Here is a 57066-nt window from a genome sequence, read left to right on the forward strand (position 1 = left end):
CCCCACAAAATTCGGAATCGCGTGTGCACCGACGCCTTGCGCCGTCCCGCACGCCGCCACTGCGAACAGGCCTGCGCCTGGCAGTCGCTCAGAGCGTCCCCCAGCGCACCCCGCCCCGCCCGTGATCTTGCGTGCCGGCCCCGGCGGGAGCGGCGTCGACGTACCTGAGGATCTTCGGTCAGGTGTCCGGCGGCGCTCTCCGGGGTACGCCCTTCCCCGGCTCATACTCACTCGCGACATTCTCAAGCCAAATTCAATTAAATGCCTGGGCGTGTCGGCGGGGTGCCCCAGACCCGTCGGTTAGCGTCCCACGTATCGGGACAAGCCCGGAAAAGGACAAGCCGGAAAAGGACATGCCGATGGGGGCAGTGCGCAAGGTGGCGAGCTACCTTGGCCTGGGCAGTGCTGAGCAGTACAACGAGGCCTACGGTGGCGACGAAGACTATGGGGATGATGACTGGATGCCGGCGTCCGAGCGGGCCGCTAAGCGTTGGCAGCCGACCGGTGAGCCGGCGCGCATCGTCATGGTGCGTCCGCAGAAGTACGATGACGCGCTGACCATGGGTCGTCATTTCCGTGAGGGACACACCGTCGTGATGGACGTGGCGAGCATGTCGACCGCGGAGGCGACCCGGATGGTGGATTTCGCCGCCGGCCTGGCCTACGGCTGTGAGGGTCGGATCGAGCGCATCGCCGACAAGGTCTTCTTGCTGACCCCGGCCAATGTCGAGGTCTCCACGGCCTGACGCTGCGGGGCTCCACGGCGGGCCATGCCCTGAGCGGCGGGCCTTCGTCCGAGCGGCAGTCCGATGTCCTGAGGACTCCTGAAAGCCGACTTCTGCACGGCCGGGTTCCACCCGGTCCCAGGGGTCGGCTTCACGGTCTTCTAGGACGGATGACCGGAGCCCGTAGATCCTGGAGCCTTCTGACCGAAGCGGCACCGAGACCACCATGGCGGAACGGCCCTGAGCCACCGCGGCTCGTCGCTTCGCATAAGCCGCTTCACACAACCCGTTCAGCGGGCTCCGCGACAGCTCAGGCGGCGCGGGGGCCGCGGCGGAGCACGCGGCAGAGCTCGGTCAGGTCCTCGGTGGCGGTCTCCGCGCGGGCGGTGGCCTCCTTGCCGTATTCGCGCAGGGTCCGAACCCCACGTTCCGCGGCGTCGGACAACTCGCCGACCCTGGCCTGGACACGGCGGAGGTCGGCCTGCTCCCGTACCCTGTGCCGCCAGATGAGGTATCCACTCCAGGCGCCGAGAGCGGCCCCGGCGAGCGTGAGCAGGAACGAGACGACGAATCCGACGGCGAACACCGCCACCGCCACGACGCCGACCAGATAGCCGGGCCACGGTGTCGATGCGCGGGGCACGCAATCGGTCACGATCCGCTCCTCCGCGGAGGCCATCGACAACTGGTCGGGCCCTTCGACGCGGAGTGTGATCGGATAACCCAGGATGGGGACGGTCACCGAGCCGGGTGGGGGCGTCTGAATGGTCTCGACGAGCGACTCGCCCGCGGCCTTCACGGCGGGAGCCGCCACGTGGAGGGCGAGCGCCGCGAGATGCGGGTCGGCCCCCGGCCGTACGTCGTGAAGCAGGTGACCGCTGAGTGAACTCAACGGCCCGTCCGTGCTCTCCTGGCCGGCCAGGGCCCTGAGGACGGCGAGCGGCTCGTCGTCCGTCCAGACCGTGCCGGAGACGACCTTGGACACCTCGGCGGGGCGGGGCGCGGAGGTGATCTCGGTACAGCGCTCGCGCAGCCGGCGGAGCCGCGCAACGGCCTGAGCCGAGACGGCGATCTCGGGAACGGCGGCGAGTTCAGGGAATCCGTCGAGGGACGTCGGCACCACGGGCGTCGGCTCGTCGGGAACGAGGGCCTTGAGCCACAGCTCGTCCTCCGGCGGGACGATGACGGCGTCGAGCTTCCGCAGCACGAAGATCTTCCCCACCGGGCCGTAGGCGCCGCGCGCCGCGGCCAGCCACAGAGCCCGCTGACCGGAGGTCACCGGCCGTTCGTTCGAGAGCTCGCCGAAGGCCGTGCCGAGCCATGACGCGTGAATCCGGTCGCCGAGGCCGCATACGGCGAGAGCCAGGCAGAGGAACAGGGATGTGCGCTGCTCGTCGAGCTCGGTGGCCAGCGAGAGGGGCTCCAGCGCGTCCTGCCCGGCCATGATGAGCCCGAGTGCCTCCACGGCCGGCGCGAGCCAGTAGCTGGGCACGTCGGTGACGCCTGGCGGCAGGCTCGGCGCGCTCCCGTCGGCGGCCAGGCTGACGAGAAGCGCCTCCGCGTAACGGTGCAGCTCCGTCGCGTCGGCCTTACTTCCAGGGTCCGGACTCGTGGTCAGGTCCATGCTCACGCGTACGCTCCCCGAGGGATTGGCTGGCACTCCCTTGACCCGCGCCAGACTAGACGCCTGGCCGGGTGGGAGGGGTTGAGGCGCGCCGGACGGTGAACGGGAGTTGACCTGATAAGGCACCCCGTTCACCGACCACCGGTCACATGCGCTCGGGGACCTCGATGCCGAGCAGGTCGAGACCCTGGACCAGCACGCGCAGCGTCAGAGCCGACAGGGCGAGACGCGACGCCCGGACCGGCTCCTCGGCCTTGAGCACCGGGCAGCTCTCGTAGAACGACGTGAACGCCTGCGCCAGGTCGAAGAGGTAGTTGCAGAGCCGGTGCGGTTCGGAGGCCTCGGTCACCGTCTCGACGATCGCGCCGAACCCGAGGAGTTGCAGCGCGAGAGCACGCTCCGACGGTTCGCCCAGAACGATGGGGCCGGGGAATCCGGCGGGGTCGAGCTCGCCCCGGCGGAAGATCGACCGGATCCTGGCCGTGGCGTACTGCAGGTAGGGGCCGGTGTTGCCGGTGAGGGCGAGCATGCGGTCGAAGTCGAAGACGTACTCGCTGTCGTGGCTGACCGACAGGTCGGCGTACTTCACGCCGCCGATGCCGACCTTGCGAGCGATCTCCTTGCGCAGGGCCGGGTCGTCGTAGCGCTCGGCGATGACCGTCTCGGCCCGGCCGACCGCCTCGTCGAGCAGCTCGGTCAGCTTGACCGAGGCGCCGCTCCGCGTCTTGAACATCTTGCCGTCGGCGCCCAGGACGCTGCCGATCTGGACGTGTTCGGCCTTCACGTCGTCGTGCAGCCACCCCGCCATGCGGGCCGCGGCGAAGACCATCTGGAAGTGGAGCGACTGGGTGGCGCCCACGACGTAGAGGATCCGGTCCGACTTGAGGTCGCGCACCCGGTACCGGATCGCGGCCAGGTCGGTGGTGGCGTAGCCGTACCCGCCGTCGCTCTTGCGGATGATGAGCGGGAGCGGTGTGCCGTCCCGGCCGGTGAAGCCGGGCGGGAAGACGCACAGCGCGCCTTCGCTGATCTGGGCCACGCCCGAGGACTCGAGCTCGTCGCAGACGTCGGCGAGCATCGTGTTGTACATGCTCTCGCCCGCGATGTGGTCGTCGGTGAGCGTGACGCCGAGCACGTTGTAGACGTGGTTGAAGTAGCGCTTGGTGTATTCGATGAACTCCCGCCACAGCCGCAGGGTGGCCGGATCGCCGCCCTGGAGCAGCGGAACCCGGCTGCGCGAGCGCTCCTCGAACGTGCGGTCGTCGTCGAACTTGTGCCGGGCCTCCTGGTAGAAGGCGTTGCCGTCGCCGGCGGCGAGCCTCGCGAGCGCCTCGCCCTCGCCGATGTCGATCAGGTGCTCGATCAACATGCCGAACGGCGTGCCCCAGTCACCGAGATGGTTCTGCCGGGTGACGTCATGGCCGACATGCTCGTGGAGCCGGGCCAGAGTGTCACCGACGATCGTGGTCCGCAGATGCCCGACGTGCATCTCCTTGGCGGCGTTGGGCGCCGAGTAGTCGATCACGATGCTCTTCGGCGCGGACTGCGGCACGCCCAGCCGGTCGTCGGCCAACTGCCGTACGGCCTGGGTGGCGATCCAGTCGTCGCTCAGGGTCATGTTGAGGAACCCGGGCCCGCTGATCTCGACCGTGACGTCGGTGAGGTCCATGGCGTCGGCCACGGCCTGGGCGACCTCCCGCGGCGCCCGTCGGAGCCGCTTGGCCAGGCTCAGCGCGACGTTCGCCTGGTAGTCGGCGAACTGTGAGGGCCTGATCAGCGGATCTTCTGAGGCGTAGTCCTGGCCGAAGGCCGTGCCCAGCGCCTGCTGGACCCGCCCGGCGAGGACGATCTGCGGGTCGGTCATGCACAAAGCTTAGTGGTGGTGGTATGCGAGAACGCGAATGCTTATCGGCGGCGGTGCGACTTGTTCGCCGAGGCGATGCGCTCCCCGATGCGGGCGACGATCCCCTGTGCGGACAGATGCGCCGCCAGCTCACAGGCCGCCGCGATCCCCTTGGCTCTGGACGATCCGTGGGCGATCACCACGGTCCCGTTCAGCCCCAGCAGTACGGCGCCGCCATGCGCCTCGGGGTCGAGCCGCGCCGCCAGCTCTCTCAGCTTCGCCCGCTGGAGCAGGCCGCCGATCTTGGCCACGCGGCTCTCGTTGATCGTCTCCCTGAGCTGGCCGAAGGCGTAGCGGACGCTGCCCTCCAACGCCTTCAGGGTGACGTTGCCGGTGAACCCGTCGGTCACGACGACGTCGACCTTCCCGGTGAGCAGGTCGTCGCCTTCGATGTTGCCGGTGAAGTCGATGCCCGAGGTGCCCGAGAGCAGCTCGTGTGCCCGCTTGACCAGCTTGCTGCCCTTCTCGGGTTCCGCGCCGATGGTGAGCAGGCCCACCCGCGGCCGGACGAGGCCGAGCGCGGTCTCGGCATAGGCCACGCCGAGATGGGCGAACTGCACGAGCATCTCCGGCTTGGCGTCGGCGTTGGCGCCGGCGTCCAGCAGCACGGTCGGGTACGGCCTGGTGGGCAGCGGCACGGTGATCGCGGGCCGCATCACACCCGGCAGCCCGCGCAGGCGCAACCGGCCCGTCGCGACCACCCCGGCGGTCGAACCCGCGGACACCACGGCGGACGCGTCGCCACGCCGTACGAGATGGCAGGCGATGGCGATGCTGGAGCGCGGGCGGCGCAGGCTCGCCAGCGCACCCTCGTCCATCGCGAGCGCCTCCTCGGCCCGGACGAGCGGGATCTCGGAGACGGCGTCGTGTGCGGCGAGAAGCGGATGGAGGGCCCGCGGCTGGCCGACGAGCACGACGGGCACGCCACGCTCACGCACGGCCTGCACGGCTCCCGCGACGATCTCGTCCGGCGCGTTGTCGCCGCCCATGGCGTCGAGGGCCACGGGCAGGGCGCGGCTACGGGGCGAATGGGGCGTGACGCCGTTCACCCTGGTCACTTCACCCGCATCTGGAACATGCCCGAATGGTAGGCCCTCAGGGTGACGGCTTCCTGTACACCACGATCTTGCCGAATGTCGCGCGTCCCGTGACCCGGATCAGCGGGCCGTCGCCGTCCTTGCCGGCGGTGACCGCCCGCTTGGAGAAAACGGCGAGCCCCTCGTCGATGACGTGGGCCTCGTGGGGCACGGTCACGATCAGCTTGCCGCAGAACGAGTTGAGCTCGAGGGTGACCTCCCGGCCTGGGATGACGGCGTCGGAGAGATCGACGATCAGGGCGCCGAAGGTCGAACGGAGCTCGGTGTGGCGTCCGGCGACCCAGCGGCCACGCCGGATGACCTTGCTGAAGACCGCCGCGATCTTCTGCCGCTCGGCCACGGCGCCGGCGGAGGGAGCACCGGTGGACGGAAGGTCGGTGGTGAGGGGAACGAGGTCGCCGACCGTGACGGCCGCGTAGGCGGCGTCGAGCCGGTCGGCGTGTTCCGTCGTGGTGAGGCGACCGGTGGCCAGTGCCTCCCCGAGGATGCCCGCGACCCGATCGCGGTCCGCGTCGGAGGCGCGCTGAGCGGGGTCGTCGCCCGCGAACGGAGTCAAAGAAGTCACGGATTCAGCGTAGCTCTAAACGAGATATGTCGCGATAATCCGGAACTCTTCACTGTGAGTTTTCAAAGGAGTGGAACCAACTGTGGGCGGGTCGCGTCCGAATAGGTGAGGAACCACCGACGCGTGGCGAGGGCGGTTGGTTTACCGGAGGTCCTGAAATCTACCAAGAAAGGAAGGTCGAGTGATCTCTTCCCAGGGCACGCGCGGCTTCCGGGCCTATACGGCCAAGCATCTCGATGAGTTGCTCGGCCGCGCAGGCTTCGACGGAGATACGAGGCTGCGAGTACGCGCCGTGGCGACGGTGCTGCCGTTCCGGACGAACGCGTACGTCGTGGACGAGCTGATCGATTGGTCGGCGGTCCCCGATGACCCGATTTATCGCCTGGTCTTTCCCCAGGAGGACATGCTGCCGGAGGCCGACGTCTCGCGGCTGGCCGGCCTTCTGCGGGAGGGAGCACCCGCGGCGCAGCTCAACGCCGCCGCCAACGAGATCCGCATGCGGCTCAATCCCCATCCCGCAGGGCAACTGGAGCTCAACGTCCCCCGCGTCGGCCTGGAGACCATGCAGGGGATGCAGCACAAATATCCAGAGACCGTGCTCTTCTTCCCCAAGCAAGGGCAGACGTGCCACGCCTACTGCACCTACTGCTTCCGGTGGGCGCAGTTCATCGGCGAGCCCGACCTCAAGATGGCCTCCGACGACGTCGGGAGCCTGATCTCCTACATCGGCGCACACCCGGAGATCACCAGCGTGCTGCTCACCGGAGGTGATCCGATGATCATGGGAGAGCCCGTGCTCCGCCGCTACGTGGAGCCGCTCCTGCGGGTGGAGCAGATCGAGTCGATCCGCATCGGCACGAAGTCCCTGGCGTACTGGCCGGCCAGGTTCGTCACCGACCCCGACGCCGACGCGACCCTCGAACTGTTCGCCGAGGTGGTGAAGTCGGGCAAGAACCTCGCCTTCATGGCGCACTTCTCGCACCCCCGCGAGTTGGAGTCGCCGGTCGTGGAGGAGGCGATCCGCCGAATCAGGGACACCGGGGCCGTGATCCGGACGCAGGCGCCGATCATCCGGTCGATCAACGACTCCGCGGAGACCTGGGCGGGGATGTGGCGGCGCCAGAGCACGCTCGGCATGATCCCCTACTACATGTTCGTCGAGCGCGACACCGGCCCCCAGGACTACTTCGCCGTTCCCCTCGTGGACGCCTACGAGATCTTCCGCGACGCCTACTCCCAGGTCTCCGGCGTCTGCCGTACGGTCCGGGGACCGTCGATGTCCGCGACCCCCGGCAAGGTCTGCGTCGACGGCGTGACCGAGATCGCCGGACAGCGGGTGATCATGCTCCACTTCATCCAGGCCCGCGACCCCCAACTTGTCGGGCGGCCGTTCTTCGCCCGATACGACCCCGAGGCCGTCTGGCTCTCGGATCTCCGGCCGGCCTTCGCCGACCGTTTCCCCTTCGAACAGGGCCTCGAGGCGACGTCTCTTGCCCGCCTGAGCGCCTGACACCACGCGCGTTAATAAAAGTGACCGGAAAAATCTGTCCCCGGCCTGGGCGGCATGTTTACCGTGCCTTTCTCCCGGGCCGGGGTTGGCCTGACCCTAGCGCCAACGGTCACCTGCCTATATCCGGACTTTTCTGGCCTTGTCCCTGGTCAGAGGCCCTTAGACAGGGGGCATTCCCGCAGTGCGCGGGGTGATAGAAATGCCGTCGTCTTGGTCGGCAAGCACGCCGACGCACGGGGGTTCTTGGGTTCGTCATTCCCACTCTCGTGAAAAGGGATATGAACCGGGGGCAAGTAATGAAACGAGTCGTTAGGACAGCCGTAGTCGCATTCACGGTCGGCGTCGCCGGTCTGATGGCCGCGCCGGCACAGGCCGACGTCTGCAACAACGTCTGCACCTCGCGGATCACCGCGGTGGCGAACCTCCTGGCCGACCTCCAGAGCCACGCGGTCGTCGCGGCCACCGCGGGAGCCAGCGCACAGGTCAACGCCGTGGCGACCCTGAGCGCCAACGTCGTCGCCGATCTCCAGGCGGACCTCGTCGCGGTCGCCAACCTGGCGGGCACCACCACCGCCGGCCTCAACGCCCAGGCGAACGCCCAGATCGCGGCGGCAGCCAACCTGGCGGCCGACATCTCGGCCAACATCACCGCCAACCTCACGGCCAACGTCGTCGCGAACCTGCAGGCCCACCTCACGGCCGTGATCGACGCGACCGCGAACGTCACGGCCAACCTCGACGCCGCCGTGCTGGCCAACGTCAACGCCGGTGCGGTGGTGGTCGCGGAGGCGGGCAGGCCGGCTCTCGCCGCCACGGGGCAGGCTCCGGCCGTCGCCGCGGGCGCCGCTCCGACCGTCGCCGCCACGGTGGGCGCGGCGGCCAACCTGGGGCTCGTCGCCAACCTCACGGCCCTCCTCGACCTCGACGCCGCGGTCGGGGTCGCCGGAACGGCTTCCGGCGGGCTTCTCGCGCTGATCCCGTGCGACACGCCGGCCACGGCCGCTCAGGTCGCGGCGACGGCCACGGCCCGGACGACCGCGACCACGGTGCAGCGGGGCGCCGGCACCACGGTCACGCACGTCAACAACCAGACGCTGGTCCCCGCCGGCCAGACCGCCGCGACCGCCGGCACGTCCCTCGTCACGTCCACGGCCACCACGGCGGACGCGACCGGAGCCACCGCGGTGACGGGCATCCCCCGCACCGTCAAGGGGACGCTGCCGAAGCACAAGAACGGGTACGTCCGCGGCAACGGCAACTGACCGTCGGCTACCACACGAAAATCGAACGGCCGGTGTCCCCCGAGGGGGCACCGGCCGTTTCGTTGTCGTCGAGGGGTCAGTTGACGGGGGCGCGCACGCATGTGCGCCGGGCGATCTGCGCCTGTAGCCGCGCCATCTGCCAGTGCAGATCGATCAGCTGCTCGACGAGCAGGCCCGCCGGCAACTCCATGGGATCCTCGGCGGCCAAGTGGTCGATCGCCATCGCCAGGTCGCTCATGCCACCCCTTCCCTCAGATCGAATCTCCGTTCGAATCATAATGGAACAGGGGGCTCAATGGCATCAGGTTCCGTACACCGGTGCGATGTAGCCGCGCGCGAGCGTGTTGGCGGTGATGTTGAAGCCGACGACCGCGGGGGAGGCGTCGCCGTCCACGCCGAGCTTCTCGACGCCGAGCGCGTGCACCGCGAACAGGTACCGGTGCGGATTCCCTGGAGGCGGTGCGGCGCCGCCGTACTCCCTGGCGTTGTAGTCGTTGCGCGCGTGCACCGCCCCCTCCGGCAGGCCCTTGAAGTCGGGGCCGGTGCCGGCTCCGGTCGGCAGCTCGGTGACGTCGGCGGGGACGTCGAACAGCACCCAGTGCCAGAAGCCGCTCCCGGTGGGCGCGTCCGGGTCGTAGCAGGTCACCGCGTAACTCTTGGTGCCCTCAGGAGCTCCGGACCACCGAAGGTGCGGGGAGAGGTTCTGCCCCGTCATCCCCCAGTCGTTGAAGACGTGAGCCTCCGACGTGCGCTCCCCGTCGCGGACGTCGTCGCTGACGACGGTCAGTGCCGCGACCTCGGGCAGATGGTCGTAAGGAATCGGTGGCGGTGTGGGCATCAGTTCACCCTCCCAAGAGTGGTCACACCCGGTTGTAGGCCCCCAGGACCTCCTGCGGATCACCCTCCATCTTGATCTTGCCCTTGTGCAGCCAGATCACCCGGTTGCACGTCTCCTCGATCACATCGAGGTTGTGGGCGACGAGGAAGACGGTGCCGGCGGACTCGCGCATCTGCATGATGCGGTCCTTGCTCTTCTTCTTGAACTCGCGGTCGCCGGTGGCGAGGGCCTCGTCGATCAGCAGGACGTCATGAGTCTTGGCGGAAGAGATCGCGAAGCGGAGTCGCGCGCCCATTCCGGAGGAGTAGGTCGACATGGGGAACTGGATGAAGTCCCCGATGCCGGAGAAGTCGACGATCTCGTCGTACTTCTCCCGCGTCTCGGTCGGCGACATGCCCATGGCGTAGCAGCCGAGCACGATGTTGCGCTCGCCCGTGAGCTCCTTCATCAGCGCCGCGTTGACGCCGAGCAGGGACGGCTGGCCGTTGGTGTACACGGCGCCCTTGTGGGCCGGCAGGAGGCCCGCGATGGCCCGGAGCAGGGTCGACTTGCCCGACCCGTTGCGGCCGATGATGCCGATGGCCTCGCCGTGGTTGGCGACGAAGGAGACGCCGCGCACGGCGTGGACCTCCTTCATCTCCGGGCGGCCCTGGCGGCGGACGATGCGGCTCAGGGCGTTGGCGGCGTTGCCCTTCTTGTTGGCCGCGCCGTACACCTTGTAGACGATGTGCAGGTCGTCGACGATCACGGTTGGCGTTCCCACTGTCACGTTCGACAGCTCCTCGCTCAGCGGCTCCTGCATCACATCAGCCACGGCCGTATCTCTCCTCAGCTCGCCAGAAGTACCAGAAGCCGCCGATGACCGCGAAGACGGCCCAGAAGGTGCACGTGACCCACGCCCACCGCTCCGGGAACCTCTGATAGATCAGCAGGTCGCGCATGAACTCGATGTACGCCGCCGCGGGGTTGAACTCCAGTGCCCAGCGCAGGGCGCTCGGCAGGCCGGCGGTCCTCTCGGTGATCATGTAGAAGACGCCGGAGGCGTACAGCCAGGTGCGCAGGATGAACGGAAGCAGCTGGTTGATGTCGCGGACGAACGCGCCGATGCGGGCCATGAACAGGCTCGCACCGAGGTTGAAGACGAACTGGAGGACCAGGGCGACCGGGATCAGCAGCCAGAGCCAGCTGATCGGCTCTCCGGTGACCAGCACCAGGACGATGAGCACGCCCATCGACCAGCCGAGCACCTGCAGTTCCTGGATCGCGTACGCCAGGGGCAGCGTGGCCCGGGGGAAGTGCAGCGCCCGGATGAGGGACAGGTTGCCCGAGATGGACTTGGCGCCGCCCGTCACCGTCCGCTGGGTGAAGGTGAAGACCATGACCCCGGTGATGAGGAATGCGGGGTAGTTCTGGATGTGCTTACTCTGGGCGAGGATGACGCCGAACATCAGCCAGTAGACCGCCGCGTTGAGCAGCGGCGTCAGCACCTGCCAGAGCTGGCCGAGTGCCGACGTCGAATAATTGGAGACGTTCTTCGATGTGGCGTACGTCACAATGAAGTGCCGTCGGTCCCACAGTTGGCGCAGATAGGCGGGGAGTGAGGGGCGTGCGATGGCACGCCGCAACCCGTAACGCTCGGCGAGTGCGGCCAGCGACTCCTGGGCTCGGCCGCCCGCCTGGGCGTCCGCGACCGCGGACTCCGGCTGGCTCATGGCAAGGACTCTATTGGATGGAGGTCGATGAGAAGTCGGCGACGTTGGTCGGCCGAATCCTCCCTGGAGTGGGGTACATCTGTCGCGTCGAACGCCGCTGCGACTGGTCAAAGGTAGCCCAAGACGTCGTGACGCGACGACAACGCCACGGACCTTACGACATCCCTGCCATCATGGGGAGACGTAGAAGTGGTATATCTACCGTAGTTGACGCTTTATACCCGAGATACCTATTTGGGGTTGGCTCGCTGGTATGCGTGTGACGCCCTACTGACGCACGTGTGACCGAACTGCAACGCAGCAGAGACTCCTCTGCTGCGTCGGGTGAGGGATGCTCGCGGACGACTGACAGGGCGTCATTCTGGTTTGACCACGCCCGGAAAACCGGGGACCTTACCAGCGCGAACGCCCATCCTTAGAGGGAGGACCAATCCACTATGCGCGTGACTAAGGGCGCGAAGATCGCCGCAGGCTCCGCGCTGCTAGCGCTCGGGGTCGCCGCGTGCGGCGGTGGCGGCGGCAGCTCCAGTGACGGCGGGAACCCCCGTACGGCCACGGGCACCGTCTACATCCGCGGTTGTGAGCCGCAGACCGGTTTCGTGCCGGGCAACATCAACGAGACCTGCGGCGGCACGGTCAACGACTTCGTGTACAGCAAGCTCGTGAAGTACAACCCCGACACGGCCGCCCCCGAGCTCGACCAGGCCGCATCGATCGACACGACCGACAACAAGGTCTGGACGATCAAGCTCAAGCCGGGCCTCAAGTGGAGCGACGGCACCCCGGTTACCGCGAAGAACTACGTCGACGCGTGGAACTACACGGCGTACTCGCCGAACGCGCAGATCGGCAGCTCGTGGTTCGCGGACGTCCAGGGCTTCGACAAGGTCAACACGGCCGACCCCGACGGTCCTGACGGGCCCAAGGAGGCTCCGAAGCCGGAGACCGACAAGCTGTCCGGCCTCGAGGTCGTCGACGACACCACGTTCAAGGTGACGCTCAACGCCCCCACGGCGGTCTTCCGGACGAAGCTGGGCTACATCACCTTCGCCGCGCTGCCCGATGCCTTCTTCAAGAACCCCCAGGGCTTCGCGCAGAACCCGGTCACGAACGGCCCCTTCAAGTTCGTGAAGTGGGACCACAACTCGCAGATCGTGGTCGCCGCCAACCCCGACTACGCGGGCGCGGAGAAGCCGAAGGTCAAGCAGATCGTCTACAAGATGTACAAGGACGACGACGCGGCCTACGCGGACCTGGTGTCCAACAACCTCGACTTCACCGAGCTGATCCCGCCGTCGGCCCTGGCCGGCGACAAGTGGAAGACCGACCTCGGTGACCGCGCGATCGAGGGTCAGCAGGGCGTCATCCAGACGGTGTCGTTCCCGCTGTACGACAAGGAGTTCGGCGGCAACGCCGACTTCCGCAAGGCGATCTCGCTGGCGGTCGACCGGAAGACGATCACCGACAAGATCTTCAACAAGGGCCGCGTGCCGCTCGACAGCTGGGTCTCCCCGATCGTCGAGGGCTACAAGGCGGGCTCCTGCGGCGAGTTCTGCACCTACGACCCGACCAAGGCCAAGGACTTCCTGAACAAGGCCAAGCAGGAGGGTTACACCCCGCCGAAGGAATTCCCGATCTGGTACAACGGCGACTCCGCGCACAAGGAGTGGGTGGACGCCATGGCCAACAGCATCAACCAGGCCCTGGGCAGCGACGCCGGCTTCACCGTGGTGGGCAAGTCCATGCCGACGTTCGACGAGTTCCGTAGCGTCATCACGGAGCACAAGATCAAGGGCATGTTCCGCACCGGCTGGCAGATGGACTACCCGCACATCGAGGACTTCCTGAACCCGCTGGTCAAGACCGGCGCGTCCTCGAACGACGGTCTGTACAGCAACAAGGCGCTGGACGAGAAGCTGCACGAGGCCGACGTGGCCACGGACCAGAACCAGTCGGTGAGCCTGTACCAGCAGGCCGAGGCTATGCTTGCCGAGGACCTGCCGACGATCCCGCTGTGGTCGTACGGTCTGCAGGCCGGTACCTCGAAGTGGGTGACTGGAGTCAAGGTCACGCCGTTCGGCGAGCTCGACCCGCTCTCCATCCAGATCAAGGCTGCTGCCTGAGCCTTCGGCTAGCACGTAAGTCGAGGCCGGTCCCAGACCGGGGCCGGCCTCGGTCGCTGTCCAACTAACGCCCGCCCCTGTGTTGACCTACGGGGGAACGCTGTACGACCTCTAGCGTCAGACAGGAGGTGCGCATGGGCCGATATACCATCAGGCGCCTGCTGCAACTCATACCCGTGCTGCTCGGCACGACATTCCTCATCAACTACATGGTGTGGCAGCTTCCTGGCGACCCCTTCGCCGGCCGATGTGGCCAGCGGCCCTGCCCGGACAGCTACGTCTCCGCGATGAGGGCGCAGTTCGGCCTGGATCAGCCGATCCTGGTGCAGTACTGGCAGTTCCTGAAGAACATGCTCACCGGCAACCTCGGTGTCGACTTCAACCAGGTTCCCGTGGCGGCCCAGCTGGGCGACGCCTGGCCCATCACGATCCGCCTGGCGCTCCTCGCGGTCGCCATCGAGGCCGTCATCGGCATCAGCGCCGGCGTCCTGTCCGGCCTCAAGCGCGGCGGCTTCATCGACAACGTGGTCACCATCTCCACGCTGTTCCTGCTCTCGCTCCCCGTCTTCGTCACCGGCTTCCTCCTCCAGTGGCTGCTCGGCGTTCAGCTGCAGGTCATCACCCCGACGGTCTCCGACGAGGCGACCATCACCGAGCTGCTCGTCCCGGCCTTCGTGCTCGCCAGCCTCAACATGGCGTTCACCGCCCGCCTCACTCGGACGAGCATCGTGGAGAACCGCCGCTCCGACTACGTCCGCACGGCCATCGCCAAGGGTCTGACCAACCGGCGAGTGGTCGGCGTCCATCTCTTGCGCAACTCGCTGATCCCCGTGTTGACCTTCCTCGGCACCGAGGTGGGTTCCTTGATGTCCGGCGCCATCATCACCGAGGGCATCTTCAACATCCACGGCATCGGCGGCCTTCTCTACCGCGCGATCACGGGCCAGGACTACACGATCGTCGTCCCGATCGCCTCGCTGCTCGTCCTCGTGTACCTGGTTTCGAATTTGCTCGTCGACCTCCTCTACGGCGTGCTCGACCCGAGGATCCGCTATGAGTGACCCCTCCGTAACACAGGACCTGATTCACGGCGGCGAGGGGCCCGCGGCATCGGTCGTGTCGGCCTCGAACAAGCCCCGCAGCCTGTGGCAGGACACCTGGGACATCCTCAAGCGCAGGAAGATCTTCTGGATCTCCTTGACCATGCTGGTCCTGTTCCTGCTCATGGCGGCCTTCCCGTCGCTGTTCACGGGCAAGAACCCCGACTACGCGACTTTGGCCAAGAGCATGGAGCCGCCGAGCGGGGAGGCGTGGTTCGGCTACGACCTGCAGGGACGCGACGTCTTCGCCCGCACGATCTACGGCGCCCGCACCTCGATCATCGTCGGCGTGCTCGCCACACTCCTGACCGTGGTCCTCGGCGGCATCGCCGGCGTGCTGGCCGCCTACTACGCGCGCTGGGTCGACTCGGTCCTGTCCCGCGTCGGTGAGATCTTCCTGGGCGTGCCGTACGTGCTGGGTGCGATCATCATCCTCGGCACCATCGCGCCCGCGCAGAGCAGCCCCGACAGGGCGACGATCATGGCCGTCGTCATCGTCGTGCTCGCCGTGCTCGGGTGGCCGATCCTCATGCGCATCGCCCGCTCGTCGGTGATCCAGGCGAAACACCAGGACTACGTCCAGGCGGCGCGCGCTCTGGGGGCCGGTCCGTTCCGGATCATCTTCAAGCACCTCCTGCCGAACTCCCTGGCGCCGATCCTCGTGTACGCCACGATCACGATCGGCAGCTACATCGGGGCCGAGGCGACGCTCTCGCTGCTGGGCATCGGCCTGCGCGAGCCGGTCATCTCGTGGGGCATCGCGATCGCCGACCACACGAGCTACATCAGGACCGGCGCCCACGCGATGTTGTTCCCCGCGGCGTTCCTGTCCCTGTGCGTGCTGACCTTCGTCATGCTGGGCGAAGCCGTACGTGACGCCCTCGACCCCAAGCTTCGCTGAGGAGGCACAGCAAGTGGTAGAAGTGCTTTCCGAGCCCACGGGCAGAGGCTCCTACAGCGGCGCCCTCCTGGAGGTCGAGAACCTCCAGGTGGAGTTCCACACCCGTCAGGGCGTGGCGAAGGCCGTCAACGGCGTCACCTACAGCGTGAACCCCGGCGAGACCCTGGCGGTGCTGGGCGAGTCGGGTTCGGGCAAGAGCGTGACCGCTCAGACGATCATGGGCATCCTCGACATGCCCCCCGGGAAGATCACCGGTGGGGAGATCCGCTTCCGCGGGGTCGACATCCTCAAGCTGTCCGAGGAACAGCGCAGGAGGATCCGCGGTGAGGGCATCTCGATGGTGTTCCAGGACGCCCTTTCGGCGCTGAACCCCGTCTTCCCCGTCGGCTGGCAGATCGCGGAGATGTTCCGGATCCACCGGGGCGCCTCGCGGTCGGACGCCAAGAAGAAGGCCGTCGAGCTGATGGACCGGGTCCGCATCCCCGGGGCCAAGGATCGGGTCAACGACTTCCCGCACCAGTTCTCCGGTGGTATGCGCCAGCGCATCATGATCGCCATGGCGATCGCGCTGGACCCGGAGATCCTGATCGCGGACGAGCCGACGACCGCGCTCGACGTGACCGTCCAGGCCCAGATCATGGGGCTGCTCGCCGACCTCCAGCGCGACAGCAACATGGGCCTCATCCTGATCACCCACGACCTCGGCGTCGTCGCCGACGTGGCCGACAAGATCGCCGTCATGTACGGCGGCCGCATCGTCGAGACCGCGCCGGTGCACGACCTCTACGCGAACCCGGCCCACCCCTACACCAGGGGTCTGCTCGAGTCGATCCCCCGGGTCGACCTCAAGGGCCAGGAACTGTACGCGATCAAGGGCATGCCGCCGAACCTGCTCGAGATGCCGTCGGGCTGCGCCTTCCACCCCCGTTGCCCCTACCGGCGAGAGGACTGCGCCACCGCGATCCCCCCGCTGTATCCGATCAGTGGCAATCGTGGCAGCGCCTGCCACTACTGGAGGGAGGTTGTCGATGGCTCCCGCTGAGCCCATCCTTCAAGTCCGTGACCTGGTCAAGCACTTCCCTCTGACGCAGGGCATCGTCTTCAAGCGGCAGATCGGCGCCATCAAGGCCGTCGACGGGGTCTCCTTCGACCTGCACCGCGGTGAGACGCTGGGCGTCGTGGGCGAGTCAGGCTGTGGCAAGTCCACGCTGGCCAAGGTCATGATGGCGCTGGAGCGGCCCACGTCCGGCTCGGTGGTGGTCGACGGCAAGGACATCACCAAGGCCAAGGGCTCCGAGCTCAAGCGCATGCGGCGCAACATCCAGATGGTGATGCAGGACCCGTACACCTCGCTGAACCCCCGGATGACCGTCGGCGACATCATCGGCGAGCCGTTCGAGATCCACTCGGAGGTCGTGCCGAAGGCCGGCCGCCGTAAGCGCGTGCAGGAACTGCTGGACGTGGTGGGCCTCAACCCCGACCACATCAACCGCTACCCCCACCAGTTCTCCGGCGGTCAGCGGCAGCGCATCGGCATCGCCCGGGGCCTGGCCCTCCAGCCCGAGATCATCATCTGCGACGAGCCGGTCTCCGCGCTCGACGTGTCGATCCAGGCCCAGGTCATGAACCTGCTGGACCGGCTCCAGAAAGAGTTCAACCTGGCGTACATCTTCATCGCCCACGACCTGTCGGTGGTCCGCCACATCTCCGACCGCGTGGCCGTGATGTACCTCGGCAAGATCGTCGAGCTGGGCGGGGACAGCCAGATCTACGACCGGCCGAGCCACCCCTACACGCAGGCGCTGCTCTCGGCGGTGCCGGTGCCCAACCCGGAGGGCCGCGAGGCCCGGCAGCGGATCATCCTCCAGGGTGACCCGCCGTCGCCGGCGAACCCGCCCTCGGGTTGCCGGTTCCGCACCCGTTGCTGGAAGGCGCAGGACATCTGCGCCAAGGAGGAGCCTCTCCTCCAGATCCGCCCGGGCACCGACCACCTCAGCGCATGCCACTTCGCCGAGGCTCGCGACGTGGTCCACACCCAGTCGTAGCCTTCGCGGCAACCTCCACCTACGGCTCTCGCCCGAGTCACGCCTGCTGGCGGACCGGCGAGAGCCGTACGTGTGCGCCGGGCGGAAGCCCGAGCCGCTCCGCCGCGTCGCCGAAGTTGATCGCCATGGCCACCAGGCCGGCGGAGTCGGTGAAGGCGACGAGGTCGCCTGGCGGTACCGCCGTGAACGTGTCGCGGAACGGAACGGTGATCTGCCGTCGTCCCAGCCAGACGGTCAGCATGTCGCCGGCCCGGACGCCCAGGGACGCCACGTCGCCCCCGGTGATCGACAACTGGACGTTGCCGTGGCGGTCGACGCAGAGGACCTCGCCCTCGGCGGCGCCGTCGCGGATCCGGCACATCGGGGCCGGCAGCAGGACCAGGCTGTTCCCCGGGATCGGCGGCCCCACGTCCGTGGGGCTCCTGCCCGCGCACAGATGCGCGGCCACGGGTGCGAAGACGTCCCGGCCGTGGAACGTGGGCGAGACCGGCTGCAGGAACAGCTCCTCGTTGGCGATCTCGTAGGCCGCCTCGGCACCGCCGACGGCCTGGACGGCCCACGACAGGACTCCGTTGTCAGGCCCGACGAACACCCGGCCCCCGGCCTCCACCGCGACCGCCCGTCCGGCGCCGCAGGCGGTCGGATCGACGACGGCCAGATGGACGCCGACGGGCAGGTACGGCGTGGTCTGCGCGAGGATGGCCGCGCCGCGCCGCACGTCCCCGGTGGGGACGAGATGGCCGACGTCGATGATCCTCGCCTCTGGCGCTATACCGACGATGACTCCGTGGCAGGCGGCGACGAAGCCGTCCTCGAGCCCGTAGTCGGTCAGAAGCGTGATTACTGAGGTCACACTTGGTGACATTACGACTGCCCTTCCGGCCTGAACACCCCGGGATTGCCTACTACGATGATGGCGGGCGCCGCGAGCCCATCGAGGAGGAGCGGATGGAAACCGAACCGGCCGACGGCGATGGGCTTGTCATCTCGGACAGAGACCGCCGGATCCTCGCGTTCGAGCGCCAGTGGTGGCGGTACGCGGGAGCGAAGGAACAGGCCATCCGTGAGGCGTTCGACATCTCGGCGACGCGCTACTACCAGCTCCTCGGTGAGCTGATCGACAGGCCGGAGGCATTGGAGCACGATCCGATGCTGGTCAAACGTTTACGCCGGATGCGGGCCGGCCGCAGGCGTGAGCGCGCGGCCCGGCGATTCGGTCTGAACCCATGACGATCCCCCGGCACGCCGGGCTCGAGGCCCTGCTCGACGATCCGCAGGGCGCGGTGATCGGGCTCGACTACGACGGCACCCTCGCCCCCATCGTGGCCGACCCCGCGGCCGCCCGGATCCACCCCGATGCCCCCGGAGTTCTGGCCGAACTGGCCGAGCGGGTCGGCGGCATCGTGATCGTCACCGGCCGTCCCCCTGGTACGGCTCTCGCGCTCGGGACGAGCGACTCCGGGCCGTCCCTCTCCGACGTTCCCGGCCTCGTCATCCTCGGGCACTACGGGCTGGAGCGGTGGGAATCCGGCCGGATCACCGCTCCGCCTCCCTCCCGGGGGCTCGAGCAGGTGCGGGAGCGCCTCCCGCTCATCGTGGACGGTTTCGACGGCGTGCTGGTCGAGGACAAGGGGCAGGCGGTCGCCGTCCACACCCGGACGAGTCCCGATCCCGAGGCCGCGCTCGAGGCTCTGCGCGGGCCCGTCGCCGAGCTCGCGATGGAGACGGGGCTGGTGGTGGAGCCGGGACGGCTGGTGCTCGAGCTGCGGCCGGCGGGCGTGGACAAGGGCCGGGCGCTGTCGAGGTTCCTCGCCGAGCGGAAGGCGCGTTCCGTCATGTTCGTCGGGGACGATCTGGGCGACATCGCCGCGTTCGACGCGGTGGTGGCCGCGCCGATCCCCGGCGTCCGGGTGTGCAGCGGCTCCGCCGAGGTGACCGCGCTGGCCGAGCGGGCGGACATCGTCGTCGACGGCCCGGCGGGTGTGGTGGACCTGCTCCGGACGATCAGCGGGCGGGTGGCCGGCCGCTGAGTCGCACGACCAGCCGGTGAGCTCCCGCGATCACTCTGTGAGCGGGCGTGTATCGAGGACGCCGAGCGCGGCGAGCCCGATGAGCACGGGTACGAGCAGGAACGCCGCGTGCGTGCCGAACCCGTCGCCCAGCACGCCGAGGACGAACGGGCCGCCACCCGACCCGACCGACGCCCAGATCGACGCGGTTCCCGACGCCTGGTCCGGCCTGCCTCCCGAGGCGTCGATGATCCTGGCCAGCGCGAGCGGGAAGTGCAGGGAGATGCCGAGCCCGCTGAGGGCCAGCCCCGCGTAACCGCCCACCTGCGACGTGCTGAGCCAGAACAACGCCCATCCCAGCAGGGTCACGGCGAGCGCGCCGAGGAGCAGCGGGCCCGGCCGGAAGCGCAGGGCCAGCCGTGCTCCGCCGAAGCGGCCGATCGCCATCCCCGCGAGCATCGCGGTCAGCCCCTTCGCGGCGGCCGCCGCCGTCAGGCCGGTCTGCTGGGCGAACAGTTCGGCCGCCCACAGGTTGAAGGTGAACTCGAGCCCGACGCAGCACAGCAGCACGGCACCCGCGATGTGGAAACGCCTGCCGAAGGGGATCTTTCCGGCAGGTCGATCGGCGGCCGGGGGAGCGGTGGTGAGGCGCGGGGGGATCCATACGCGGCCCATGGTCACGGCGAGCAGCGCGGTGGCCACGACCGGGACGCACAGGGCGGCCCGCCAGCCGACCGCGGAGCCCGCGAGCACGCTGAACAGGTAGGAGACCGCGATTCCCGCGATGACCGCCACCGCGTTGGCCTCGCTGATGGCGGCGGGGCCCGCAGGACCCTGGTGGTCGCTGAGCGCGGCCATCACGACGTAGAGCGTGAGCGAGCCCGCCGTGCCGGCCACCGCGAACCCGGTCAGGGTGAGGGGAAGCGCGTCGCCGAGGATCACGATGAGGATGCCGGCGTTCATCACGACGAGTCCGGCCCAGACCGTGACACGGCGGCCGAACCTGACGCTGAGCAGCGGAAGCGTGAGACCCGCGACGACGCCGCCGACGGCCATGGCCGTGCCGTGCAACCCTCCGACGGCCTGGGAGACGCCCAGTTCGGCGCGGAGCGTGGGCAGCGCGGCCGACAAACCGTAGAGATATGTCGCGAAAGTGGCAAGGACCAAATAGATGAACCAGGTGGGACGATCCCTAGTGAAACGAGCTGCCTGCACGGTCGTGGCAGAGTCCACCCAGTCCCCCGAACTCGCACGTCAAATGGAGGGAAAGGCTAGCATTCGTGCTTTTGTCAGCCCAGAGCGGCGAGCTGGTCCTCGAACCAGCGGTGCGGCGGCATCGCCGTGGCCGCTTCGCGCAACCGGACGCCACGCTTGATCCGCTCCTCCTCGGGGAGGATCAGCGCCTCGTGGAGTGCCGTGGCCGTGCCCGAGACGTCGTACGGATTGACGAGCAGGGAGTCCGGCCCCAGTTCGGCCGCCGCGCCCGCCTCGCGGGACAGCACCAGCGCGCACCTCTCGGACAGGATCGGCCCCTCCTTGGCCACCAGGTTCATGCCGTCGCGGATCGGGTTCACCAGCAGCACGTCGGCCAGGCGGTAGGCCGCGAGCGAGCGGGCGTAGTCGTCGTGGACGTTGAGGATCAGCGGATCCCAGTCGTCGGTGGCGAACTCGTCCTCGATCTCCTTGGCGCACCGCTGGACGGCGGCCGTGTACTCCCGGTATTCCGGCAGGTCGTGGCGGGACGGATACGCGAAGGCCAGATGCACGACCTTGCCGTGCCACTCGGGATGCCGTCCGAGGAACTCCCGGTAGGCGGCGAGCCCGCGCACGATGTTCTTGGACAGCTCCGTCCGGTCGATGCGGACGATCAGCCGGCGGTCGCCGACCAGGTCCCGGATCGCCGTCATGTGCGACTCGACGTCGGGCTCGGCCGCCCGCGCCCGGAGCCCCGCCCCGTTGACACCCAGGGCGTGAACCCCGATCCGGGTGGTCCTGCCCTCGTGGGTCACCGTGCGGGCGGCCCGGTCGATCCTGGCCCCGAGGAAGGCCTCACAGCAGTCCATGAACGCGCCGGCCCATCGGGCGGTGAGGAAACCGGCGTGGTCGGCCCCGAGGACGCCGGACAGGACCTCGGCCGCCACGTCGTCGGGGAGCAGGGAGAAGTACTCCGGCGGAGCCCACGGCGTGTGCGAGAAGTGGCTGATGCGAAGATCGGGCCGCTCGACGCGGAGCATCGCGGGCGTCAGCGTCAGGTGGTAGTCCTGCACCATCACCTTGGCGTCGTGCGCCGCCTCCTCCGCCAGCGCGAGCGCGAAGGCGCCGTTGTACTCGCGGTAGGACTCCCACTCGCGCCTGAAGCGGGTGTCGAACTGCGGGGCGGTCGGGGTGTTGTAGAGCAGGTGGTTCACGAACCACAGCGTCGAGTTGGCCACCGCGTTGTAGGCCCGGTGAAAGATCGGCGGGGGGATGTCCAGCATGCGGACCGGACCGGTGTCGTTGCCCGCCTGGTCGAGGCGTCCGCCGGGCGCCTGCCGTACGGCGCCGCGGTCACCGTCGGACAGGGCCGCGCAGACCCACAGCACGTCGGTGCCCCTGACCACCTCCGACAGGCCGGAGACCAGGCCGCCGCCGCCCCTGCGCATGGTCAGCGCACCGTTGTCGGACAGGGTGAAGGCCACCGGCCCCCGGTTGGAGGCGATCAAGACTGAGTGGGCGCGCATGCACGAAGATTAATCAAAGCTGACACCGATCAATAGGATCTCGGTCAATCGCGGAAAGGCTTGATCCGTATGGCACTGGACGAGGCGGTCGACGAGCTGGCCAGGACGGCCGCGCAAGGCGATCACCGATCGCTCGGCGAGCTGCTCCGCAGGATCGAGCCCGACGTCATCCGGCACTGCGAGCGGCTTCTGCCGTACCGGCAGGACGCGGAGGAGGCGGCGCAGGACACGCTGCTGGCCGTCGCCCGCAACATCAGCAGGTTCGAGGGCCGCTCCCGGTTCGGCACCTGGCTGCACATCGTGACGGTGAACTGCGCCAGGACGACCTACCGGTCGCTCAAGCGCCGCTCGTCGGAACAGGTGGAGGAACTGCCCGAGCAGCGGCCCGACCCCCGGCGGGTCAGCGTCATCGCCGGGTCACGCCTGGACCTGCTCGACGCCATGGAGGCGCTGGAGGCGGACAAGCCCGACCTGGCCCACGCCCTGGTGTTACGCGACATCTGCGAGCTCGACTACGCGGAGATCGCCGACCAGCTCGGCATCCCCGTCGGGACCGCCAAGTCGCGCATCCACCAGGCGCGCAAGTACGTTCAGGCGGTGCTCGGCGACGCGTACCGCTGAGCGGCGGCGGACGTTCGTATCCCGGATCGTGAGACGACGGAACGGACATGCGGGACGTCGGGGTACAGTGCTAGAGACCTGCTCGGCGGGTCTACAACTGAACATTGCTCATCCAGAGGGGTGGAGGGACCGGCCCTGCGAAGCCCCGGCAACCTTCCCGGCGTCCGACTCGTGACCACGAGGCCGGCCGGGACAGGTGCCAATTCCGGCTCGTGATCAGGGTGGTCGCGAGCGAAGATGAGGGAAAGGCCTCGCTTCATGGCGCTTACAGATGCCCCCCAGTTCGGCCCCGCGACCGGTCTTTCGTGCCGTGAATGCGGCACCGTCTACGACCTCGGTCCGCTCTTCGCCTGTGCCGAGTGTTTCGGGCCACTTGAGGTGGCGTACGACTTCGGGGATGTCCGCCGGGAGGACATCGAATCCGGCCCGACCAACATCTGGCGCTACCGGGTGCTGCTCCCCGTTCCCGAGAACGTGGCCACCAAGCCCAACCTCCAGCCTGGCTGGACGAAGCTGGTCAAGGCCGACAACCTCGCAGCCGAGCTCGGCCTGCGTTCCCTCCACGTCAAGGACGACTCGGGCAACCCCACCCACTCGTTCAAGGACCGGGTCGTGTCCATCGCCCTCGAGGCGGCCAGGACCTTCGGCTTCCACACGCTCTCCTGCTCCTCCACGGGCAACCTCGCCGGAGCGGTCGGCGCGGCGGCGGCCCGCGCCGGACTCGACTCCTGCGTCTTCATCCCCGCGAACCTCGAAGAGGCCAAGGTCACCATGGCCGCCGTCTACGGCGGCCGTCTGGTCGCCATCGACGGCACCTACGACGAGGTGAACCGCTTCTGCTCCGAGCTGATCGGCGACGAGCTGGGGGAGAAGTGGGGCTTCGTCAACGTCAACCTCCGGCCGTTCTACGCGGAGGGCTCCAAGACGCTGGCCTACGAGATCGCCGAGCAGCTCGGCTGGCGGCTCCCCGACCAGATCGTCATCCCGATCGCGTCGGGCTCGCAGCTCACGAAGATCGACAAGGGCTTCCGCGAGCTCATCAAGCTCGGGCTCGTCGAGGACAAGCCGTACCGGATCTTCGGCGCCCAGGCGGAGGGCTGCTCGCCGGTCTCCGCGGCGTTCAAGGCGGGGCACGACGTGGTTCAGCCGGTCCGGCCGAACACGATCGCCAAGTCCCTCGCCATCGGCAACCCCGCGGACGGGCCGTACGTGCTGGACATCGCCAGGCGCACCGGCGGCGCGGTGGAGGACGTCGACGACCACGAGGTGGTCGAGGCGATCCGGCTGCTGGCCCGGACGGAGGGCGTCTTCGCGGAGACGGCGGGCGGCGTGACCGTCGGCGTCCTGCGCAAGCTGGTCAGGAACGGCGTGCTCGACCCGGACGCGGAGACCGTCGTGCTCAACACGGGTGACGGGCTCAAGACGCTCGACGCGGTCGCCGCCGAGGCGCGGCCCACCGCCGTCATCCGCCCCTCCCTCGAGGCGTTCCGTACGGCATTCGCCAACTGAAGCCGTTTCTCCAAGCCCAACTGAAGCAAGAAAGCGAGCCAAAAATGAGCGTTTCAGTGCGGATTCCGACGATTCTGCGCACTTACACGAGCGGCGCCGCGGAGGTTTCCAGCGACGGGGGAACGCTCCGGGAAGTCCTGCAGAAGCTGGACGCCGACTATCCGGGCATCGGAGGTCGAATCCTGGATGAAACGGGCAAGATCCGGCGTTTTGTCAATGTTTATGTGGGTGAAGAGGACGTCCGTTTCACGGAGGGGCTCGACACGCCCACGCCCGGCGGCAGCCAGATCTCCGTCATCCCGGCCGTTGCCGGCGGTTGATCGATCCGGAAGCGCATGGGCCTGACATGCGCTTCTATCATTATCGAAGTCAATCGCCACTCGGAAATGGTGCAATAATCAACTATCCGGCCCCTAACTGAATATTCGCCGTTTACAGCTTTGAGCGAACGCCATGAAGTGGTTTGCTGATTGACTCTGTTGTGCCACGGCTTGACACGGGTATGGTCGAGGACGATCGACGTAATCGGGGGCTTCTTGGCGTGGTCCCCAGCCCAGCAAGAGGAGTCGGAAAGTGGCGCAGGGCACCGTCAAATGGTTTAACGCGGACAAGGGCTACGGCTTCATCGCGGTAGACGGTGGTAAGGACGTGTTCGTCCATTACTCGGCAATCATGATGGACGGATACAAGGCCCTCGAGCAGGGCCAGCGAGTCGAGTTCGACATCACGCAGGGCCAGAAGGGGCCCCAGGCGGAAGGCGTCCGGACCGTCTGATCCGTTCAGCACCCTCTACGTAAGGCCCGGTTCGTACCAACGAGCCGGGCCTTCCACGTGGCCGGACTTACCCGTACAAGCTGGTCAGGCTGGCATCCGCTTGCACTCGCAGGGGTAGAGTGCTAAACACGTGTTTGGCACTCTGAGGTCGAGAGTGACAACTCAGCGGGATCGAGGCGATGGGGCCTGCGAAAGGAAAGCGGGCCCGTGCCGTCGCGGGCGTCGGCTCGGTCCGTTAAAACCACCCTGCTACTGGGAGGTCTAGCCTTATGGCAGCCAAGATGATCGCGTTTGACGAGGACGCCCGGCGCGGTCTCGAGCGCGGCATGAACCAGCTCGCCGACGCCGTCAAGGTGACCCTCGGCCCCAAGGGCCGCAACGTCGTGCTGGAGAAGAAGTGGGGCGCCCCCACCATCACCAACGACGGTGTCTCCATCGCCAAGGAGATCGAGCTCGAGGACCCGTGGGAGAAGATCGGGGCCGAGCTCGTCAAGGAAGTCGCCAAGAAGACCGACGACGTCGCGGGTGACGGCACCACGACGGCCACCGTGCTCGCCCAGGCGCTGGTGCGTGAGGGTCTGCGCAACGTCGCGGCCGGCGCGAACCCGATGTCCCTGAAGAAGGGCATCGAGGCGGCCGTCGAGCGCGTCAGCGAGGAGCTGTCCAAGCTCGCCAAGGACGTCGAGACCAAGGCGCAGATCGCCTCCACGGCGTCGATCTCCGCCGGCGACCCCCAGATCGGCGAGATGATCGCCGAGGCGATGGACAAGGTCGGCAAGGAAGGCGTCATCACCGTCGAGGAGAGCAACACCTTCGGCCTCGAGCTCGAGCTCACCGAGGGCATGCGCTTCGACAAGGGCCTCATCTCGATGTACTTCGTGACGGACCCGGAGCGCATGGAGGCCGTCCTCGAGGACCCGTACATCCTGATCGCGAACCAGAAGATCTCCGCGAACAAGGACCTGCTGCCCCTGCTCGACAAGGTCGTCCAGGCTGGCAAGCCCCTGCTGATCATCGCTGAGGACGTCGAGGGCGAGGCCCTGGCGACCCTGGTGGTCAACAAGATCCGTGGCCTGTTCCGCTCGGTGGCCGTCAAGGCTCCGGGCTTCGGCGACCGCCGCAAGGCCATGCTGGGCGACATCGCGACCCTCGCCGGCGGCCAGGTCATCAGCGAGGAGCTGGGCCTCAAGCTGGAGAACGCGGGTCTCGAGCTGCTGGGCCGCGCCCGCAAGGTCGTCGTGACCAAGGACGAGACCACCATCGTCGACGGCGCCGGTGACGCCGAGCAGATCGCGGGCCGGGTCAACCAGATCCGCGCCGAGATCGACAGCACCGACTCCGACTACGACCGTGAGAAGCTCCAGGAGCGTCTGGCCAAGCTGGCCGGCGGCGTGGCGGTCATCAAGGCCGGCGCGGCGACCGAGGTCGAGCTCAAGGAGCGCAAGCACCGCATCGAGGACGCCGTCCGCAACGCGAAGGCGGCCGTCGAGGAGGGCATCGTCCCCGGCGGTGGCGTGGCCCTGCTGCAGGCCGGCGCCAACGCGTTCGACAAGCTCGAGGTCAACGGTGACGAGGCCACCGGCGCGTCGATCGTCCGCAAGGCGCTCGAGGAGCCGCTGAAGCAGATCGCCGTGAACGCCGGCCTCGAGGGCGGCGTCGTGGTGGAGAAGGTCCGCAACCTGCCCGCGGGCGAGGGCCTCAACGCGGCCACCGGCGAGTACGTCAACATGTTCGAGTCGGGCATCATCGACCCGGCCAAGGTGACGCGCTCCGCTCTGCAGAACGCGTCGTCGATCGCGGCCCTGTTCCTCACGACCGAGGCCGTCATCGCCGAGAAGCCCGAGAAGACCCCTGCCGCTCCCGCCATGCCCGGCGGCGGCGACATGGACTTCTAAGTCTTCACCGCACGCGAGAAGGGGCGGTTCCCGACCGGGAACCGCCCCTTTTTCGTGTCTCAGACCCCGTGTCTCAGACCCCGTGTCTCAGACCCCGTGTCTCAGACCCCGTGCCTGAGTCCTCCGTCCCGGCTTCTCGAGATCAGGGACGCGCCGAGCCGGTCAGTTTGCCGGCATCCAGGTCGACCACCATGCAGTCGACAGTGCGGTCGACACTCCAGACGGAGGCGCTCGACGGGTACAGCACGAAGGAGTTGAGCCGGTCGAGCATCGGACTGTCTGCGAGCAGGCTGTAGAGCCGCTGGTCACACGAGTCCGCCGCCGCATCGCCGGCGGCCTCCCTGCCAGGCCACGCGCCGGCGGGGAGATCGAACACGACGATCACCTCGGCGTCGTGAGGCTGGGCGCAGGGCACCGCCTTCAGCGTGGTGATCACCTTGCCTTCGACTACGCCGTCCACGCAGTCGCCCTCGTGCAGGCTGGTGACCGACACCGAGCCGCCGCGGGTGACGGTGCCCGTCTCGTCGCGCTCCGCGACGCCCAGTGTGGCGATGGTCATGAGCAGAGCGAAGAGGGCGATCCACAACCCCGAAACGATCAGACCCGCGATCGCGAGGCCCTTGCCCTTGTCGCCCCGCTTCCTGATCTGCGCCAGCGCGACGATGCCGAAGATGATCGAGAGCAGGAGGACGCCGAGGATCCCGAGGACGAGGGCCGCGATCGCGAAGCCGTTGGTCCGCGCGGGGGGCGGCGGAGGGTAGCCGTACGGCGGGGGATACGGGGACCCGTACGGGCCGGGCGGCGGGATGGTCGGCGCGCCGTACGGGCCGGGCGGGGCACCCTGGGGGACGGGCGGTGGGGGGTAGGGGGATCCGTAGGAGCCGGGCGGCGGTGGCGCCGCCGGCTGGTTGCCCCCGGAATAAGGTTCACTCACGACGCCAAATAATGCCGTGTCATGATTTATTGCGACAAATAGGTAATGGCAATTACCGGCGACCGGAGAGCGGTGAGTTTCGTCTCGCGGGTTCTTCAGAGCAGTTCGGCAGGAAGCTCCGCGGCGTGAAGCACGCTCAGCGACGTGACGGCGCGGGTCAGCACGACGTAGAGCCGGGCCAGTCCGCGCTTTTCCGCCGCCACGATGTCGGCGGGCTCCACCACGATGACGTGGTCGTATTCGAGGCCCTTGGCGAGGCCGGCGGGCACGACGAGCACGCGTTCCTCACCGGTGGAGTCGGCGCCGAGCACGCCGTGCGCGATGCCGTCCAGAGCCGCTGAGACGGCCGGTACCGAGTCGTCCGCCGCGATGACCCCGATCGACCCCTCGCTCCGCAGCGCCTGCCGTACCACGTCGGGCAGGGCTGCGACCGCGTCCGGTGTGCGCCGTACGGACAGGGAGCCGGCGCCGGGACGGAGGGAGCGCGGGGCGGCGAGGTCGGGCGCGACCGAGGGGAGCAGCCGGGCGGCGTAGTCGAGGATCTCGCGCGGCACGCGGAAGCCGAGGGTCAGTTCGGTCACCTCGCCGGACGGCTGGCCGAGGTGCTCGAGCACGGTCTTCCACGACTGGGCCGACCACGGCGTCGTGCCCTGCGCGATGTCGCCCAGGACCGTCGCGGACCCGGTACGGCACCGCCGTCCCAGCGCGCGCAGTTGCATGGCGGACAGGTCCTGCGCCTCGTCGACGACCACGTGTCCGTGGGAGGCGGTGCGCTCGATCAGGTCGGCCAGTTCGTCGAGCAGCGCGGCGTCGGCGGCCGACCACTTGGCGGACTTGTGCGACTTGGCCGGCTTGCGCCACAGGACGGCCTCCTGCTCCTCGGGCGACAGGTCGGACCTGGCGGCCCGGGCGAGGAAGTCGGCGTCGGAGAGCAGCCGGAAGAGCACCTGCTCGGGGGTGAGCTTCGGCCAGACCGTGTCGAGGATCTGCTTGACCGGCTTGGAGCGCGCGACCGCGTCCTGCACCCGGTCGTCGGGCGACTCGCCCCGGCGCTCCATCTGGACGAGCACCGCGTGGGCGAGCCGCTGGGCGAGCGTCGCGCGGCCGGGGGCGTACCGGATCGTGCCGCGGAGCGAGGCGACGATCTCGCGCACCTCGTGATCGGCGACGCGGTAGCGGTTGATCCCCTTGGTGTAGAGCACGCCCTCCTCGGGTTTGGTGACGTGCAGCCAGAGGGCGCGCCTGAGCACGGCGGCCATCCGGGCGTCTCCCTTGACGGAGGCCGTGACCGGGTCCTCGGGGAAGGAGTGATCGCCCAGGATCCCCGCGACGGTGGTCTGGTCGACCTTCACCTCGCCGAGCGCGGGCAGGACCGAGGAGATGTACGACAGGAAGGCCCGGTTGGGGCCGACGATCATCACGCCGTTCCTGGAGAGGCGTTCGCGGTGCGTGAAGAGCAGGTAGGCGGCACGGTGCAGGCCGACCGCCGTCTTCCCGGTGCCCGGGGCTCCCTGGACGCAGACGGTCACGGTCAGATCGGACCGGACGATCTCGTCCTGGTCGGGCTGGATGGTCGCGACGATGTCGCGCATCGGGCCGGTGCGGGGGCGCTCGATCTCCTCGGCCAGCAGCCTGCTCTGCGCGAGCTCCCTGCCGTCCATGGGCTCGTCCTCGTAGGCCGTCAGGTCGCCGCCGTGGTATCCGAACCTGCGGCGGAGCGTGACGCCCATCGGGTCGGCCGGGCTGGCCTGGTAGAACGCGCGGGACACCGGGGCACGCCAGTCGATCACCAGGGCGCGCCTGTCCTCGTCGTGCACATGCCGCCGGCCGACGTAGATCGTGCCCGGTATGTCGCCGCCGGGCGAAAGCTCGAGCCTGCCGAAGAACAGCGGCGTGTCCTTGTGGTCGGCCAGAGCGGCGACCCGCTGGTCGAGCAGGCCCTGGAGAATCTGTTGCGAGACCCAGTCGCCGGCGGCGTCCGCCGACAACGACTGCGCGTGTTCGCGCATCGACGTGAGGGCGGCCCGAGACACCGCGAGGTGGGTGCGCTCGGCTTCGAGGACGTTTTCCGGCATGCCGAACTCCTTCAGGACGCGGGAAAGACAAGAGCCTACCGACGGCCGCCCGACGAACCCAAATGGTTTTCTTGTGCGTGTTGCACCTTCTGTCCGGGTACCTGTATCGGGGTGACGCGGACTTGGATGCCTCCCGCCATTCCTGCCACGGCGAGTCTGCTGCTCGCCGTCTTCTGGGCGTTGTCGGTCTTCGGCGGCTGGGGCGTCGAGGCGTTCTGCCCGGCCGCGCAATCGCCCGGCGCGTGCGCCGACAGGATCGCCTCCGCCGTCCGGGTCTCCGGCGGGATCGCGCTTTTCGCCGCCGCCTCGACGACGGCCGCCTGGTTCACCCGGAGGCAGGGTCTGCTCGGCGTCGCGGTGTTGTCGTGGGTGGCGGCGGTCGGCGCGCTCTTCGTGGGAGGAGTGATCGCCCAGTAATCACCCCAATACGCTGCGATTTCTATCAAATTGGCATGGCTCACGTAGGGCGAATTGCGTGATTTGCCACAAAGATGGGGTATGGGCGTTCCTGCTGTTCTGGTGTGGGGGGGTGATGCGGTTGTCTGGGGCCAAGGGGATTTCCTGGACCTGACCTGGCACCCGCGCCCGGCGAGATCATCTCGCCGGGTTCTCCTCGCCCACGTCGTCCGCGTCCACGATGCGGTAGGCGTATCCCTGCTCGGCGAGGAACCGCTGCCTGTGCGCGGCGAATTCCTGATCCACCGTGTCGCGGCTCACGATGGAGTAGAAGCGCGCGCCCCCGCCGTCGGCCTTGGGACGCAGCACGCGGCCGAGCCGTTGCGCCTCCTCCTGCCGTGAGCCGAACGTGCCCGACACCTGGATCGCGATGGACGCCTCGGGCAGGTCGATCGAGAAGTTCGCGACCTTCGACACCACCAGGACCTGGATCTCCTTGTCCCGGAAGGCCTGGAACAGCCGCTCCCGCTCGCGCACCCGGGTCTCGCCCTTGATCACCGGGGCGTCGAGATGCTCGCTCAGCTCGTCGAGCTGGTCGATGTACTGGCCGATCACCAGGACCTGCTCGCCGGCGTGCCGGCGGACCAGGGCCTCGGTCACCCGGGTCTTCGACGGCGTCGTCGAGCAGAACCGGTACCGCTCCTCGGCCTCGGCCATCGCGTAGGCCAGCCGCTCCTCGTCGCTGAGGGTCACCCGCACCTCGACGCAGTCGGCGGGGGCGATCCAGCCCTGCGTCTCCATCTCCTTCCACGGCGCGTCGTAGCGCTTGGGGCCGATGAGAGAGAACACGTCGCCCTCGCGGCCGTCCTCGCGGATCAGCGTCGCGGTCAGGCCCATCCGGCGGCGGGCCTGCAGGTCGGCCGTCATGCGGAAGATCGGTGCGGGCAGCAGGTGCACCTCGTCGTAGATCACGAGGCCCCAGTCGCGGGCGTCGAACAGCTCGAGGTGCCGGTAGACGCCCTGCCGCCTCGTCGTCATGACCTGGTAGGTCGCGATCGTGACCGGGCGGATCTCCTTCTTGGTCCCGGTGTACTCGCCGATCTCGTCCTCCGTGAGGGAGGTGCGCTTGATCAGCTCCTGCTTCCACTGGTGCGCGGAGACGGTGTTGGTCACCAGGATCAGCGTCGTCGCCTCGGCGTGCGCCATGGCGGCGGCGCCCACGATGGTCTTGCCCGCGCCGCAGGGGAGCACCACCACGCCGGATCCGCCGTGCCAGAACGCGTCCGCCGCCTCCTTCTGGTACGGCCGCAGCGCCCAGCCGTCCTCGGCCAGCGCGATCGCGTGGTGCTCGCCGTCGACGTAGCCGGCGAGGTCCTCGGCGGGCCAGCCGATCTTGAGGAGCAGCTGCTTGATGTTGCCCCGCTCCGAGGGGTGCACGGCGACCGCGTCGGCTCCGATCCGGTCGCCGAGCAGCGGCTGGATCTTCTTGGACCGCAGCACCTCCTCGAGGACGGCACGGTCCGTGCTGGTGAGGGTGAGCCCGTGGACGGGGTGCTTCTCCAGACGGAGCCTGCCGTAGCGGGACATGGTCTCCGCGACGTCCACGAGCAGCGCGTGGGGCACCGGATAGCGGCTGTACTCGATCAGCGCGTCGACGACCTGCTCGGCGTCGTGGCCCGCCGCCCGCGCGTTCCACAACGCCAGAGGGGTGACCCGGTAGGTGTGCACGTGCTCGGGAGCGCGCTCGAGCTCGGCGAACGGCGCGATCGCCTTACGGCACTCGTCGGCTCGTGCGTGATCGACCTCGAGCAGCAGCGTCTTGTCCGACTGAACGATCAGGGGCCCGTCATTCAAAAGTCCGCTCCCTTGTCCGGATGAACCGCATAACAAACTACCGAGCAGAAATCAGCCCACGTCCGCGATGCCGGTTATCCGGTGCAGGGCGAACCGGTGGACGGCCGCACGGGTCTCGTCGTATGCGGTGAGGTAGCCACCCTCCATCCGGGCGGGTTCGAGGATGCGGCTGGTGGCGTGACCCTGTGCGTCAAGGTATCCGATCCAGACCCGTGACCCTTGCCGGATGGCCTCCTGGAGGGCCTGGATCGTCGCCGTGGCGGGCGACCGGGGCACCTGCCCGTCGGGACCGTGCGACGGACGGCGACGGTTGCGATGGGCCTCGTCCCCGGCCCGCATGGCGCGGATGGCGGCCGCCGCGACATCGGGCTCGGGCCCGGCAGGGACCGAGGTACGGGCGACCGGCGGTCCTTCGGTCCGCCGGCTCTCGGCCCTGGAGACCAGCACGTCGCCCTCAAGAGACTCGGCGACCGGCGCGTATCCCATCGCGCGGAGCGAGTCGAGCAGGGTGGCGCGGGACGTCTTGGACGCCAGAACGGTGGGTGCGAGCCGCCGCAGCCGCAGGAGCCCCGACCGCTTGTCCGCGAGCACCTCGTCCAGCACGGAGGGGTCGTCGCACCGGACGTAGGCGGACGCCGTACCGACGCGGATGCGGCCGTGGCGGCGGGCCACGTCGGTGATCAGGTAACGCAGCGGCTGGGGGACGGAGGTGGTGGAGTGGCGCTCGAGCATGCCGGCCATGTCGTCGGCGGACTGCCCGGCGTCGAGGGCCCGCCGGATCGAGCGTTCGCTGAAGCGGTAAACGGTCGCGCCCCCCTTCGACTCGACATCGGCGGCAAGGGCGAGCCACCGTCCGAGATCGCTGGTGAGCGGACCGGGGGCGACCGCGGTCAGGTCGGCCTGGAGCAGCACGTGGTCCACCGGTTCGGGGAGCAGCGGGGCGAGCAGCCCGGCGGCGGTGCCGTCCCCGCGGACGATCCCGCGGCCGTGCTCCGAGAGGATCCCCAGCCCGGTGACGCCCACCTGTTCGGCCTCCCGCAGGGTGAACTCGGCGAGCCGGTCACGCTGGGCGCCCCTGCGCCTGGGCTGCTCCCAGGCGAGCCTGGCGAGCACGGACGCGGTCGTGGGCGCGAGGCCGGGACCCGCGGAGGCGAGCACGGCCAGCGTCTGGGTGCGGACCTGGGCCGCGGCCGCCCTGCGGAGGTCGGGATGGAGCGCGTTCAGCGGCCGGTCGCGGTCGTCGCGCTCCCCGATGAGCCCGGGGACGCGGTCCATGGCGGCCCAGGCGGAGGCGAGCAGGGCCCATCGGTCCTCGGTGGCCTTGACCCGCCAGCCGTCGTAGGCCGAGGTCGGCAGCCACTCTCCGTCGACCGATCCGCCCGACGCGAAGAGTCCGGCGGCGTAGGCGATCTCCACGACCAGCCCGGCCGCCCATTCCGGCAGGTCGAGCAGCTGTGCCGTCCTCTTCAGATCCCTGATGGCGAGCCCGCCCGTGCGCAGGACTCCGGGAGGGTCGACACTCCAGTGCTCGCAGAGCTCCTCCACCGTCCGCACCAGAGTGAAAGCCTGGCCCGCCGCGGTCCTGTCGGCGAGCTTCTGGTTCCGTACGACGCCCTCGAGGTCAGGCGGACGGGGGGACAGGTCGCGGTGGACGCGACCGTCGCGCAGGAAGAGCGCCACCTCCCGGGGCAGGGCGACGGTCTCCTCGCCGGTCGCCCCCAGCAGGCCGCGCGCGAGGAGCTGCTCGATGGGCGACTGCGCGGTGGCGACCCGGATCTCTCTGCGGGCGTTGGGCAGCCGTCCGCTCGCCGGCCCCCAGGACAGCTCGTCGAGGGCGGCCCGCGCCTGCGGCGCGACCTCGGCCACCAGGCGGCCCACCGTCACGGGATCGGCGAGGAGCTCGGCCAGCCTGTCGCGGGGAGATCCGTCACGCCGCGGCGCCCCCATGTCGTTCAGCAGGGTCTCGAGCGCCTCCGGCGGATGATGCCGGAACACCTCCGCGGCAGGCGGCCCGAGCCCGGCGGGAGGCTCGAGGGCCTCGATCACGCCAGGGGCGGGCAGCAGGGCGTCGTCGGGCCCGAACACGAGGCCTCTGGTCCTGAGCCGGTCGAGCGCCTCGTCGAGCGCCGCGTCCAATTCCCCTTCGCCCGTCGTGCCCGCCGCGGCCTTCCTCAGGGCCGACCTGAGCGCCTTGCGGCCGACGGGCCCGGACTGGAGGGTCAGCGTCTCGACCACGGCGAGGGTGAACCTGTCGAGCCTGTCGAGGGCCCTGCCGAGCGCGGAAGGGCTGGCGGCGCGGGCGGCGAGCCCCTCGACGTGAGCGGGAACGGGCGTGATGAGCTCAGGCCGCGCCGTCACGAGGGCGCGCAGCTGCTCGTCCGTCCGGCCACGCAGCCACTCGGTGAACTCAGTGCTCGTCATCCGTTCCATCGTAGGGCCGCATTTTTCGAGCATCACTCGACCGGGGGCGAGTGCTGAGGCAGTATGACGAGCATGATCGAGCGTGCGGACCAGCTCGTTCTCGAGTTCGTCAGCAGGGTGGCCGACGCCGCTCACGGCAGGCTGCGCCCCGAACAGCGGCTCGATTTCGTCCACCGGCTACGCGCCGGCGTCGAGCGGGCGCGCGCAGGCAGCGAGGATCCAAAGCACGTCGCCAAGGTCATCGCCGGTTTCGGTACGCCGGCCGACCTGATCGACCAGGAGATCCGCAGGCTCGCGGCCGCCCAGCAGGCCGCCCGGCGATCCGGGGACCAGGCGGTGCCGGACGACGCCCGTCCGGCGGGTGAGGGGGACACGGCGGTGTTCCCCGTGATCGCCGACGACGGCGAACCGCGCCGGGGAACCCACCCGGAGGACGCGGAAAGGCGGCTGCCTCCCGGTGTGATCTACGGCCGCCGGATCGCGACGGAGCGGGTCTCCCGCAGGGCCGATCGGCCCGCACCGCTGCTACGGCTGCGCCGTGCGGCCATGGCCGGTGGCAATCCGATGGCCACCGGGGGGAGGGACGCCCGGACGATCTTCCTCAACAACCGCCGCGAGACGGTGGCGCTCGTCCTGCTCGTCGCGGCGGGCCTGCTCGTCCCGTTCCGCCTGCCGACGCTGGCGATCTTCCCGATCCCCGGGATCGTGTGGGCCGCGGCGGCCCTGACCCTGCTCGCCTGCCAGGGATGGTCGTTCTCCGACCGGCTGATCGGTCTGACCGTCCCCGTCGTCGCCTTCGCGGTCGGCGGGGTCCTGCTCGGAGCGGCGCGCACGGAGGGCGGGAGCGTCCAGGCGTTCATGGTTTCGTTCCACAACGTGAGCGGCGTGCTCTTCATTCTCGGAACGGCCGCGTCGGTGTCCTGGCTGGCCTTTCGGCTGCTCGATCCACCCCATGGAGAAAGCGGAAACAATCGCCGATAAACCACTCGCGTGTCGATCTCGTGATGTGCAGGCTTACTTCCCAGAGTGGGGGTCCGCAGCGGCCCTCTCAGGGCATAACCTACTTGCAATCACCTTCACGACAGTCTGAACGAGGTCACCCCTGTGCCGAGTGGCAAGGTCAAGTGGTATGACGCCGACAAGGGTTTCGGCTTTCTCACGCGCGATGACGGCGGTGAGGTATTCGTACATTCTTCGGCGCTTCCCAAGGGCACGGAGGCGCTGAAGCCGGGGCAGCGGGTCGAGTTCGGTGTGGCCGAGGGCCGTCGGGGCCAGCAGGCCCTTTCTGTCCGGGTCCTGGAGCAGCCGCCGACCCTGGCGAAGGCCGCCAAGCCGAAGGGCAAGCGGAAGAGCCCGGACGAGATGGTGGTCATCGTCGAGGACCTGATCAAGTTGCTCGACGACATCTCGAACTCCTACCAGAGGGGGAAGCACCCCGACGTCGCCCATGCCAAGAAGGTGGCGACGGTGCTGCGGGCGGTCGCCGACGACATCGACGGGTGACGCGGCGGGCGGCGTAGTCAGGCGGTGTGGTCAGGCGGCCGGTTCGGGAGTGACGGCCGCCAGCCGCCTGCGCCGGTGAGTGAGAAGCCACACGAGGGAGAAGGCGAGCCCCGCGGAGACCACCGCCAGCCCCGTGGGGCCGGGTGTGAACAACGACATGACCAGGCCCAGGAGGCCGCCGAACACCCAGGCGATCTGGAGCAGCGTCTCCACGACGCCGAAGGTGGACGACCGGACCTCCTCGCCGATCTCCCGCTGGACGATCGCGTCGAGCGCGAGCTTGCCGAGGCTCTGGGCGAAGGCGCCCACCAGGGCGACCACGAGGGCCGTCCACAGGGAGAAGAAGAACGCCGCCGCGACCGTGGTCACGGTCGTCACCGCGAGCGTGACCAGCACCGTCAGGAGCGGTGATCGGGATCGGACCCAGGAGGCGACCGCCGCGCCCGCCAGTCCGCCGCCGCCCGCGGCGAGCGCCAGCAGGGTCAGGGCCGCCTCGGGGGCGAGACCGTTGAGATGGTGGTCCTGCACCAGGAAGAGCAGGAAGAACACCAGGAACCCGGCCTGCACGCGGATGGCGGCGTTCGCGGTCATCGCCTCGCCGACCACCTGACCCACGCTCAGGATGGTCCGCCACCTCGACGGCCGCGCCGCCCCGGCGCCCACCTCGGTGCCCGCCTCAGTGGCCGTCTCAGTGGCTGTTTCGGCGTCCATCTCGACGTCGGGTGAGTCGACGTGCCGCGGGAGCCGTACGGCGACGACGCCCGCCGCGAAGAAGAGCGGCATCGTGACGCGCAGAACCCATTCCGGCCCCGCCAGGGCGGCCACCCCGGTCGACAGGGCGGCGCCCACTCCCGCGGAGACCAGGGCGAACAGGGAGACCCGCGCGTTCGCCGTCACCAGCGGGATGTCGGCCGGCAGGACGCTCGGCATGATCGCCGCCCGGGACACGTTGTACGCCTTGGACAACACGAGCACGGCCAGGGCGGAAGGGAAGAGCGTGATCGCGTCGGAGGAGTGCACGGCGCCCGCCATGCCCCAGCACAGCAACCCGCGCGCGAACAGGGTCCCGGCCATGATGTAGCGCCGCCCGGACCTGAAACGGTCGAGGACGGGGCCGACGAAGGGCGCCACGACGGCGAAGGGGACCATCGTGATCAAGAGGTAGAGCGCCACCTGGCCGCGCGCCTGTCCGACGGGCAGCCGGAAGAGCAGCGCGCCGGCCAGGGAGACCGTGATCAGCGCGTCGCCGGCCGAATGGGCCGCGGTCAGTTCGATCAGCCGGCCGAGGCCGGTCCGATCAGCGCCGTTGGCATGCGTGAGCCGCCGGGTCGCCCGCCCTGGCGCTCCCACAGCACGCACAACTTTCGGCCAAAAATTCACCATAGGCACCGACATCCCTTCCAGTGTTACCCCATAGAGCCGGTGCGGTCCGCTCTCGGCGTGGGTGAAAATGGAGTGTGAGTCGTACCCGAATCCGAAGCACTCCAGTCGACCAGGCGTGTGCCGATGCCGTCGACCTGGCCCGAGCTGTCGCCGAGGAGATGGCCCGTCCGGGTGAGGTGGGGGCGCATCTGGGATTCGAGGGCGAGGGCGACCGGCTCGTCACCCACTACTTCGAGTGTCTGGAGCGGGCGTACTCGGGCTGGCGGTGGGCGGTCACGGTCACCCGGGCCTCCCGTGCGCGCAACGTCACCGTGAGCGAGGGCGTGCTGCTGCCGGGGTCGGGCGCGCTGCTCGCTCCCCAGTGGGTGCCGTGGAACGAGCGGCTGCTGCCCGGAGACCTCGGCGTGGGCGACCTGCTGCCGACCGAGGCCGACGACGACCGTCTCACCCCCGGCTACACCGCCACCGGTGACGATCTCGACGAGCAGATGATCTTCGAGTACGGCCTGGGCCGTGCCCGCGTGCTCTCGCCGGTCGGCCGGGACCTGGCCGTGCAGCGCTGGCACTCCGGTGAGGCGGGCCCGCACACCCCGCTGGCGCACGCGGCTCCCGCCCAATGCTCGACCTGCGGGTTCTACTGGCCTCTTTCCGGCACGCTGAGGCTCGGCTTCGGCGTCTGCGCCAACGAGTACGCCCCCGACGACGGCCGGGTGGTGGCCGCCGACCACGGGTGCGGCGCCCATTCCGAGGCGACGACGGTCCCCTCGATGGTCGTGGAGGCCCAGCCGCCGATCCTCGACGACCTGGGATACGACGACCTCACGGAAGCCGGATCGGTCGACGCGACCGACTCCGAGCCGCTCGGTCACTCCTGACATGTTCGATACCGGAAGACTGCGCGAGACGGTCCTCGCCGCCTGGACGGCGTCGCCCGCCCGATTCCGCGAGGACGCCAACGCGGAGGAGGACTTCGCGCTCGGCGGCTACCGCGACCGGCTGGTCGTGGAGCTGGCCCAGAACGCGGCGGACGCGGCCCTGCGCGCCGGCGTCCCGGGGCGGCTGAGGTTGTCGCTGAGGGACGGCGTGCTCATGGCCGCCAACACCGGCGCACCGCTCGACGAGGCGGGCGTCGAGGGCCTGTCCACGCTGCGCGTCTCAGGGAAGAGGGACGAGGCGGGCGCGGCCGGCCGGTTCGGCGTCGGCTTCGCGGCCGTCGTTTCCGTCTGCGACGAGCCCTCGATCGTCTCGCGGGAGACCGGCGGGGTCCGCTGGTCGCGTGGGGAGACGGCCGCCCTCGTGAGCGCACGTCCCGAGCTCGCCGCCGAGCTGGCCGGCCGCGACGGCCACGTGCCGTTGCTGCGCCTGCCGTTCCCCGCGGAGATCACGGAGGTTCCCGAGGGCTTCGACACGCTGGTACGGCTCCCGCTCCGCGATGACACGGCCGCGAAGGCCGTGCGGCGGATGCTGGAGGAGGCCGGCCCGGCGCTGCCCCTGGCGATGCCCGCGCTCGAGACCGTCGAGATCGAGATCGACGGGCTGACGCGCACGATCTCGACCGACGGCTGGCGGATCGTGACCGAGTCGGGGGTGTTCACGCCCGAGCAGGTCGCCGAGCTGTTCGCCGGCCGGCCGACCGAGGAGCGGGCCCGGCCGTACTGGGAGGTCCGCTGGGCCGTGCACCCGGAGGTCCGCACCCCGAGAGTGGTGCACGCTCCGACCCCGAGCGACGAGCCCCTCGACCTCCCGGCCCTGCTGATCGCCACGTTCCCATTGACCACCGACCGGCGGCACGTCGCCCCTGGCCCCCTCACGGACTTCCTGGTCGGCCGGGCCGCGGAGGCGTACGTCCGGCTGCTGCAGGAACTGCCCGCCACCCCGGCCCTGCTCGACCTCGTGCCGGGGTTGATGGGCAAGGGAGAGCTCGACGCCGCCATCCGCAGGGAGATCATCAGGCTGCTGCCGGGCACGCCGCTGCTCCCGGCGATCTCCGGGATCCTGCCGGGCGACCAGACGCGGGCCGTCGAGGGCTCGCAGGACTTCCTCGACAAGATCGCGGACATGGTGCCCGGGCTGCTGCCCGCGGGCTGGGCCTCACGCAGTCCCGCTCTCACCACCCTCGGCGTCAGGCGGGTGGAGCTCGCCGACGTGGTGGACATGTTGTCCGGCGACGCAGTACAGGACAGGGACCCGTCGTGGTGGCGGTCGTTGTACGCGGTCCTGCCCGCGGACGACCGCGAGGCCATCGGCGCGATTCCCGTGCCGCTCGCGGACGGCCGGCTGGTCCGCGGCCCGCGCGGCACGCTGGTGCTCTCCGCCGGCCTCGACCATGATCTTGGCGACCGCCCGTCACTCGATCCGGCCCTGCTCGGCCCGCTGGGGCTGCGGATCGTTCATCCCGAGGCCGTGCATCCGCTGCTGCTCCGGTTGGGCGCGGCCGAGGCCACGCCGAGGACGGTCCTCGACGACCCGCTCACCCACGCCGCCGTGGCCGAGTCGCTCGACAGCGCCGATCCCGAGCCGGTGTCCCAGGCCGTGCTCGCGCTGGTCGACGCGGCGGGGCTCACGGCCGGTGAGGCGCCATGGCTGTCCGCGCTGGCGTTGCGGGGCTCGGACGGCGAGCTCTACGCCGCCGGCGACCTGCTCCTCGAGGGCGGTTCGCTGGCCGGGCTGATCGACCGGGACGTGCCGTTCGGCGTCGCCGCGGCCGACCTGGTCGAGAAGTACGGCTCGCACGTGCTGGCGGCGGCCGGCGTGCTCGACGGGTTCGCCGTGGTCAACGACTCCGACGTCGTGCTGGACCTGTCCGAATGCGACCACGACCTCGATCTCGAGGACGAGTGGATCGAGGCGGTGCTCGATCTGCTGCCCGACTTGGACGTGCCACCGGTGGCGAGGGAGTTCACCGCCGTCCGCGACCTGGAATACGTCGCCGAGTGGACCTCCGCGCTCGGCCTGCTCTCCCGGCCGCCGCTGCGGGCCGCGCTGCTGCCGCTTCGCGTGCTCGTGGCGGGCGAGACGGTCGAGGTCCCCTCGTACACGGCGTGGTGGCTGTCGCGGCATCCCGTGCTCGGCGGCCGCGTCCCCACGACGCTCCGGCTTCCCTCGGGCGACCCTCTGCTGTTCGGCCTGTACGGCGACGCCCCGGCGGGGATCGACGAGAGCGCGCTGAAGATGATCGGCGTCAGGTCGTCACTCGAGGAGTTGCTGGCCTCACACGGCGGGCCGGAGGAACTGCTCGACCAGCTCGCCGACCCCGCGGCCGAGGTCGACCGGGCGCAGCTGCGCTCCCTCTACACGGCCCTTGCGGGCGTCGACCCCGAGCGGGTGAGCCCGCCGGACCTGGTCCGGGCCGTGCTGAAGGGGGCGATCGTGGTGGCGGAGGCCGACGAGGGCTCCGTCGTCGTGGAGGCGCCCGACCTGCTGCCCCTGGTGGAGGACCGGCCGCTCGTGCTCGCGCCGTTCGATCTCGCGGAGGCGTTGTCGGAGGTGCTGGACCTGCCCCTGGTCGGGGAGGTCGTCACGGGCGCGGTGACGTCGGCGGGAGTGGAGCGGCCGGTGCCGCCGGAGGTGCGGTCACTGCTGCCCTCCGTGCCGCTGAGCTATGTCGAGCACGACGAGCTGCAGGTGGACGGCAGGCCGGTGCCCTGGCGTTTCTTCGAGGGAAGGGTCCACGCCTCGGGTGTCGAGGGCCTGGCGAGGGGCCTCGCGTGGGCCGCCGGCCAGTGGGGCGACCGGCTAGCGGTGGCCGCGCTCCTGCGGGATCCCGGCAGGGTTCCGCTGCTGCTGGCCGAGGCCGACCTCGACCCGGTGACCGCGCTGGGGTGAGCGCAGCCGGGGGGTCTCCTCCCCGGCCGCCGCCTCAGTGGCGCCTGGCGTCGCGGCGGTGGACGTAGTAGACGCCGAACAGGCCCAGACCGATTCCCACCACGCAGGTCCAGATCGACCAGGTGTGCACGGGCCGGATGATCAGCAGCACGACCAGGGCGATCGCCCACAACCCCGTTCCCACCAGGAAGGTCCTGGTGTCGTTGGTCTTGAGGGGTTGGGGATCGGGTCGGCGCGGCTGGTTCACCCCGCAAGCTTAAGAGATCGGGCGAACGGGGGTGACCTCGGATGACAGATTAGTCACAAAAGGACAACTCCGTCTTTTCGTAAAAGGTGTCATCCTGTCACTCTGCGCGCGTGAACCAAACCAGCAGTTCCACTGCACTTGATCGCTATTTTTCCATCTCAGCGCGTGGCTCCACGGTGGGTCAGGAGATCCGCGGCGGCATCGCCACCTTTTTCACGATGGCCTACATCGTGGTCCTCAATCCCCTCATCATCGGGACCGCCGCGGACAAGGCCGGGCAGTTTCTCGGTGACGGCAGCGTCCCGAATCTCCCGTTGGTCGCCGCCGCGACGGCGTTCGTGGCCGGAATCGTCACGATCGCGATGGGCGTGTTCGGCCGGGTGCCGTTCGCGCTGGCCACTGGGCTCGGCCTGAACGCCTTCCTCGCCTTCGGCGTCGCGAGCCAGATGTCCTGGGAAGACGCCATGGGCCTGGTCGTGCTCGAGGGCATCGTGATCGCCATCCTGGTGGTCACGGGTTTCAGGGTCGCGGTGTTCAACGCCATCCCCGCCCAGCTCAAGACGGCGATCAGCGTCGGGATCGGCCTGTTCATCACGCTCATCGGCTTCGTCGACGCAGGCTTCGTGCGGCGCATCCCCGACGCCGCGCACACCACCGTGCCGGTGCAGCTCGGCTCGCTCGGCAACGGCTCGCTGACCGGCTGGCCGACGCTGGTCTTCGTCGTGGGCCTGCTGGCGACGGCGTTCCTGGTGGCGCGCAAGGCGAAGGGCGCGATCCTCGTCGGCATCGTCGCGACGACGATCTTCGCGTTCGTGGTGGAGCTGATCGGCGACCTCGGCAGTCAGCCAGGGAAGCCGAACGGGTGGAGCCTCAACATCCCCCAGTGGCCCGGCAAGATCATTGACGTCCCCGACCTGTCGCTGATCGGCCAGTTCAGCCTGTTCGGCGCGTTCGCCCAGATCGGCGGGCTCGCGGCGGTCCTGCTGGTCTTCACGCTGATGCTCGCCGACTTCTTCGACACCATGGGCACGATCGTGGGCGTCGGCCGCCAGGCGGGTCTCGTCCGCGCCGACGGCACCATGGAGCGGACCCGCGAGATCCTGCTGGTCGACTCCGTCGCCGCGGCGGCCGGCGGCGCGGCGAGCGTCTCGTCGAACACCACCTACATCGAGTCCGCGTCCGGCGTCGGGGAGGGCGCGCGAACGGGTCTCGCGAGCGTGGTCACCGGCCTGCTCTTCCTGCTCGCGATGTTCTTCGCGCCGCTGACCGACATCGTCCCCTTCGAGGCGGCGACCCCCGCACTGGTGATCGTCGGCTTCCTGATGATGACCCAGATCAAGGAGATCGACTTCAGCGACTTCGAGATCGCGATCCCGGCCTTCCTGACGATCGTGCTGATGCCGTTCACCTACTCGATCACCGCGGGGATCGGGGCGGGCTTCGTCAGCTACATCGTGATCAAGGTCCTGCGCGGCAAGGCCAAGGAGGTCCACCCGCTGCTCTGGCTCGTGGGGATCCTCTTCGTCGTCTACTTCGCGCTGGAGCCGATCAAGAGCCTGCTCGGGATCGGCTGACGTCGAGGCCGTCGTGGTGGTGGCGGAGCGGGCCACCACCATGACGACCTGGCCGTGCAGCCGGGTCTGGCCGTCCAGGCAGGACGCGGGCCCGCGTGAGGGGGCGCGTCACACCGCGCCGGCGGCGGCGAACGTGCAGATCGCGGCGCCGAGGATGAGCGAGTGCAGGATCATGTGCTCGAGGTTGGGGCGGGGGCGGTCCCCCAGGCGGGGGAGCACGATGACGGTCATGGCGTAGGTCCGCGCATGCAGGCCGGCCCAGGTCTCTCCGGTGCCCGCGGTCGCCCAGGGGGCCGTGACGCCGGCCAGGTACGGAAGCCACCACAGGGTCAGGCCGCCGAGGACGACGAGCAGTTCCAGGCCCGCGCCCGCATAGGCGAGGACCGGCAGGCCGGCGGCGCCGGCGGCGACGAGGAGAACGGCCGGGACCAGCATGACCGGCGCGTTGATCGCCACCTCTGTGATCTGCTCCGACCTCTTCGCGTCCCGAACGTTGTTGAACGGGAAGACGTCGACGAGCGTGGTGAAGACGAAGTAGGCGTCGGCCAGGAGCAGCAGGACGAGCGCGACGGCGAACATGGGGGCGTCCTTACTCGGGGAGGGTGGGTTCAGCCGGCGTCGGCGCCGTGACGCGCGTGGACTCCGGCGAGGAACGTGGAAAGGGCGATGTCGAACCAGGTGTCGTAGTACGCCCGGGGTGCGGCCGGGGGCTCGGGGACCTCGCCGAACTCGGCCAGGGCGTGGCCGGTCACGAGGATGAACAGCGACTGCACCAGGAACAGCGCCTCCTCGTCGGTGAGGCGCAGGCCGGCGTGCATCGAGGCCAGCACCAGGGGGACCGCCGGTTCGAACACCTCCGGCGACACGTTCCGCACGGCGACGACCGCGGCGGCTCCGGGATGGACCCCCAGGGCCTCCCGCAGGGAGTGCGCCATTCCGGTCATCAGCTCACGCCACCCCGATTCAGGGGTGAGCGCGGCGAGCACCTGCGACGCGACGCGGTCGGACACCAGTTGGAGCAGCGCGGCCTTGTTCGGCACGTGGTAGTAGAGCGAGGCCGCCTTCACGTCGAGCCGCGTGGCCAGCGTGCGCATCGACAGCGCGGCGACGCCCTCCTGGTCGAGGAGGTCGAACACCGCGCGGAGGATCGATTCGGTGTCGAGACGTGCCGCCGGGCTCATGGACGATTCCTTTCTAACATCGTTAGGTTGAGACTAACAGCGTTAGAATGGGGGTGCAAGCGTCGGTTCGGGATCGGGGGGTCCGGGTGGGCGGCGTCCCGTGGTTGTTGTCACACAGGGGCCGTCGCGTGCCTGCGAGGCTCTGAGCTCGCGAATTGCGGAATATCGGCAGGCGACATAAAGTTAGCAAAGGTAATGAGACATGCTAACAAAGACAGAGAATCTCCGAAGCGACGCCGGCCTCGCGTCCGCGTTGCGCGTTTCGCTCGCGCGCCTGAACCGCCGGCTGCGCAAGCAGGGTGCGCATCACTCGCTGACCCCCACTCAGCTCGCGACGCTGGCGGCCGTCGAGAGCCACACCGAGATGACCCCCGGCGAGCTGGCGGAGCACGAGAAGGTGCAGCCGCCCTCCATGACCCGAGTGATCGCCAAGCTCGAGGAGCGGGGTCTGCTGGCACGCAGGCCCCATCCGACGGACCGGAGACAGGTCACCGTCCGCCTGACGGAGGCGGGGACGGCGCTGCTCAAGGAGGAGCGCCGGATGAAGGAGGCCTGGCTCGCGCGTCAGCTCAAGGAGCTGACGCCGGAGGAGCGGGCGGCGCTGCGGGTGGCGGCTCCGATTCTGGCGAGGCTCTCCCAGATGTAGGGGGGATGTTCCGCTCGCTGCGCAACTACAACTACCGGCTGTTCGCGGCCGGTGGAGTGGTGTCCAACATCGGCACCTGGATGCAGCGGACGGCGCAGGACTGGCTGGTCCTCGACCTCACGGGCGGCAGCGGCTCCGCTCTCGGCGTGACCGTCGCGCTGCAGTTCCTGCCGGTGATGTTGTTCGGCCTGTGGGGCGGCATGCTCGCGGACCGCTACCCCAAGCGGCGGGTGCTGGTCGTGGCCCAGACCCTGATGGGCCTGCTCGCGCTGAGCATGGGCGTGCTCGTCCTGACGGGCTCCGTGCAGGTGTGGCACGTCTACGTGATGGCCTTCACCCTCGGCCTGGTCTCCTGTGTCGAGGTCCCGACTCGGCAGTCGTTCGTCGTGGAGATGGTGGGCCGCAAGGACCTGCCGAACGCGATCGCGCTCAACAGCTCGACGTTCAACCTGGCCAGGGTGGTCGGCCCGGCCGCCGCGGGCGTGTTCATCTACTGGATGGGCACCGGCCCGATCTTCCTGCTGAACGCGGCGTCGTTCGCCGCCGTGATCATCGGGCTGATCCTCATGCGGGGCTCGGAGCTGCGCAGCCCCGAGCCGGTTCCCCGGGCCAGGGGTCAGCTCCGCGAAGGGGTGCGGTACGTCTTCGAACGGCCTGATCTCCTGCTGCCGCTGCTCATCGTCGGCTTCATGGCGGTCTTCGCGCAGAGCTTCACGACCAGCATCGCCCTCATGGCCAGGCAGGTGTACGGCGCGGGCGCGTCGTCCTTCGGCATCGCGTCCAGCGCGTTCGCCGTCGGGGCCCTCGGCGGCGCCCTGCTGGCCGCGCGGCGGGTCAAGCAGAGCCGAAGGTTCCTGCTCGCCGGATCCGTGTGCTTCGGGATCTTCCAGATCACGGCCGGGATCGCCCCCGACTACCCGATCTTCCTGCTCCTGCTCGTCCCGGCGGGAATGGCCATGATCACGGTCAACACCACCGCGAACACCATGGTCCAACTCGGTTCTTCGCCCGACATGCGCGGCCGGGTCATGGGCATCTACGTGCTCGTGTTCACGGCGGGGGCGCCCGTGGGGTCGCCGCTCGTGGGATGGCTGTCCGAGACGGCAGGCCCGCGTGCCGCCGTCCTGACCGCCGGCGTGCTGAGCGTGGTGGGCACCGGCCTCGCCCTGCTGCTGACCAGGGTCGTCGCAGCCCGTGCGGCCGCCGGGGAACAATCGGTCCGTGAGGTTGTTCCTGGCGCTGCTACCGCCGTCTGAGGCGCTGGAGGAGGTCGCCGCGGCGATCGGCCCCGTCCGGGACGAGTGGCCGGGCCTGCGGTGGATCGACCCGTCCCTGTGGCACGTGACGCTCGCCTTCCTCGGCGAGGTCCCCGACCGGGTGCTGCCCGACCTGCACGTACGGCTGGCGAGAGCAGCCTCGCGCCACCCTCCGGCGACGTTGTCGTTCGCGGGGTCCGGGGCCTTCCCGTCTCCCGCTCATGGGAGGGTCTTCTGGGCCGGCCTGGGCGACGGCCCGTCCCTGAAGGGGCTGGCCGACTCGCTCGCCGCGGGGGCCCGCCGGGCCGGGGCGATGGAGAAGGACCGCACGCGGTTCCATCCCCATCTCACCCTGGCCCGCTCTCGGGACGGCGTCGACCTGTGGCCGCTCGTCCGGGCCACGAGCACGTTCAGCGGGCGCTCCTGGGAGGCGAAAGCCGTACATCTGATGCGAAGCCACCTGGGGCCGCGCGTCCGTTACGAGCACGTCGAGGCGTATTCACTCGGTCGTCGCGACTAGGCTCCTTGCCGTGGATCGTCCTCGTCGCTGGTTGTTGCCCACGGTGCTCGCGCTGCTCGTGCTCATCGTGGTGGTCGGGACGCTGCTGGGATGACGTCCTAGGCAGGACCCCGCGCTACCAGGCGTACGCCTCGGGGGCGGGGTGGCCGGGACCGGGGAAGATCTCGTCGAGACGGGCGAGCGTGTCTTCGTCGATCCCCGTGTGCATGACCTGGTTCGCTCCCTCGAGTTGCGCCATCGTGCGCGGACCGATGATCGGAGCGGCGACCGCGGGCTGACAGAGCAGCCAGGACAGCGCCACGACATTGGGATCGGCGCCGATCTCCGCGCAGAACGCCTCGTACTCCTCGATCTTGCTCTTGTGCTTGGCCACCTCGGCGAGCATGGTGTCGGTGCCGGACCGCCCCTTCTCGAGCTTCTTCAGCACACCGGAGAGCAGGCCGCCCGCGAGGGGGCTCCACGGGATCACGCTGATGCCGTAGTCCTCCGCGGCGGGCAGGAGCTCGATTTCCGGCAGGCGGTTGAGCAGGTTGTAGTGCGCCTGCTCGCTGACCAGGCCGAGGAAGTTGCGGCGCCGGGCGGTCTCCTGGGCCTTGGCGAGGTGCCATCCCGCGAAGTTCGACGAACCGACGTAAAGGATCTTGCCCTGCTGCCGCAGGACCTCCATGGCCTCCCAGAACTCGTCGAACGGCGTGTACCTGTCGATGTGGTGGGCCTGGTACAGGTCGATGTGGTCGGTCTGCAGGCGCTTCAGGGAGGCGTCGGCGGCCCGCCTGATGTTCAGCGCGGACAGCCGGCGCTCGTTCGGCCAGTCGCCCATGATGCTGTAGACCTTGGTCGCGAGGACGGTGCGCTCGCGCCGGCCGCCGCCCTTCGCGAACCACCGGCCGATGATCTGCTCGGTGACGCCCTCGCCCTTCTGGCCGCCGTAGGAGTTCGCGGTGTCGAAGAAGTTGATGCCGAGCTCGTGGGCGCGATCCATGATCGCGTGGGAGTCGTCTTCCGTGGTCTGCGGGCCGAAGTTCATCGTGCCGAGGCAGAGCCTGCTGACCTGCAGGCCGGTACGTCCAAGTTGTTGATATTCCACTCGGCCCAGACTAGGCACCGACGCGGACGCTCCGTGCATCGGGAATGATTGCCGCATGGGGATCTCGCGGGGGGCCGTGAACCGGGTCGGGAGGGCGCTTCGGCCGGCGGCGTTCGTCCTCGCCGTCTCCGCCGCCCTCTCCCTCGCCGTCCCGCCTCCGCAGAGCGCCCGCGCCGACGACGACAAGCCCCTGTTCGCCGACGACGACAAACCCCTCTTCACGATCAGGGACAAGCGCATCGCCGAGTCCAGCGGGCTGGCGTTCTCGCCGACGCACAAGGGCGTCGTCTACACGCACAACGACAGCGGCGGCTCCCCGACGGTCTACGCACTTGGCCTCGACGGCCGGACGCGGGCCGCGTTCACCCTCGCCGGAGCGGTCGCCAGGGACTGGGAGGCGATGGCGACCTCCGTCGACCCCAAGACCGGGCGGGGCGTGCTGTGGATCGGCGACATCGGCGACAACCTGGACGGCGCGTGGTCCGACATCTCCGTCTACAAGGTCGTCGAGCCGCGGACGCTGGCGGACGCGACGCTCAAGGCGACCCGGTACCGCTTCCGCTACAAGGACGGCGCCCGCAACGCCGAGGGCCTGATGGTCGACCCCCGTTCCGGCCGGCTGTACGTCGTCAGCAAGGAGTTCGACGGGTCGATCTACCAGGCGCCGGCCAAGCTCAGGACCGACGGGGTGAACGTGCTCCGGCGGGTCGGGTCCGCACCCATCATGGCCACCGACGCCGCCTTCGCCCCCGACGGTTCGAGCTTCGTGATCCGGACGTACTTCTCCGCCACGGTCTTCCGCTCGCCCGATCACGAGATCGCGCATGTCACCATGCCGCCGCTGAACCAGTCGGAGTCCGTCACCTACACCCCGGACGGCACCGCCCTGCTCACCGGCTCGGAAGGCGCGCGGAGCCCGGTCTACGAGGTGCCGCTGCCGGCGGAGGCCCGGGCGCGGCCCGCGGTCGCCACCCGATCTCCGGCGGCGACCCCGGCCCCGCGAGGTTCGGCCGCGGCCTCCGGACAGGCGGGCGATTCCGGAGTGCCGACCACGATGATCGTCTTATGGGTGGCGGTCGCCGTGGGAGCGATCGGCGTGATCCTCGTGATCGCCTGGCGGACCGCTCGCTGAAGGCGGACCGCTCGCTGAGGAGGGTGTCACGGCACGCTCCATGAGCGCGTCACATCGGTCGCCTGTGACTGTCGGGACGGATCCTCTCGGCGAACCGCTCGCCCCGCAACGCCCGTTCCACGAGGTCGATGGCCTGCGCGAGCCGTACGAGCCGGGGCCCCTCGCTGCGATAGGCCTTGAGCACCGCCTCGACGGCGTGCGGAGGCAGGTGATCCTTCAGGTCCACGGCGGCGCCGCGATAGCCCTCCCGGGCGGCCTGGATCGACGCGCGCACGTGGTGGGCGGCCATCCGCGCCAGCGCGACCGGGTGGCGGCGCAGCACCGCGTAGGCGCGGTAGTCCGGCGGCACCGCGTCGAGCAGCCACGCCGAGGCCGACGTCTCCCAGTCGGGACTGTCGGGCGGGCGAACCTCCTGCGGCCATCCCGGCGGCACGTACATGGCCACCAGTCTACCGAACGTCAGTTCGATCTCTAATGAGTGGCAGACGAGTCCGAGAGGGCTGGTGGACAATGGCGGGCGTGGTGCCCATATTCAGCCGTATGTCCGCCGGAGCGACATGAAGCTTGGAATCATCGGTGCGGGAATCCTCGGCCTGGCCGTCGCCAGGGAGATGGCGCGTTCGGGCGCCGAGGTGACCGTGCTGGACAAGGAAGCCGACGTCGCGGCCCATCAGACCGGGCGTAACAGCGGCGTCGTTCACGCCGGGATCTACTACACCCCCGGTTCCCTGAAGGCGACCCTCTGCCGGGACGGCATGGCGATGCTCAGGGAGTACTGCGCGGAGCACAGGCTGCCCTACGACGAGGTCGGCAAGCTCGTCGTCGCGTCCACCCGTGCCGAGATGGCGGGACTGCGCAGGATCGCCGACCGCGCCAGGGAGAACCGGGTGCCGGGCATCGCGGAGGTCGACGCGCTCGGGCTGCGGGAGATCGAGCCGGACACCGTCGGCGTGGGCGCGGTCCACTCGCCGCACACCGCCATCACCGACTTCCCTGCCATCGCGCGCCGCCTCGCCGCCGACGTGACGGACATGGGCGGCTCCGTACGGCTCTCGCATCCCGTCCGGGGCATCAGGGAGACGTCCCGGGGGGTCGAGGTGGTGGCGGGAACGTCACGCTTCACCTTCGACCGGCTCATCTCCTGCGCGGGACTCGGCACCGACCGGGTGGCGGCGATGGCCGGCGCGCCGGGAGACGTGCGGATCATCCCCTTCCGCGGCGAGTACTACAAACTGACGGACACGGCGAAGACCATGGTGCGCGGGCTCATCTATCCCGTGCCCGACCCCCGTTACCCGTTCCTCGGCGTCCACCTCACCCGCAGGATCGACGGCGAGGTGCTGGTCGGGCCGAACGCGGTGCTGGCGCTGGCGCTCGAGGGCTACTCGTGGGGCGAGATCTCCCTCAAGGACCTCCGGCGGATCGTGACCTGGCCGGGCACCCGGCGCATGGCGGCGACGCACTGGCGCACCGGCGTGCGGGAGGTGTACGGATCGCTCGCGAAGCGGTCGTTCCTGGCCGCGGCGCGGCGGTACGTGCCCGCGCTCACCGCGGACGACATCGTCAAGACGCGAGGGGGAGTCCGGGCCCAGGCGGTGGCGAGGGACGGCGCCCTGCTCGACGACTTCTCCATCGACGTGCACGGGCGGATCGTCCTGGTCAGGAACGCCCCGTCGCCCGCCGCGACGTCGAGTCTGGCCATCGCCCGGCACATCGCTTTAACGGCTCCCTTAACTTCCAACTCCTAGAGTGCTTGATGCCATGGTCAACGCATCTCCCGAAGCACGGCTGCTCGTCGTCGAGGACGAGCCGAACATCCTTGAACTGCTGGCCGCGAGCCTGCGGTTCGCCGGATTCGAGGTCAACACCGCCTCCAGCGGAGGCGAGGCGGTCTCGGCCGCCCAGCGCCACCGGCCGGACCTGATCGTTCTCGACGTCATGCTGCCCGACATGGACGGTTTCGACATCGTGCGCCGGCTGCGCGGCGGCGGAACGCACACCCCAGTGGTGTTCCTCACCGCCAGGGACGCGACCGAGGACAAGGTCCGCGGCCTCACCCTCGGCGGCGACGACTACGTGACCAAACCCTTCAGTCTCGAAGAGGTGGTCGCCAGGATCCGGGCCGTGCTCCGCCGTACGAGCGGCGACCCCACGGCGGTGCCTCCCCGGCTGACCTTCGCCGACATCGAGCTCGACGAGGAGTCGCACGAGGTGTGGCGCGGCGGCGCGGCCGTCCCGCTCTCGCCGACCGAGTTCAAGCTGCTGCGGTACTTCATGGCCAACGCCGGGCGGGTGCTGTCCAAGGCCCAGATCCTGGATCACGTCTGGGACTACGACTTCCGCGGCGACGCGGGAATCGTCGAGTCCTACGTCTCCGTGTTGCGCCGCAAGCTCGACAACGCCAATCCGCGGCTCATCCACACCCTCAGAGGAGTCGGATACGTGATGCGGACACCGCCGTCCACCGCCTGAGCGTCGTGTCAGGGCGCACGCCGCTGCGGATACGACTGAGCGCGGCCATGCTGGCGCTCGTCGCCGTGGCCATGGCCGTCATCGGTGTGGGCAGTGTCTCCGCCCTCCGCCACTACCTCGTCTCCCGGGTGGACCTGCAGCTCGCGATGGTCACCCAGGACGTGGTCCTGCGCCTGGAACGCGGGCCGATGCTCCTGGCCAGGCTCAGGGTCCCGCCGGAGGGCCGCGTCGAGGTCCGCGACCCTACGGGCAAGCTGATCGCCGCGCAGGCGGGGATGGCCGTCGAGACCCTGCCCGGCCCGGCCTCCGTCACCTCGCAGACGCCCCGGACCGTCCCCGCCGTGTCCGGCGACGGGCTGTGGCGTGCCCGGGTGGTCCCGGTCTCCGGTCTCGGCACCGTGGTCGTCGCCGTCGACTTCGCCTCCGTACGCCAGATCACGGGGCGGCTCGCGCTCATCGAACTGCTGGTCGGCGGCGTCGTGATGGTCGTCCTCGCCGTCGTCGGCGTCGTGATCGTACGGCGGAGCCTGCGTCCGCTGACGGAGATCGAGCGGACCGCGGAGGACATCGCCCAGGGGAGCCTCAGCAGCCGGATCCCGGATCGCGACCCCCGCACCGAGGTCGGGCGGCTCGCCCGGTCTCTGAACGGCATGCTGGCCCAGATCGAGACGGCCTTCGAGGCCCGCGCGGCGTCGGAGGCGTCCGCACGCGAGTCTGAGGCCAGGATGCGGCGCTTCGTCGCGGACGCCTCACACGAGTTGCGCACGCCCCTCACGTCCATCAGGGGGTTCGCGGAGTTCCACCGCCAGGTTCCGGACGCCGACGCCACCCGGTTGATGGCGCGGATCGAGAGCGAGGCGGCCCGCATGGGCCTGCTCGTCGAGGACCTGCTACTGCTCGCCCGGCTCGACCAGCAGCGCCCGCTCCAGTCGGAGCCCGTCGACCTGCTCGCGGTGGCCGCGGACGCCGTCCACGACACCAGGATCCTGTGCCCCGACAGGGACGTCACCCTCGACGTCGACAGTGACGTGGCGCTCATCGTCATGGGAGACGAGGTGCGGTTGCGGCAGGTCGTCGGGAACCTGATGAGCAACGCGACCATCCACACTCCCGGCGGGACCTCCATCGCGGTCCGGCTCGGGGCGACGGGCTCGCGGGCCTTCGTGGAGGTCGCCGACCAGGGGCCCGGGCTCACCGCGGAGCAGGCCGCGCGCGTCTTCGAGCGTTTCTACCGCGCGGATCCCTCGAGGACGAGGCCCTCCGGAGGCAGCGGCCTCGGGCTCGCCATCGTCGACTCGCTCGTGCGGGCGCACGGGGGCGAGGTCGGCGTCCGCACGGCGCCCGGTGAGGGTGCGGCCTTCCGCATCGTCCTCCCGCTCGCGCCCGAGGCCCTGGACGTCGACGAGGATCCCGACGACTCCGAGGACGCCGACCTCGCCGAGGACCTGTCCGGCGAGGCTCTGCTCGATGAGGCCTCGTTCGAGGCGGAGGAAGCGGTCTCGGCCGCTCCCGACGCGCCCCGCTGACGACCGCCCGACAGGAGGCGCCCGCTCGCGGAGCGGAGTCTCAGCTCACCTCGGGGAAGCCCTCGTCGGGGAAGCCGCCGCCCGAGGATCCGCTCGGCAGGACGACCTGGTCCCCGTCGGTGAGCCCGTCGACGATCTCCACGTACTGGTCGCCGCGGATGCCGGTCTTCACCGTCCGCTGCACCTGGCCGCCGCCGGCCTGCCGGACCGTCACCGTCGCCGTCCCGTCCGCGAGAGTCCGTACGGCCTGCGCCGGCACGTACAGGGCGTCGTCGGCCGTTCCGGTGGTCACCTGTGCGGTCGCGCTCTGCCCGAGCAGCAGGTTGGCCGGCCGGTCCTCGAACGAGATCGTCACGCCGTAGCGGACGAGCCTGCCGCTCGTCGTCGCCGTGGGGTCGATGTGGGCCACGGTGCCGTCGTACTCCTCGCCCGGATGGGTGGCCAGCGTGATCGTGGCCTTCTGGCCCACCTTGAGCGACTGGACGTCCGACTGGGTGAACATCGCCTGCATCTGGAGGTCGCCGAGGTCGCCGAGGGTGATGAAGGTGCCGGACGTGTACTGCGTGCCGACGGTTCCCGCGACCGACAGGATCGTGCCGTCGGCGGGAGCCTTGATCTTCACTCCCGCGAGCGCCTGCCTGGCGTCGGCGAGGTCGGACGTCGCCTTGCTGACGGCCGCCTCGGCCTCCGCCTCGGTCATCGGCGTCCCACCGCCACCGCCGCCACCGCGGCCCCCCGAGCCGCCGAAACCGCCGCCGCCCCGGCCGGAGCCGCCACCCTGTCCGTCACCCTGACCGCCGCCGGGTCCGCCCTGGCCGCCCCCGCCCTGCCCGGGCGTTCCGCCTCCGGGAGTACACGTCGGCGAGGGGGTCGCGCTCGGAGGCGCCGAGTGCGTCGGTGTCGGCGTCGCGTGCGTGGGAGTCGGAGTGGGAGTGGGCGTCGCGGTCGGTGTCGGTGTCGGTGACGGTGAAGGTGTCGGTGTCACGGTCGGAGTGACGGTCGGGGTGGGCGACGGGCTCGGGTGCTTGGTCCAGGTCTGCCGCGCCCGGCCGGTCGAGGCGTTCGCGGACGACGTGCCGGCGGCCTTCGCCGCTCCGGAACCGCTTGCCGCCCCGTGGCCCGTCGTACGGCCGGCGGAGTCCGGTGTGGGCGTCGCCGACGCGAGCGGCGGGTGCTCCCGTCCGCGACCGTCAGAGTCGTACGACACCAGGGACACGTTGAGGGCGAGCCAGCCTTGGCTGGTCGCCACGTTCCCCGACATTGAGGCGGGAGTGGTCGCGCAGGACGTCACGGAACCTCCGGAGCCGGAACCACCGGAGGACGAGCCCGACGAGCCGTGTCCCGACCCGGCCGACGACGAACCCTGGCCGGAGGTCGTGCGGGCCATGGCCGGAACGACCGTGACGCCTCCGGAGGAACCCCCCGTGGAGGTCACCGACGTCCCGCTCTCGATCTTGTCGAGGGTGTCCTGCGCGGCGGCCAGGGACGCCTTGGCGGCGTCGTAGTCCTCGCGCGCGATCGTGTCGTCGATGCGGGCCAGCACGCGGCCCTTCTTCACCTTGTCCCCGACCTTGACGTCGAGCTTCTGCACCGTACCGGCCGCGCCGAACCCCAGATCGCTCACGCCGTCGTTGACAGTGTTGCCCGCGGCGGAGACGTACGCGGACACGGTGCCGCGCTTGGCCGCGGCGAGCGAGATCTGCCCGGCCGCGGGGGAGCCCCCGTCGCTCACACGGAGGACGGCGAAGCCTGCGATGGCGACCCCGGCGAGGGCCAGTCCCCCGACGCGGATCGGAATGCTCGGTGTCATGGCGGCCATCCTCGCGACGCCACGTCACCGCTCCCTTGGCCCTGCCTGAGAGTTATCTGAAAATGCGACTTCCAGGAAACTGTCAGCATCGGCCGAGGTTGCCCGAAGCGGGATCCGCCAGGGTTCAGCGTCGTGAAGCTGTCGACGAAGCGCAGAGCGCTGATCATCAACGGCGTCCTCGGAGTGTTGCTGCTCGGTGGAGTCGGCGTGGCCTGGGCCTCCCTGGGAAACGACTCATCGAATGAGGCGGCCCCCCTGACCACGCGTGTCACGCGGGCGACGGTGTCGTCCACGGTGTCGGCCTCCGGTTCCGTCGCGAGCTCCCGGACGAGATCTCTCGATTTCGGTACGAGCGGCACGGTCGAGTCGATCGCCGTCGAGACGGGCGACAAGGTGAAGAAGGGCCGCGTGCTCGCGCGCCTCGACGACACCGCGGCGCAGGAGAGCCTCGACGCGGCCAAGGCCGCCCTGGACGCCGCCGACGCGGGCGACACCTCGACCGCGTCGGGCTACTCGCAGTACATCAGCGCGCGGAACTCCTACCGGTCGGCCGAGCGGGCCGTCGCGGGTACGGAGATCAAGGCACCCTTCGCCGGGACCATCGTGGCGGTGAACGGCTCGGAGGGCGGCCCGTCCGGCGGTTCGGGAGGCGGCACCTCGTCCAGCGGTTCGTCGGGAGGTTCCGGGTCCGGTGCGGGCGCCGGCGCCTCGAGCGGCGGATCGTCGAGCGCCTCCGGCACGTCGAGCACGGGCAGCGGGTTCATCGAGATCGCCGATCCGGCGCGCCTGCAGATCGTCGGCCAGTTCACCGAGGCCGACGTGACCAAGCTCAAGCTCGGCCAGGCGGCGACCGTCACCTTCGACGCACTGACCGGGGTGACCGCGACCGGCAAGGTGAGCGTCATCGACCCGCAACCGCAGACCAACAACAACGTCGTCCAGTACGCCGTGACGATCTCGCTGAGCGACGTGCCGAAGACCGTGCGGCTCGGCCAGACCGCCAACGTCCAGGTCACCGTCGCCACGGCGGACGACGCGCTGGCCGTGGCGAACGCCGCGGTCACCACCGCGGGCGGCCGCAGCACCGTCAGGGTCCTCGAGAACGGCAAGCAGGTCGTGAAGCCGGTCGAGATCGGCGTGAAGGGCGACACCCTCACCGAGATCAAGTCCGGGCTTCAGGAGGGCGACCAGGTCGTCAGGACCCTTCCCACGACCACCGGCACCGGCGGGGGCTTCCAGTTCCCCGGCGGCGGCGGGTTCGGCGGCGGAGGCGGAGGCGGCGCCTTCGGCGGCCGGGGAGGCCGGGGATGACCGGGCAGATGGCGCCGGTCCTCGACATCAGGGCCGTGGCGAAGGTGTACGGCGAGGGCGAGACCGCGGTGCACGCCCTCCGGGGCGTCTCCGTGAAGGTCGAGCGGGGCGACTACGTGGCGATCATGGGCGCCTCCGGGTCGGGCAAGTCGACGCTGATGAACATCATCGGCTGCCTCGACATCCCGTCCTCGGGGAGCTACCTGCTCGACGGCACCAATGTGGGCGTGCTCGACGAGGTGCGCCTGGCGATCGTCCGCAACCGCAAGATCGGCTTCGTCTTCCAGTCGTTCAACCTGATTCCGCGGATGAGCGCGCTGGCCAACGTGGAGCTGCCACTGGCGTACGGCGGGGTGAAGTCGGCGGAGCGGCGCACGAGGGCGCTGGCGGCGCTTGACCAGGTGGGCCTGGCCGAGCGGGTGGGCCATCAGCCCAACGAGCTGTCCGGTGGCCAGCAGCAGCGGGTCGCACTCGCCCGCGCGCTGGTCACGTCGCCGACCCTGTTGCTGGCCGACGAGCCGACCGGAGCCCTGGACAGCAAGTCCAGCGACGACGTGATGCGGATCTTCGACGGGCTCAGCGCTACCGGCCGGACCATCGTGCTGATCACGCACGAGGACGACGTGGCCGCCCACGCGAAGCGCGTCATCCGGTTGATGGACGGCCAGGTGGTCGAGGACGTCCGCAGGTCGCCGGTCGGCGGCCTTCCCCCACGGCTGGCAGAGGTGACGACGTGAACCCGTTCGAGGTCCTGCGCTTCGCCCTACGGGGTCTGGCGGCCAACAAGCTGCGCAGCGCGCTGACCACGCTCGGCATCCTGATCGGCGTCGCGGCGGTGATCCTGCTGGTCGCCGTCGGCGAGGGGTCCTCGCAGCAGATCCAGCAGAACATCCAGCGGCTGGGCGCCAACTCGCTGACCATCTCCCCGTCCACGTCGGGCGGCGGTGGGGGAGGCGGAGGCGGCGGCGGGTTCGCCCGCG

General features: G+C 69.6%; 53 protein-coding genes and 1 riboswitch (1 of these 54 only partly in view). Of the genes, 31 read left to right on the plus strand and 22 right to left on the minus strand.

The window, feature by feature from the left end; genetic code table 11:
- Window positions 1–359 precede the first annotated feature (359 nt).
- On the plus strand, window positions 360–746 hold the full coding sequence (locus Pka01_RS21450) for a cell division protein SepF (RefSeq protein ID WP_203884621.1): 387 nt from the start codon (window positions 360–362) through the stop codon (window positions 744–746).
- Between the two features lie 289 nt (window positions 747–1035).
- On the opposite strand, the gene Pka01_RS21455 is transcribed toward Pka01_RS21450, so the two are convergent.
- The 4 genes from Pka01_RS21455 to Pka01_RS21470 all read right to left on the minus strand — a co-directional run bounded on the left by Pka01_RS21455 (window position 1036) and on the right by Pka01_RS21470 (window position 5914).
- Window positions 1036–2349 (minus strand): hypothetical protein, encoded by a 1314-nt coding sequence (locus Pka01_RS21455; protein ID WP_239115197.1) that lies wholly within the window; start codon window positions 2347–2349, stop codon window positions 1036–1038.
- Between the two features lie 145 nt (window positions 2350–2494).
- Entirely contained in the window at window positions 2495–4213 is a 1719-nt protein-coding gene (gene argS, locus Pka01_RS21460) for an arginine--tRNA ligase (protein ID WP_203884622.1), read from the minus strand.
- Window positions 4214–4254: 41 nt separating this feature from the next.
- Complete coding sequence (gene plsX, locus Pka01_RS21465) at window positions 4255–5241, minus strand: phosphate acyltransferase PlsX (RefSeq protein ID WP_239115198.1); 987 nt, start codon at window positions 5239–5241, stop codon at window positions 4255–4257.
- Between the two features lie 106 nt (window positions 5242–5347).
- The gene (locus tag Pka01_RS21470) at window positions 5348–5914 is read right to left on the minus strand and encodes a DUF1707 SHOCT-like domain-containing protein (RefSeq protein ID WP_239115178.1); all 567 of its coding nucleotides are present in this window, start codon (window positions 5912–5914) and stop codon (window positions 5348–5350) included.
- 181 nt (window positions 5915–6095) lie between these two features.
- Between Pka01_RS21470 and Pka01_RS21475 the strand changes: the two genes are divergently transcribed.
- Entirely contained in the window at window positions 6096–7424 is a 1329-nt protein-coding gene (locus Pka01_RS21475; RefSeq protein ID WP_373318179.1) for a KamA family radical SAM protein, read from the plus strand.
- 296 nt (window positions 7425–7720) lie between these two features.
- Window positions 7721–8686, plus strand: coding sequence for a hypothetical protein (locus Pka01_RS21480; protein ID WP_203884623.1), 966 nt, complete (start codon window positions 7721–7723; stop codon window positions 8684–8686).
- Window positions 8687–8762: 76 nt separating this feature from the next.
- Here the strand turns inward: Pka01_RS21480 and Pka01_RS21485 are convergent, their stop codons facing one another.
- The 4 genes from Pka01_RS21485 to Pka01_RS21500 form a co-directional block, all read right to left on the minus strand.
- Window positions 8763–8924, minus strand: coding sequence for a hypothetical protein (locus Pka01_RS21485; protein WP_203884624.1), 162 nt, complete (start codon window positions 8922–8924; stop codon window positions 8763–8765).
- A gap of 63 nt (window positions 8925–8987) precedes the next feature.
- A complete protein-coding gene (locus tag Pka01_RS21490) occupies window positions 8988–9524 on the minus strand; it encodes a YbhB/YbcL family Raf kinase inhibitor-like protein (RefSeq protein ID WP_203884625.1) in 537 nt (178 codons plus the stop codon).
- 22 nt (window positions 9525–9546) lie between these two features.
- On the minus strand, window positions 9547–10326 hold the full coding sequence (locus Pka01_RS21495) for an ABC transporter ATP-binding protein (protein WP_203884785.1): 780 nt from the start codon (window positions 10324–10326) through the stop codon (window positions 9547–9549).
- Between the two features lie 4 nt (window positions 10327–10330).
- Entirely contained in the window at window positions 10331–11236 is a 906-nt protein-coding gene (locus Pka01_RS21500; RefSeq protein ID WP_203884626.1) for an ABC transporter permease, read from the minus strand.
- Window positions 11237–11679: 443 nt separating this feature from the next.
- Between Pka01_RS21500 and Pka01_RS21505 the strand changes: the two genes are divergently transcribed.
- From Pka01_RS21505 to Pka01_RS21525, 5 genes are all read left to right on the plus strand, one after another.
- Complete coding sequence (locus tag Pka01_RS21505) at window positions 11680–13359, plus strand: peptide ABC transporter substrate-binding protein (RefSeq protein ID WP_203884627.1); 1680 nt, start codon at window positions 11680–11682, stop codon at window positions 13357–13359.
- 134 nt (window positions 13360–13493) lie between these two features.
- A complete protein-coding gene (locus Pka01_RS21510; RefSeq protein ID WP_203884628.1) occupies window positions 13494–14420 on the plus strand; it encodes an ABC transporter permease in 927 nt (308 codons plus the stop codon).
- Window positions 14413–15360, plus strand: coding sequence for an ABC transporter permease (locus tag Pka01_RS21515; RefSeq protein WP_203884629.1), 948 nt, complete (start codon window positions 14413–14415; stop codon window positions 15358–15360). The genes Pka01_RS21510 and Pka01_RS21515 overlap by 8 nt, the downstream gene beginning before the upstream one ends.
- Window positions 15361–15373: 13 nt before the next feature.
- A complete protein-coding gene (locus tag Pka01_RS21520) occupies window positions 15374–16402 on the plus strand; it encodes an ABC transporter ATP-binding protein (protein ID WP_203884630.1) in 1029 nt (342 codons plus the stop codon).
- Complete coding sequence (locus tag Pka01_RS21525; protein WP_275414488.1) at window positions 16389–17405, plus strand: ABC transporter ATP-binding protein; 1017 nt, start codon at window positions 16389–16391, stop codon at window positions 17403–17405. The genes Pka01_RS21520 and Pka01_RS21525 overlap by 14 nt, the downstream gene beginning before the upstream one ends.
- A gap of 37 nt (window positions 17406–17442) precedes the next feature.
- Here Pka01_RS21525 and Pka01_RS21530 read toward each other — a convergent pair whose 3' ends face one another.
- Window positions 17443–18258, minus strand: a complete 816-nt coding sequence (locus Pka01_RS21530; RefSeq protein WP_239115179.1) for an SAM hydrolase/SAM-dependent halogenase family protein — start codon at window positions 18256–18258, stop codon at window positions 17443–17445.
- A gap of 95 nt (window positions 18259–18353) precedes the next feature.
- Here Pka01_RS21530 and Pka01_RS21535 point away from each other — a divergent pair, with 95 nt between their 5' ends.
- Window positions 18354–18635 (plus strand): DUF3263 domain-containing protein, encoded by a 282-nt coding sequence (locus Pka01_RS21535; protein WP_203884786.1) that lies wholly within the window; start codon window positions 18354–18356, stop codon window positions 18633–18635.
- Window positions 18632–19435 carry a trehalose-phosphatase gene (gene otsB / locus Pka01_RS21540; RefSeq protein ID WP_203884633.1) on the plus strand — a complete coding sequence of 268 codons (804 nt, stop codon included), beginning with the start codon at window positions 18632–18634 and terminating at the stop codon, window positions 19433–19435. The genes Pka01_RS21535 and otsB overlap by 4 nt, the downstream gene beginning before the upstream one ends.
- 30 nt (window positions 19436–19465) lie before the next feature.
- On the opposite strand, the gene Pka01_RS21545 is transcribed toward otsB, so the two are convergent.
- Together Pka01_RS21545 and Pka01_RS21550 are read right to left on the minus strand one after the other, a co-directional pair.
- Window positions 19466–20581 carry an MFS transporter gene (locus Pka01_RS21545; RefSeq protein ID WP_203884634.1) on the minus strand — a complete coding sequence of 372 codons (1116 nt, stop codon included), beginning with the start codon at window positions 20579–20581 and terminating at the stop codon, window positions 19466–19468.
- 122 nt (window positions 20582–20703) lie between these two features.
- Entirely contained in the window at window positions 20704–22134 is a 1431-nt protein-coding gene (locus tag Pka01_RS21550; protein WP_203884635.1) for an alpha,alpha-trehalose-phosphate synthase (UDP-forming), read from the minus strand.
- Between the two features lie 69 nt (window positions 22135–22203).
- Between Pka01_RS21550 and Pka01_RS21555 the strand changes: the two genes are divergently transcribed.
- The 5 genes from Pka01_RS21555 (at window position 22204) to groL (ending at window position 26933) form a co-directional block, all read left to right on the plus strand.
- Window positions 22204–22755 (plus strand): RNA polymerase sigma factor, encoded by a 552-nt coding sequence (locus tag Pka01_RS21555; protein WP_203884636.1) that lies wholly within the window; start codon window positions 22204–22206, stop codon window positions 22753–22755.
- 105 nt (window positions 22756–22860) lie between these two features.
- Window positions 22861–22999: riboswitch (SAM riboswitch) on the plus strand.
- A gap of 14 nt (window positions 23000–23013) precedes the next feature.
- Window positions 23014–24264 carry a threonine synthase gene (gene thrC / locus Pka01_RS21560; RefSeq protein ID WP_239115180.1) on the plus strand — a complete coding sequence of 417 codons (1251 nt, stop codon included), beginning with the start codon at window positions 23014–23016 and terminating at the stop codon, window positions 24262–24264.
- A gap of 44 nt (window positions 24265–24308) precedes the next feature.
- A complete protein-coding gene (locus Pka01_RS21565) occupies window positions 24309–24584 on the plus strand; it encodes a MoaD/ThiS family protein (protein ID WP_203884638.1) in 276 nt (91 codons plus the stop codon).
- A gap of 253 nt (window positions 24585–24837) precedes the next feature.
- Entirely contained in the window at window positions 24838–25038 is a 201-nt protein-coding gene (locus tag Pka01_RS21570; RefSeq protein WP_066373698.1) for a cold-shock protein, read from the plus strand.
- A gap of 269 nt (window positions 25039–25307) precedes the next feature.
- Window positions 25308–26933, plus strand: a complete 1626-nt coding sequence (gene groL / locus Pka01_RS21575; RefSeq protein WP_203884639.1) for a chaperonin GroEL — start codon at window positions 25308–25310, stop codon at window positions 26931–26933.
- A 142-nt stretch (window positions 26934–27075) separates the two neighbouring features.
- On the opposite strand, the gene Pka01_RS21580 is transcribed toward groL, so the two are convergent.
- Window positions 27076–27867: a DUF4190 domain-containing protein gene (locus Pka01_RS21580; RefSeq protein ID WP_203884640.1), complete on the minus strand. Its 792-nt coding sequence runs from the start codon at window positions 27865–27867 to the stop codon at window positions 27076–27078.
- Between the two features lie 95 nt (window positions 27868–27962).
- Window positions 27963–29942 carry a HelD family protein gene (locus Pka01_RS21585; protein WP_203884641.1) on the minus strand — a complete coding sequence of 660 codons (1980 nt, stop codon included), beginning with the start codon at window positions 29940–29942 and terminating at the stop codon, window positions 27963–27965.
- Window positions 29943–30068: 126 nt separating this feature from the next.
- On the opposite strand from Pka01_RS21585, the gene Pka01_RS21590 reads away from it, so the two are divergent.
- A complete protein-coding gene (locus Pka01_RS21590) occupies window positions 30069–30359 on the plus strand; it encodes a hypothetical protein (RefSeq protein WP_203884642.1) in 291 nt (96 codons plus the stop codon).
- A gap of 177 nt (window positions 30360–30536) precedes the next feature.
- Here the strand turns inward: Pka01_RS21590 and Pka01_RS21595 are convergent, their stop codons facing one another.
- Together Pka01_RS21595 and Pka01_RS21600 are read right to left on the minus strand one after the other, a co-directional pair.
- The gene (locus tag Pka01_RS21595; protein WP_203884643.1) at window positions 30537–32192 is read right to left on the minus strand and encodes a DNA repair helicase XPB; all 1656 of its coding nucleotides are present in this window, start codon (window positions 32190–32192) and stop codon (window positions 30537–30539) included.
- Between the two features lie 51 nt (window positions 32193–32243).
- Window positions 32244–34613 carry a helicase-associated domain-containing protein gene (locus Pka01_RS21600; RefSeq protein ID WP_203884644.1) on the minus strand — a complete coding sequence of 790 codons (2370 nt, stop codon included), beginning with the start codon at window positions 34611–34613 and terminating at the stop codon, window positions 32244–32246.
- 72 nt (window positions 34614–34685) lie between these two features.
- Here Pka01_RS21600 and Pka01_RS21605 point away from each other — a divergent pair, with 72 nt between their 5' ends.
- Both Pka01_RS21605 and Pka01_RS21610 read left to right on the plus strand, forming a co-directional pair.
- On the plus strand, window positions 34686–35594 hold the full coding sequence (locus Pka01_RS21605; protein WP_203884645.1) for a hypothetical protein: 909 nt from the start codon (window positions 34686–34688) through the stop codon (window positions 35592–35594).
- A gap of 123 nt (window positions 35595–35717) precedes the next feature.
- Window positions 35718–36116, plus strand: a complete 399-nt coding sequence (locus Pka01_RS21610) for a cold-shock protein (RefSeq protein ID WP_203884646.1) — start codon at window positions 35718–35720, stop codon at window positions 36114–36116.
- A gap of 30 nt (window positions 36117–36146) precedes the next feature.
- Here the strand turns inward: Pka01_RS21610 and Pka01_RS21615 are convergent, their stop codons facing one another.
- Window positions 36147–37466 carry an MFS transporter gene (locus Pka01_RS21615; protein ID WP_239115181.1) on the minus strand — a complete coding sequence of 440 codons (1320 nt, stop codon included), beginning with the start codon at window positions 37464–37466 and terminating at the stop codon, window positions 36147–36149.
- Window positions 37467–37573: 107 nt separating this feature from the next.
- Between Pka01_RS21615 and Pka01_RS21620 the strand changes: the two genes are divergently transcribed.
- Both Pka01_RS21620 and Pka01_RS21625 read left to right on the plus strand, forming a co-directional pair.
- A complete protein-coding gene (locus tag Pka01_RS21620) occupies window positions 37574–38374 on the plus strand; it encodes a DUF3027 domain-containing protein (protein WP_203884648.1) in 801 nt (266 codons plus the stop codon).
- 1 nt (window position 38375) lies between these two features.
- Window positions 38376–41324, plus strand: coding sequence for a sacsin N-terminal ATP-binding-like domain-containing protein (locus tag Pka01_RS21625; protein ID WP_203884649.1), 2949 nt, complete (start codon window positions 38376–38378; stop codon window positions 41322–41324).
- A 34-nt stretch (window positions 41325–41358) separates the two neighbouring features.
- Here the strand turns inward: Pka01_RS21625 and Pka01_RS21630 are convergent, their stop codons facing one another.
- Entirely contained in the window at window positions 41359–41571 is a 213-nt protein-coding gene (locus Pka01_RS21630) for a DUF2530 domain-containing protein (protein ID WP_203884650.1), read from the minus strand.
- A 110-nt stretch (window positions 41572–41681) separates the two neighbouring features.
- On the opposite strand from Pka01_RS21630, the gene Pka01_RS21635 reads away from it, so the two are divergent.
- Window positions 41682–43145, plus strand: coding sequence for an NCS2 family permease (locus Pka01_RS21635; protein ID WP_203884651.1), 1464 nt, complete (start codon window positions 41682–41684; stop codon window positions 43143–43145).
- 108 nt (window positions 43146–43253) lie between these two features.
- Here Pka01_RS21635 and Pka01_RS21640 read toward each other — a convergent pair whose 3' ends face one another.
- Window positions 43254–43724 (minus strand): hypothetical protein, encoded by a 471-nt coding sequence (locus tag Pka01_RS21640; protein ID WP_203884652.1) that lies wholly within the window; start codon window positions 43722–43724, stop codon window positions 43254–43256.
- Between the two features lie 29 nt (window positions 43725–43753).
- A complete protein-coding gene (locus Pka01_RS21645; protein ID WP_203884653.1) occupies window positions 43754–44326 on the minus strand; it encodes a TetR/AcrR family transcriptional regulator in 573 nt (190 codons plus the stop codon).
- Window positions 44327–44528: 202 nt separating this feature from the next.
- Between Pka01_RS21645 and Pka01_RS21650 the strand changes: the two genes are divergently transcribed.
- The 3 genes from Pka01_RS21650 to thpR are packed head-to-tail and all read left to right on the plus strand — an operon-like array spanning window position 44529 to window position 46748.
- Window positions 44529–44972 (plus strand): MarR family winged helix-turn-helix transcriptional regulator, encoded by a 444-nt coding sequence (locus Pka01_RS21650; RefSeq protein ID WP_203884654.1) that lies wholly within the window; start codon window positions 44529–44531, stop codon window positions 44970–44972.
- Window positions 44973–44977: 5 nt separating this feature from the next.
- Window positions 44978–46228: an MFS transporter gene (locus tag Pka01_RS21655; RefSeq protein WP_203884655.1), complete on the plus strand. Its 1251-nt coding sequence runs from the start codon at window positions 44978–44980 to the stop codon at window positions 46226–46228.
- Window positions 46194–46748 (plus strand): RNA 2',3'-cyclic phosphodiesterase, encoded by a 555-nt coding sequence (gene thpR / locus Pka01_RS21660; RefSeq protein WP_203884656.1) that lies wholly within the window; start codon window positions 46194–46196, stop codon window positions 46746–46748. Before Pka01_RS21655 ends, thpR begins: the two co-directional genes overlap by 35 nt.
- A gap of 115 nt (window positions 46749–46863) precedes the next feature.
- Here thpR and Pka01_RS21665 read toward each other — a convergent pair whose 3' ends face one another.
- The gene (locus tag Pka01_RS21665) at window positions 46864–47835 is read right to left on the minus strand and encodes an aldo/keto reductase (protein WP_203884657.1); all 972 of its coding nucleotides are present in this window, start codon (window positions 47833–47835) and stop codon (window positions 46864–46866) included.
- A gap of 55 nt (window positions 47836–47890) precedes the next feature.
- On the opposite strand from Pka01_RS21665, the gene Pka01_RS21670 reads away from it, so the two are divergent.
- Entirely contained in the window at window positions 47891–48967 is a 1077-nt protein-coding gene (locus Pka01_RS21670) for a hypothetical protein (protein WP_203884658.1), read from the plus strand.
- A gap of 49 nt (window positions 48968–49016) precedes the next feature.
- Here Pka01_RS21670 and Pka01_RS21675 read toward each other — a convergent pair whose 3' ends face one another.
- Window positions 49017–49406: a hypothetical protein gene (locus Pka01_RS21675; protein WP_203884659.1), complete on the minus strand. Its 390-nt coding sequence runs from the start codon at window positions 49404–49406 to the stop codon at window positions 49017–49019.
- 118 nt (window positions 49407–49524) lie between these two features.
- On the opposite strand from Pka01_RS21675, the gene lhgD reads away from it, so the two are divergent.
- From lhgD to Pka01_RS21690, 3 genes are read left to right on the plus strand one after another with little or no spacing between them, the layout of a single operon-like run.
- Window positions 49525–50715 carry an L-2-hydroxyglutarate dehydrogenase gene (gene lhgD, locus Pka01_RS21680; protein ID WP_203884660.1) on the plus strand — a complete coding sequence of 397 codons (1191 nt, stop codon included), beginning with the start codon at window positions 49525–49527 and terminating at the stop codon, window positions 50713–50715.
- A gap of 13 nt (window positions 50716–50728) precedes the next feature.
- Window positions 50729–51439 carry a response regulator transcription factor gene (locus Pka01_RS21685; protein WP_203884661.1) on the plus strand — a complete coding sequence of 237 codons (711 nt, stop codon included), beginning with the start codon at window positions 50729–50731 and terminating at the stop codon, window positions 51437–51439.
- 5 nt (window positions 51440–51444) lie between these two features.
- Complete coding sequence (locus Pka01_RS21690; protein WP_239115183.1) at window positions 51445–52965, plus strand: HAMP domain-containing sensor histidine kinase; 1521 nt, start codon at window positions 51445–51447, stop codon at window positions 52963–52965.
- A gap of 40 nt (window positions 52966–53005) precedes the next feature.
- Here Pka01_RS21690 and Pka01_RS21695 read toward each other — a convergent pair whose 3' ends face one another.
- Complete coding sequence (locus Pka01_RS21695) at window positions 53006–54775, minus strand: efflux RND transporter periplasmic adaptor subunit (protein ID WP_203884662.1); 1770 nt, start codon at window positions 54773–54775, stop codon at window positions 53006–53008.
- Window positions 54776–54907: 132 nt separating this feature from the next.
- Between Pka01_RS21695 and Pka01_RS21700 the strand changes: the two genes are divergently transcribed.
- The 3 genes in view from Pka01_RS21700 to Pka01_RS21710 are tightly spaced (each overlapping or abutting the next) and all read left to right on the plus strand, a layout consistent with a single transcriptional unit that may run on beyond the window.
- Complete coding sequence (locus tag Pka01_RS21700; protein WP_203884663.1) at window positions 54908–56086, plus strand: efflux RND transporter periplasmic adaptor subunit; 1179 nt, start codon at window positions 54908–54910, stop codon at window positions 56084–56086.
- Window positions 56083–56823, plus strand: coding sequence for an ABC transporter ATP-binding protein (locus Pka01_RS21705; RefSeq protein ID WP_239115184.1), 741 nt, complete (start codon window positions 56083–56085; stop codon window positions 56821–56823). The genes Pka01_RS21700 and Pka01_RS21705 overlap by 4 nt, the downstream gene beginning before the upstream one ends.
- Window positions 56820–57066, plus strand: partial view of an ABC transporter permease gene (locus Pka01_RS21710; RefSeq protein WP_203884664.1) — the 5' end (the start) only. 1040 nt of this gene lie beyond the right edge of the window; the window shows 247 of its 1287 coding nt (coding positions 1–247); the start codon lies at window positions 56820–56822; its stop codon lies beyond the right edge, outside the window. The genes Pka01_RS21705 and Pka01_RS21710 overlap by 4 nt, the downstream gene beginning before the upstream one ends.

The sequence above is a fragment of the Planotetraspora kaengkrachanensis genome (genome assembly GCF_016862895.1).
GTDB lineage: Bacteria > Actinomycetota > Actinomycetes > Streptosporangiales > Streptosporangiaceae > Planotetraspora > Planotetraspora kaengkrachanensis.

Coding starts and splice junctions, on each gene's coding strand:
- Pka01_RS21450 (WP_203884621.1), top strand. CDS start 360: ATGGGGGCAGTGCGCAAGGTGGCGAGCTACCTTGGCCTGGGCAGTGCT.
- Pka01_RS21455 (WP_239115197.1), bottom strand. CDS start 2,349: ATGGACCTGACCACGAGTCCGGACCCTGGAAGTAAGGCCGACGCGACG.
- argS (WP_203884622.1), bottom strand. CDS start 4,213: ATGACCGACCCGCAGATCGTCCTCGCCGGGCGGGTCCAGCAGGCGCTG.
- plsX (WP_239115198.1), bottom strand. CDS start 5,241: ATGGGCGGCGACAACGCGCCGGACGAGATCGTCGCGGGAGCCGTGCAG.
- Pka01_RS21480 (WP_203884623.1), top strand. CDS start 7,721: ATGAAACGAGTCGTTAGGACAGCCGTAGTCGCATTCACGGTCGGCGTC.
- Pka01_RS21485 (WP_203884624.1), bottom strand. CDS start 8,924: ATGAGCGACCTGGCGATGGCGATCGACCACTTGGCCGCCGAGGATCCC.
- Pka01_RS21490 (WP_203884625.1), bottom strand. CDS start 9,524: ATGCCCACACCGCCACCGATTCCTTACGACCATCTGCCCGAGGTCGCG.
- Pka01_RS21495 (WP_203884785.1), bottom strand. CDS start 10,326: ATGCAGGAGCCGCTGAGCGAGGAGCTGTCGAACGTGACAGTGGGAACG.
- Pka01_RS21500 (WP_203884626.1), bottom strand. CDS start 11,236: ATGAGCCAGCCGGAGTCCGCGGTCGCGGACGCCCAGGCGGGCGGCCGA.
- Pka01_RS21510 (WP_203884628.1), top strand. CDS start 13,494: ATGGGCCGATATACCATCAGGCGCCTGCTGCAACTCATACCCGTGCTG.
- Pka01_RS21515 (WP_203884629.1), top strand. CDS start 14,413: ATGAGTGACCCCTCCGTAACACAGGACCTGATTCACGGCGGCGAGGGG.
- Pka01_RS21525 (WP_275414488.1), top strand. CDS start 16,389: ATGGCTCCCGCTGAGCCCATCCTTCAAGTCCGTGACCTGGTCAAGCAC.
- Pka01_RS21535 (WP_203884786.1), top strand. CDS start 18,354: ATGGAAACCGAACCGGCCGACGGCGATGGGCTTGTCATCTCGGACAGA.
- otsB (WP_203884633.1), top strand. CDS start 18,632: ATGACGATCCCCCGGCACGCCGGGCTCGAGGCCCTGCTCGACGATCCG.
- Pka01_RS21550 (WP_203884635.1), bottom strand. CDS start 22,134: ATGCGCGCCCACTCAGTCTTGATCGCCTCCAACCGGGGGCCGGTGGCC.
- Pka01_RS21555 (WP_203884636.1), top strand. CDS start 22,204: ATGGCACTGGACGAGGCGGTCGACGAGCTGGCCAGGACGGCCGCGCAA.
- thrC (WP_239115180.1), top strand. CDS start 23,014: ATGGCGCTTACAGATGCCCCCCAGTTCGGCCCCGCGACCGGTCTTTCG.
- Pka01_RS21565 (WP_203884638.1), top strand. CDS start 24,309: ATGAGCGTTTCAGTGCGGATTCCGACGATTCTGCGCACTTACACGAGC.
- groL (WP_203884639.1), top strand. CDS start 25,308: ATGGCAGCCAAGATGATCGCGTTTGACGAGGACGCCCGGCGCGGTCTC.
- Pka01_RS21585 (WP_203884641.1), bottom strand. CDS start 29,942: ATGCCGGAAAACGTCCTCGAAGCCGAGCGCACCCACCTCGCGGTGTCT.
- Pka01_RS21590 (WP_203884642.1), top strand. CDS start 30,069: ATGCCTCCCGCCATTCCTGCCACGGCGAGTCTGCTGCTCGCCGTCTTC.
- Pka01_RS21600 (WP_203884644.1), bottom strand. CDS start 34,613: ATGACGAGCACTGAGTTCACCGAGTGGCTGCGTGGCCGGACGGACGAG.
- Pka01_RS21605 (WP_203884645.1), top strand. CDS start 34,686: ATGATCGAGCGTGCGGACCAGCTCGTTCTCGAGTTCGTCAGCAGGGTG.
- Pka01_RS21625 (WP_203884649.1), top strand. CDS start 38,376: ATGTTCGATACCGGAAGACTGCGCGAGACGGTCCTCGCCGCCTGGACG.
- Pka01_RS21640 (WP_203884652.1), bottom strand. CDS start 43,724: ATGTTCGCCGTCGCGCTCGTCCTGCTGCTCCTGGCCGACGCCTACTTC.
- Pka01_RS21645 (WP_203884653.1), bottom strand. CDS start 44,326: ATGAGCCCGGCGGCACGTCTCGACACCGAATCGATCCTCCGCGCGGTG.
- Pka01_RS21650 (WP_203884654.1), top strand. CDS start 44,529: ATGCTAACAAAGACAGAGAATCTCCGAAGCGACGCCGGCCTCGCGTCC.
- Pka01_RS21655 (WP_203884655.1), top strand. CDS start 44,978: ATGTTCCGCTCGCTGCGCAACTACAACTACCGGCTGTTCGCGGCCGGT.
- Pka01_RS21670 (WP_203884658.1), top strand. CDS start 47,891: ATGGGGATCTCGCGGGGGGCCGTGAACCGGGTCGGGAGGGCGCTTCGG.
- Pka01_RS21675 (WP_203884659.1), bottom strand. CDS start 49,406: ATGTACGTGCCGCCGGGATGGCCGCAGGAGGTTCGCCCGCCCGACAGT.
- lhgD (WP_203884660.1), top strand. CDS start 49,525: ATGAAGCTTGGAATCATCGGTGCGGGAATCCTCGGCCTGGCCGTCGCC.
- Pka01_RS21685 (WP_203884661.1), top strand. CDS start 50,729: ATGGTCAACGCATCTCCCGAAGCACGGCTGCTCGTCGTCGAGGACGAG.
- Pka01_RS21695 (WP_203884662.1), bottom strand. CDS start 54,775: ATGACACCGAGCATTCCGATCCGCGTCGGGGGACTGGCCCTCGCCGGG.
- Pka01_RS21705 (WP_239115184.1), top strand. CDS start 56,083: ATGACCGGGCAGATGGCGCCGGTCCTCGACATCAGGGCCGTGGCGAAG.